Genomic DNA, 57,671 nt, shown 5'->3' with positions numbered 1-57,671 from the left:
GTCCATGCCATCTTTCCCCGCACCAGACACCGCCTGATACGTCGAAACCACAATACGCTTGATCTTGAACAGATCATGCAACGGCTTCAGAGCCACCACCATCTGCGCAGTAGAACAGTTCGGGTTCGCGATAATGCCACGACGCGCCTTCTTCAGCGCTTTAGCATTCACTTCCGGCACAACCAGCGGAATGCCAGGCTCCATACGGAAATGGGATGTATTGTCGATCACAACACACCCTGCAGCCGCAGCCTTCGGCGCATACACGGCCGAAACCTCACCGCCCGGCGAGAAAAGGGCAATATCCCAGCCTTTGAAATCAAACGTCTCAAGATTCTGAACCTTGAGAACCTTCTTGTCTCCAAAGGAAATTTCTTTCCCGACCGAGCGCGGCGACGCGAGCGCCACAACCTCGTCCACAGGGAAATTCCGTTCCGCCAGAATGCGTAGCAGTTCGCGCCCCACCGCTCCCGTGGCACCCGCAACCGCAACCCGATAACCCATGATCTTTTCCGTTCCCTTTAAAATCAGCCTACAAAAGGCAGGCGCTTGACCAGCGCCGAAAGACGATGCCGTCGCAATTCGTACCGGGCCTTCTGACCCGTCGCCATATAATTGAGCTGGATGGCATACCGCGTCCCAACAAACTGCCGATGTCCATGCCAGGTCGTCGGACCATTCGGAAACACCAGAAGCGTCCCCTCCGCCGGTGTCACCTCAACATCGTAGTCCTCAACATCATCCGGACCATTCAGCAGACGCAGACAGCCATCCCGGGAAACCCAGTCTTCACCCCGTGGATTCAGATACAACAGGATCGTCACCAGTTTGGCGTCGGAATCCCGATGGATGCGTCCATCTTTTTCCCGTGTTCGCCCACGCATCGTCAGCATCGTCGGCGCATCCGCCAGATCCAGACCGAATTTTTCCGCAATCAGAGCCTTGAGCCGAGGCCCCTGCAATTCCTCAATCATGGCCGCCACACGAGGCATCAGCTTTAAAGCCTTGGGCGGAAAAGACCCACCGGATTTCATTTCCGGCAAGTCCGCCACAACAGCCTTGAGATCATCATTGCTAATGAAATGCGGCACCACGACATGCGGGAAAGGCTTCTCCGCAACCGGTGTCTGCGTCAGGGCATCATAATCGAGAGAAATGTTGGACATAGCCCCTGAGGCTAGCCCCGCCCCACAAACCCGGCAAGGCCTATTCAGCACATGCCAGCCTTCTCCCAGACGAAAGAAACTTACCCTCTAAGCGGCTTGTATGTCTTGGAAACCCTGCTCGTTGCCAGATACCGGACATATCCTGCCCCCAACCGGTTTGCCCCTCCCGTACAGACCTGCGGATGCGGAATATCCTTCACTTCTCCGACCCAGGCCGTATGCAACAGCTTTGGGTTAATCCGACAGACAATCAAACGCCGGTCCACCCCCGACATTCCCGCATCCTCAACAAGGTGACTCTGAACGCTCTGCGCGTCATGCGACACCGACTGCGCCTGCACACCCGACAAAGGCAAACCGAGAGCAAATCCAAGACAGAAGACAGACAGAGCACGCATGAGCAGAACTCCCCACACGCCCACGGCGATTTTTGGAAAAGGCCAGCAGGCACTGCTCCTAAGACGACTCTCGAACCAGAAAAGTTGCGGCATTTTTGTGGCAAACTTTACCTGGGCCTGAATCCTGTCTTTCAAACCCCTGTTTTCAACAGACGTTTAAGCCTGACGACGCGTCATCATGTATTCCGAGGAACGTCCATGAACACTCTCCCCCTCGTCCTTCCTGAACTCCGCCCCGCCCTCGACATTTTCCCCTCTGTCGATCTCAGCTCAGAAACCCTTCCTGCATTAAGAAGTGCACTGGAAGACAGGGCCGCACAAGCTTTCCAGACCGCCGAAGATTTTCGGGTGACGCTCGAACAACGCCACATTCCAGCAGGTGGAGATGATGAAAGAACGCTCCGCCTTCTCACGATCCGCCCCACGCACACCGCCTCATCCCCACGCCCGGTTCTGCTTCATCTTCACGGTGGCGGACACTGCGCCGGCCGTCCCGAGCAGAATACCGGTGATCTCTGCCGTTTCGCACAGGAGTTAAACTGCCTGGTCATCTCCCCGGACTATCGCCTGACACCCGAAACGCCATTCCCCGGTGGCATCGAAGATGCTTACGCCACCCTCTGCTGGATCCATGACAACGCCGAGGCCCTCAACATCCGTCGTGACCAAATCGGCGTCACCGGCGAAAGCGCAGGCGGAAATCTTGCCGCCGCACTCTGCCTGCTTGCCAGAGATCGACACGGCCCGGCCATTCTGTTCCAGAACCTGATCTACCCCATGCTGGATGATCGTACCGTCAATGACGCTCCCAACCCCTCCCCCACCGCCGGAGAATTTGTCTGGACGCGCGTAAGCAATACCTACGCATGGGACATTCTTCTGACCCCTTCGCGTCCCGGTGATGAAAACATTTCCCCTTATGCCGCTCCAGCCCGCGCCACAAATCTATCCGGCCTGCCACCAACCATCATGACCGTCGGCGCTCTCGATCTCTTTCTCGAAGAAGACCTGCTCTATGCCCAGCGCCTCATCAGAAGCGGCGTCTCTGTAGAACTGGATGTCGTCCCCGGCGCCTATCCTTTGACGTCACCGGTGCCCCCATCGCAAAACAGACGCTTGAACGACGCATCACTTCCATGAAGCGCTTCTTCTCCCCATCTGAAGATTGACACGGAATGCTTTATCCAAATGCGTTCCCCACTTTCCCGTGATGGGCTAAAGTTCGCGCCCCCTGGGACTGGAGACCGATTTTCATGGGCGATCACCGCGACGACCGCGATGCCATCAATGGCGCCAACACCGTCTATCTGGCCGAGCTTCACGCTCGCTGGCAGAACGACCCCGCGTCTGTTGATCCAGCGTTTGCCGCCCTGTTCGAAACCCTCGGCGCCGACCGCCCCCCAACAGAAACACCAAATGGCAGCGCCGAGGCTCTGAAAAACGCCTACCGTCTGCGCGGTCACTCCCTGGCAAAACTCGATCCTTTAGGACTGGCCGCTACACCAGCAATCCCGGAACTCACCCCTCCCGATGCAGACCGCGACCTTCTGGCCCGTCTGCGTCGCGCCTATTCCGGCACCCTGACAGCAGAATTCATGCATATTCAGGACCCCGCTCAGCGTCAGTGGTGGATTGATCGCCTGGAAAACACCGCTCCCGTCGTCGCTATGGAGCCAGAACGCATCCTGCTCGCCCTGACACGCGCCGAAGGATTCGAAGGCTTCTGTCAGAAGCGTTTCACGGGAATGCGCCGCTTCGGTCTGGAAGGCGGAGAAAGCGTTATCGTCGCCCTCCGCACCCTGATCGACGCCGCCGCCCGCGATGGCGCAAAGTCCGTTTCGCTCGGCATGCCACATCGTGGCCGCCTGAACGTCATGGCCAACATCCTGCGCAAACCCTTCGCCGCCATTTTCAGCGAATTTGCAGGCGCGTCTTTCAAACCTGACGACATCCAGGGCTCCGGAGATGTTAAATACCATCTCGGCACAGCCACCACGATGGAACACGCAGGCCACAAACTGCGCATCTCCCTGCTGCCCAACCCATCCCATCTGGAGGCCGTCGATCCCGTCGTTCTCGGACGCGTCCGCGCCGATCAGGACCGCGAGAAAGACAAAGACCGCGATCGCCACCTAGGCATCCTTGTTCACGGTGACGCCGCCTTCGCTGGGCAAGGTGTCGTGTACGAAACACTGGCCCTTTCCAAGCTTGAAGGCTACCGCACCGGCGGTACAGTTCACGTCATCATCAACAACCAGATCGGATTCACCACCGTCCAGTCAGACGCCCATTCCGGCATCCACAACACCGACGTCGCCAAATCCATTCAGGCTCCGATCCTGCATGTCAATGGTGATGATCCGGATGCTGTCGCCCGAGCTGCTCTTCTGGCTCATGAATGGCGGCGCGATTTCCATTCAGACGTCGTCCTCGACGTTGTCTGCTATCGCCGCCATGGACACAACGAAACGGATGAACCAGCTTTCACACAGCCCGCGATGGTGCACGCCATCCAGTCCCGTCCAACCACCCGTCGCCTCTACGCCGAGCATCTGATCCGCCAGGGCATCCTGACGGCCGAACAGGTCGAAGATATGTGGCAGCATTTCCAGCGCCGACTGGAAGAACAATACGCCGCGTCCGAACACTACCGACCTGACTCCACAGACTGGCTGGACGGCCCCCAGGACTCCACACGCCTTCAGGACGAGCCCGAACGCATCCAGCCCATGACCGGCGTCCCACTGGAACGCCTGCGTATGGTTGGTGAAGCCATCGGCACCATCCCGCCGGGACTGAACGTCCATCCACGCCTCGCCCGCCAGATCGTTGCTCGTGGCAAAGCCGTAGCTGATGGTGGACCACTCGACTGGGCGACCGCCGAAGCCCTCGCTTTTGGAACCCTGTCCATAGACGGTCACCCTGTTCGCCTGTCAGGTCAGGACAGCCGCCGCGGCACCTTCAGCCAGCGTCACGCCGTCCTGTTCGATCAGAATACCGGCCGGGAAGAAACCCTTCTGGCCCATATCGCGCCCCATCAGGCCCCTCTGCACCTTTGGAATTCTCCGCTCTCCGAATTTGCCGTCCTCGGCTTCGAATACGGCTATTCACTCGGTGATCCAGATGCCCTGGTTCTGTGGGAAGCTCAATTCGGAGACTTTGCAAACGGCGCACAGGTCATTCTCGATCAGTTCATCGCTTCCGGCGAAACAAAATGGCTTCGAACATCCGGCCTGACACTTCTGCTGCCACACGGTTACGAAGGCGGTGGGCCAGAACATTCATCAGCCAGACCAGAACGTATTCTCCAGCTCTGCGCGGAAAACAATCTGCGCGTCTGTAACATCACCAGCCCCGCAAACTATTTCCATGCCCTGCGCCGCCAGATTGCACGGCGCTGCCGCAAGCCACTGGTCATCTTCACACCCAAGTCTCTCCTGAGACACAAGGAAGCAACCTCACCGCTCGTGGAAATGGGGCCACACACACGCTTCCAGCCCGTTCTGGCAGATCCACAGCAAATTACAGGCGCCAGAAAGATCATTTTGTGCTCAGGCAAGGTCTTTTACGATCTCACCGCCGAACGGACCCGACAAAACCGCACGGACGTCGCCATCATCCGTCTGGAACAGCTCTATCCCTTCCCGCACCACGCCCTGATCCAGCAGCTGGAATTATACCCGGACGCCGAACAGATCATCTGGTGCCAGGAAGAACCCCAGAACAACGGCGCATGGATTTTCGTAGACCGACGCATCGAACGCGCCCTGCAGGAATGCGGACACAAAGTCCAGCGTCCACAGTACGTGGGCCGCGAAAGCGCCGCGTCACCGGCTACAGGCCTGCCCGGCGCTCACGCCGCCCAGCAGGAAAAACTGGTTCAAGACGCACTGGCCTGATTACCAGCCAGTGCCGTGTCTTCAGGTTGGGCCGCCCTGATACCCGAAACTGCTGCGGCCCGATCCGGTATTTCCATACCCGTCCCCTCGGAACTGCCGTGAGCCCTGACCACCATAATCAGGGCCACAGGCCGCAAGCGCCACAAGGGCAGCTAGCGCCAAACCTACTTTAAAACGCATCGTTTCATTCCTCTTTCCCGAATGACCATCCAGAAACGTATCTGTCTGTATGCCTTAAGACATTCCGACATTGACCAGAAAAACCATATCCGTCGCCCGTGTCAGCGCCACATAACAAAGCTGCTGTGTTTCAAGAGGATTGCCTCCTGCCCGACGTCGAATATCCCCCAGATCAACAAAGACATTCCTGAACGTGCTACCCTGAGACGTATGCACGGTCATGGCATAAATAGCCTGAAGGTTCAGCAACGCACTCTGGAAGGCAAACCGATGCTGCCACCGCTTGCGCTCCTGCCTGGCTTCCTGAACAAGCCGACGCTCTACAGCCTGAAGCTGGCGCTCATCCTGAACCAGATGAGCCGTAATTTCTTCCCCGGACATCGTCAGCACAGTCAGTTCCCAAGACGGAATATCCGTAGACCAGGCTGCTACAGACCCGCAGGCTTCAAACCGGTATGATAGGCGCGACGCCTGAATATCCATCACCAGGACTTCTTCATTCGTCGCAATCTGCTGACGATTTTTATCTTCATTCTGGCGACTGAATGGCGCTCTCGCGACCGCACGCTCCCCCGGCATGAACGGCATTTCGATCTGCTCTCCATACCGCCATTGCCGAACCATCTGATTAACTTGATGGACGCGACTATTCGTCCAGCAAAGATACCTGAAACTATCGTTATCTGCATCGAAGGCATCGGACGTAAACGCTTTGCGAACCCAGCTTTCCACATCCTTCGGGATGAACAGCCCGGATGAATCATGACGTGCGTCCCGCACCCAACTCCAGTCCACAGAGCCACCCTGGCTCTGGCGAATGACAGTCGCGGCTTCCAGAATGGGATTGCCTGCCGCCTGCCGAACAACCGTTTCAAGATGCGATCTGGATGGAACAGAAAAGGAAGGAGAGGCCTCTTCTCCAACTGGTGGAAGCTGCGCCGGATCTCCCACAAACAGCACAAAACAGAACTTCAAAAGATCTCGGATCCAGCCCATGAGTTCCCGCGAAATCATGGAGCACTCATCAATAATAACTACACCATCCGGTATCGTCTGTGGGCGTTTCGCGCGTACCAGCGTCGTACCCCCACCCTGCAACGATGGCTGTAAACCCAGATGACTCTGGATGGTCCGACATTCAACATCCTGATGCACCTTTGAGCGCAGAACAGCCGTCGCCTTGTGCGTTGGAGCTGTAATGACCGTCACAACTTTCATTCGCAGAAAATGCTGCGCCACCTCCTGCATCAGCGTTGTTTTCCCACTCCCCGCATACCCCGTCAGCAGGTGTGTAGGACGCCCTTCGGCATGAGCCTGAATGATTTCATCAAGAGCCACTTTTTGGGAAAGAGTAAGCGTCACCATAAATCCCCCCTTCCCACACTCTTAACCGTTGCATCGCCTGAATATGACATGAAGCAACCAGAGTTCCTCCCCCTGCCCTCCATCCACATTTCCTAAAAGCGTGAAACATTCGACACGCAGACATGTCTATGACGCCCCACCAGCTAACAGTTCGCAGCCTTGAAAGCCATTGAGATATCCTTCGAAAAAGAAGATGGAGGGTTCGAAAAACTCTCTGTTTTTGATGCTTTCTATGTGATTCCCTTTCTTTGGTTTTGGTTGAGGGAATGCCGCTATGAAACAGCTTGGTTTCTTTGATGTTGAAGAGCGGCTTGCCCGTTTGAGCGGGCTTGGCGATCAGCTCGAAGCGTTCTCCCGGACAGTGGATTTTGAAGTGTTCCGCCCTGATCTGGAGCAGGCTTTGGCCTATTCAGACGGCAGTAAAGGCGGGCGTCCGCCGTTTGATCCGGTACTGATGTTCAAGATCCTGGTGATCCAGACGCTGAACAATTTGTCTGATGAACGGACGGAATATCTGATCAACGACCGCCTCTCTTTCATGCGCTTTTTAGGTCTGAGGCTGTCGGACCGTGTGCCTGATGCCAAAACGGTCTGGCTGTTCCGTGAACGCCTGACCCAGGCGGGGGCCATTGAAAGACTGTTTGACCGGTTTGACGCGACCCTGCGGAACGCGGGCTATCTGCCGATGTCGGGCCAGATCCTGGATGCAACATTGGTAGCCGCTCCAAAGCAGCGCAATACGAACGCTGAGAAAGCCGACCTCCGGGCAGGACGTACCCCCGAAGACTGGCAGGACAAGCCGGCAAAGCTGTCGCATAAGGATCGTCATGCACGATGGACACTGAAGTTCACGAAGGCGAAGCGTCAGGATGACGGGACGATCCCCACAACGGATCTGGCCATTCCGTTCTTTGGCTACAAGTCCCATGTCTCCATCGACAGGAAGTTCCGGTTCATCCGGAAATGGAAGACGACAGATGCCGCCGCCAGTGATGGTGCGCGATTGCGAGAAGGGCTGTTGGATAACACCAATACGGCCTCAAGCGTCTGGGCAGACACGGCGTATCGCTCCAAAGCCAATGAAGACTTCATGGAAAAGCAGGGATTTGTTTCGAAGGTTCACAGAAAAAAACCGCATCTCAAACCGATGCCCCGGCATATCCAGAGATCCAATGCAGGAAAGTCTGTGATCCGATCTCGTGTCGAGCATGTCTTTGCCGATCAGAAATCGCAGACGGGACTGTTCATCCGAACTGTCGGTATCACCCGGGCCACCATGAGGATCGGACTGGCCAATATTGTCTACAACATGCGCCGCTTTCTCTTCCTCGAACGATTGAGCGCGAGCGCGTAGTCATCCAGCGGGAAACAGCACTCGATCTGCTCAAAACGCAAACAGAAAACGCCCCAAAGAACCGTCAATCAAATCGCCAAAACCCAGAAATCACGGGCCAAGCACATCAATTGATGGTTCTTCGATCCCTCCAGATCACCACCTCAACCCAGCCCGCAGTGCGCCAAACCATCGTTGATGCGCATATCTCGTTCACCGCAACAACATTGTCCTCATTGCAGATGTATACTCAACAGACGTCCTAACCCTATTCTGCCAAAATAGTGCTAAAACCTCTATATTCCACAAAGATAATCAACAATTCGAATTGAAAGCGCTAACGGGATTACCTGTGATATCCTGTTTCAGATCAACAAAATATCCGCAGGGATTTTCTCTTAGAGAGCGCTCTTATTTTCAGGAACAAGAACCTGATGGTGAACCGGCTGGGACTCGAACCCAGGACCATTCGATTAAAAGTCGAATGCTCTACCAACTGAGCTACCGGTTCATCCGAGCGGATGGCTACCCTACAACCACTATAAGGTCAACCTCCAGCGAGAGGAAAAGAGCATTAACACAATTATTGGTTATGTTATAACATATAATTATCTTGTCGTTTTATCAGCCCAAAACAGCATATGCCCACAAAAACTCAAACATCCGTCAACCCACAGACCTTCAATGATCGCACTCTCAGACATGAAATCTGGCAACGATTTGATGGCAACGACTGGGAGGCTTTCGATCAGCTTCCATCTTCCATTCGCAAGCGTCTGAACGAACACGTTTACGATGCATGGTCCGTCAACGCTCTGATGCTCTGGAAGCATTACAAGCGCATTTACGGCCGCACTGCACGCGCGGAACGTGCGCTGATCAAGTATCTAGATTACTGCGAGCGCCTTGAACGCAAGGCCTTCTCTGAACGTTACACTGCTCAGTGCGGGACGCTCTATCCCCACGATGCCGCAAGAGCGACAGTTCTTCGCACCTCAAAAAGCGGACAAGAGTCTGTCTGAACGTACCAGACGCACAGACAGACTACATAACTTATGCTTCGACGTAGGCCTTAACAATGGTGTCCGGATCCTTGACCATTCCTGACGAACCAGCGCCACGCTTGATCTGATCCACGTATTCCATGCCCTCAATCACCTTGCCAGCAATCGTGTACTGACCGTTCAGGGACGGAACATCCTGGAACATGATGAAGAACTGGCTGTTTGCAGAGTGCGGCGCCATCGTGCGGGCCATCCCCAGCGTACCACGCTCAAACTTCGCCTTATCCGTGAACTCAGCCTTCAGGTCCGGATAGTTGCTGCCGCTCGTGCCTGTCCCGGTCGGATCGCCACCCTGAGCCATGAAGCCCTCGATCACACGATGGAACTTCACACCATCATAAAAACCTTCGCTTGCCAGAAGCTTCAGACGCTCCACAGCCAGCGGCGCCAGATCAGGGCGCAGCTCAATGACGACCTTGCCATTCTTGAGTTCAAAAACCAGCTTGTTACCGTCGGGTACTGCGGTCTCAGACATCTTGGAACCTTCCAGAAATCAATGAAGGTTCCTATGTCGCCCTTCGACCCAGTTTCGACAAGACGAGACTTGCAACATCTTCACTGACAAAAGACGAAATATCGCCGTCAAGCCGGGCAATTTCCTTCACGATCCGGCTGGCCGTCGTGCGATGCCCCTCAGAAGAAAGCAGAAAAACCGTCTCGATCTCCGGTGCCAATCGGCGCAACGCCCCAGAAAGCTGGCTCTCAAAATCGAAATCACCCGCAGACCGAAGACCACGCACAACCGTTCCTGCACCTGCCTTACGCACCGCAGCAACAAGCAGGGTGTCAAACCCCAGAACTTCGATCCGGTCAGCATGAGGCAGTTTCAAAACCTCATGCCGCATCATCTCCAGACGCTCTTCCAACGTCAGAAGCGGGTGCTTGCCCTCATTGACCGCCACACCAACCAGCAGGCGATCAAAAAGAGCAGACGCACGATCGATAATATCCAGATGACCGAACGTCACCGGATCAAACGTGCCGGGATAAAACCCGACACGCGGATCAGTCTGCCTCTCAGGCATCAGGGCTTGCATCACCCTCAGAAGCTTCACCATCCGTCGTCGCACCCTCAACAGGCACTGTACCGTCCGGTGTAGCCACGACATCCCCTTCGATCAGATCGCCTTCTTCACCATCATCTTCCACAACAGGGAAGACACAGATAACCGTCTCGGTGTCATTCAGTCGGAACAACGTCACACCACTGGCCTGACGCGCCATGACACGCACCTGAGACACCGGCAGACGGATCAGACGGCCCGTATCCGTCACCAGCATGACGTCCGTGCCATCCAGCGTCGGAAGGGTCCCAACCACTTCCTTGCCACGACGATTGGCCGAGAAGGTCATGTTCGTGATGCCCTGACCGCCACGGCCCGACACACGATAATCATAGGCAGAAGAACGCCGACCAAACCCGCCATCTGTTACGGTTAGAAGAATTTCTTCCTGCTGCTCCAGCTCCTCGAAACGCTCCTGCGTCAGATCGCCAGCGACCTCTACCGTTTCTTCGTCACCGGACACCACATCTTCTTCGGTACCCTCAGCAAGCGCTGCATTCTCAGCACGACGCTTCGCATTGGCCATCCGCAGATACGCAGCACGCTCTTCAACGCTCGCATCCACATGGTTGAGAATACACAGCGAAATCACGGCATCCCCGTCCCCCAGACGAATACCGCGCACACCCGAGCTGCCACGACCGGCAAACACACGCAGCGTGTCATCCGTGATCTGGAAACGGATACAGCGGGCGTTCTTCGTCGCCAGGAACACGTCCTGACCTTCACGACACGTCGCCACACCGATAAGGGAATCACCCTCATCCAGCTTCATCGCAATCAGACCGGATGCCCGGATATTCCGGAAATCGTTCAGGCGGTTACGGCGCACATTACCGCTAGCCGTCGCGAAGGTAAGGTGCAGGTCTTCCCACAGCTCCTCATCCTGCGGCAGCGGCAGAACTGCCGTAATGGCGTCCGAACCCAGTTCCGGCAGCAGATTGACCAGTGCGCGGCCCTTGGACGTCGGAGAGGCTTCCGGCAAATGCCAGACCTTGGTGCGATACGCCTTTCCGCCCGAAGAGAAGAACAGAACCCACTGATGAGTATGGGCATTGAAACTACGGATAATGACGTCATCACCACGACGGCCGGAAGCCGTACGACCACGGCCACCGCGGTTCTGTGAGCGGAACATCTCAAGCGGCGTCCGCTTGATGAAGCCGTCACGCGTGATGGTCACAACCATCTGACCCGGCTCAATCAGGCTCTCGTCAGACTGATCGCCCAGCGCATCGGAAATTTCCGACATCCGCGGGGTCGCAATTTCTGCACGAGCCGCCAGAAGCTCATCGCGCATGACTTCCATGCGGCGGATATGGCTCCCGATGATCTCAAGCAGCTCACCAATCTTGGCAGCAACTTCGCTCAGTTCACCTTGGATCTTCTCACGTTCCAGACCGGTCAGGCGCTGCAGACGCAGCTCCAGAATACCACGAGCCTGAGCTTCCGTAAGGCGAACCTTGCCATCAAAGATGATATTGCCTTCGTCCTGGATCAGCTCCAGCAGAGGCACAACTTCGCTGGCATCCCACTCACGCGCCATGAGAAGTTCACGCGCCGTCGCCGCATCCGGTGCGGAACGGATCAATGCAATGACTTCATCAATATTGGCGACGGCCAGAACAAGACCGACCAGCAAATGGCCACGATCACGAACCTTGTTCAGATCGAACCGGGCACGACGCAGAATGACGTCTTCACGGAAGCGGATAAAGGCCTCCAGAACGTCCTTCAGACCCATCGTGCGCGGCTTGCCTTCATCCAGCGCCAACATATTGACGCTGAAGGACGTCTGTAGCTGCGTGAAACGATAGAGCTGGTTCAGCACGACTTCCGGTGTCGCATCGCGCTTCAGCTCAATGACAACGCGCATTCCCGAACGGTCACTCTCGTCGCGGATATCGGAAATGCCTTCGATTTCCTTGGCGCGGACGAGATCGGCAATCTTCTCCTGAAGCGTCGCCTTGTTCACCTGATACGGGATTTCCGTGATGATGATCGCCTGACGATCCTTGCGGATCTCTTCGATCTCAGCACGCGCACGAACCGGTACAGACCCACGCCCCGTCTCGAACGCCTTACGGATACCGCTTCGGCCCATGATGATGCCGCCGGTCGGGAAATCCGGACCGGGAATGATCTGCATCAGCTCATCCAGCTCAATCGCCGGATTGGCAATCATCGCCAGCGTAGCATCAATGACTTCGCCAGGGTTATGCGTCGGGATGTTCGTAGCCATACCGACTGCGATACCCGAAGCACCATTCACCAGAAGGTTGGGGAATGTCGCCGGCAGAACCTTCGGCTCATGCTCGCTCTCATCGTAGTTCGGCTGGAAATCAACCGTATCCCGCTCAATATCATCAAGCAGGAACGACGCAGACTTGGCCAGACGGGCTTCGGTATAACGCATGGCGGCCGGGCTATCGCCATCGACCGAACCGAAGTTACCCTGACCATCAATCAGCTTGACGCGCATCGACCAATGCTGCGCCATACGAACCATGGCATCGTAAATCGAGCTGTCACCGTGCGGATGGTATTTACCCATCACGTCACCGACCGCACGGGCAGACTTGCGGTATGGCTTGTCAGACGTAAAGCCACTCTCGCGCATCGCATACAGAATGCGGCGATGGACAGGTTTCAGGCCATCACGCACATCCGGCAGGGCGCGCGAGACGATCACCGACATCGCATAGGCCAGATAGGAGGAGCGCATCTCCTCCTCGATCGTCACCGGAAGACGATCGGAAGGTACAAGATCAGTCGGCTCGTTCAGCTCGGTCAAGACAGGTCCACCACGCTAAAATACAGTCCGCACAGCATAGCCCATGCGCCGCCCACATGCCACACCTACCCCATTACGGCCTGCTTCCCGTGAAAACGGTCACGTCCAGCAGGAAACTGCCGTCTTCTTCTAGCCCCAGCCGTTCCTTAACCACGGCCGGTGCCCCACGCTGAAGCGAACGGATCCCGTCCACGCGTTCTACAGGCGTCTGCGTCCGCGCGACCCAGCTTTCAAAAGCCATCCTTAAACGACTGCGCGTCAGTCCCTTCACCAAAAAGCCGGACCGCCCCAGCGCGCTCACCCACTCCCCAATGGAGTAATCCCGCACATGCGAAATATCCCGCATGAGTTCCAATGTCTGAAGCCAGCTATCAGAAACAGCGTCTTCAGGTGCCGTCACATCAACAAACACTGCCAGACCACCGGGCTTCAGAACCCGCCGAGCCTCACGCAATCCTGCTTCAAAGCCATCCCAGTGATGAGCCGTAAAACGACAGAGCACCGCATCAAATGCGCAATCTTCGAACGGCAGATTTTCCGCCGAAGCGTGACGAACTTCGATATTGCTCAACCCACGCCTGGATGCCTCATCCTGCACAACCTGCAACATGCCCAGTGTAATGTCACAAGCCATAACCCGCCCGACATGAGGCGCCACAGCATAGCTTACATGACCACCCCCGCATCCGAGATCCAGAACATGCTCAAGCCTTCGTCCCTGAACGGCCTGAACAATGGCGTCCAGATCAGCACCCTGACTGTGAACCGTACTTTCAACATAAGCCGAGGCTCTCGCCTCATAGTGTGAGGCAGCAAACTGCCCAGCCTGCTTCGTCATCGACTGTTCTCCTTCTGAAAACACCCTTTCCACATTCCAGGCGTGGTATAAGATCCTAATTTATCATGGTATAAATTGTACTATGCCAACAGATCGCCGCCAGACCCTTGGTCAGTTTCTTCGCACACAACGGGAAAAGCTCTCGCCATCACAGGCCGGGCTTCTCGTTATTCCTCACCGCAGACGAACACCTGGGTTACGGCGCGAAGAAGCCGCCCAACTCTGCGGCATCAGCACGACCTGGTACACATGGCTGGAACAGGGCCGGGATGTCACTTGCTCTCCAGCGAGCCTGTCGCGCATTGCCACAGCCCTGCAAATGTCTTCCACAGAAAGGCGTTATCTTTTCACGCTTGCTGAACTCCGCGATCCGCACCAGATCACCCCTTCAGTCGCAACGCCAAACGCATTGCTGAACCTGCCCAAACAAATCAAAAGCCCGGCATACCTGCTTGACCCGCTCTGGAATGTTCTGAGTGCCAATGATCCTGCCAGAGACCTCTTCACAGGCTGGATGGACAGCCCTGAGCCCAACCAGCTCCGATATGTTTTCCTGAACCCTGAGGCGAAAACATTCCTGACGAACTGGCCCGACCGCTCAAGACGCCTGCTCGCAGAATTCCGCGCTGACACAGCCCACCTTGCCAGAACCACGGCGTTTCAGTCCCTGACCTCTGCCCTTCAGGCTGAAAGCCAGGAGTTTCTCCATTTCTGGCAGGACCAGCGTGTTCTCCCCAGAGAAGGCGGCCAACGCAGCTTCCAGCATCCAGTCCGTGGAGTGTTGAACTACGAACAGATAACTCTCACCCCCGCAGAACACACAGGGTATAAACTTGTCATCCTGACGCCGACCGCAATTGAACAGACAAGCGCATCATGACCCCGACATTCACTCTCCATCCCGCCGATTTTTCCAACCCGCAAACGCGTGACCTTCTGGCCCTTCACCTCGCAGGAATGCACGAAAACACCCCAGCCGGACACGTCTTCGCCCTTGACCTGTCAGGCCTCATGGCACCTGAAATCGAAGTCTGGACTGTCCATCGACAGGATCGCGTAGCCGGAATCGGCGCACTCAAACGCCTGAACGATCAGGCAGGCGAGCTCAAATCCATGCGCACACATCCTGACTTTCTGAGACAGGGCGTCGCCAGTACTCTGCTGGATCACCTTATCCACAGAGCGCGCTCTGGAGAGCTGAAAACACTCAGTCTTGAGACAGGACGTGGGCCGTCCTTTGACCCCGCTCTAGCCCTGTATCAAACCCGAGGCTTCCAACCCGGCGAAGCTTTCGGCGACTACGAGGCTTCCGAATTCAACCAGTTCTTCCATCTGACCCTCTGAACGTACGCACCAGATACAAAAAAACCGGACTGACATGCCAGCCCGGTTCCAAACGCATCCCTCAGAACGGGATTTCGTCATCCAGATCGTTATCCGGCGGCGCATCCCAGCCACCACCCCGGTTACCACCGCCAGACGACCCACCTGAACGGCCGCCATCATTACCGCCGCCGAAGCCACCGCCCCGGTTGCCGCCACCAAAGCCGCCTCCGTTGCTGTTTCCACCGCCGTAAGACGAGCCGCCTCCGTCGAAGCCACCCTCGTCGCCGCCACTGCGATTGCTATCCAGCAGCACCAGTTCACCGCGGAAACGATCGATCGTCACTTCAGTCGTGTAACGCTCCTGGCCTGACTGATCGGTCCACTTCCGGGTCCGCAGTTCGCCTTCCAGATAGACCTTGCGGCCCTTGCGCAGAAAACGCTCTGCCACATCGCCCAGACGATCATTGAAGATCACGACACGATGCCATTCGGTGCGCTCCTTGCGCTCACCGCTCTGACGATCGTTCCATGTTTCGGACGTCGCAATCGTCAGATTGACGATCTTCGAGCCTGACTGCGTGTTCCGGACTTCCGGGTCCTTGCCCAGATTCCCGACCAGAATCACCTTGTTGACGCTACCTGCCATTCCGTACCAACCAATTTTCTCGAATTGTTCTTTTCATATAGGGCGTGAAAACCCATCTATAAAGTGATCTAGCACCGTTCAGGCGCGTTGCGAACACAATTGCCTTTTCTGCACATCCCGGGGTCTTCGTGAGCTTTCCAGACAATCATTCGATCCGTGTCCGTGGCGCACGCGCCCACAACCTCAAGAATATCGACGTCACAATCCCTCGTGACTCGCTCACGATCATCACGGGCCTGTCCGGCTCGGGGAAATCTTCGCTCGCGTTCGATACAATCTACGCAGAAGGCCAGCGCCGCTACGTTGAAAGCCTCTCGGCCTATGCCCGCCAGTTCCTCGAACTGATGGGCAAACCAGACGTGGACTCCATCGAAGGGCTCTCCCCCGCCATCTCGATCGAGCAGAAAACCACTTCAAAAAACCCCCGCTCGACCGTCGGTACGATCACGGAGATCCACGACTATATGCGTCTGCTCTGGGCGCGCGTGGGTATTCCCTATTCTCCTGCCACTGGCCTGCCCATCGAAGCCCAGACCGTCAGCCAGATGGTGGATCGGGTCATGTCGCTCCCGGAAGGCATGCGCCTGATGCTGCTCGCTCCGGTCGTCCGGGACCGGAAAGGCGATTGCAAACGCGAGCTCGCAGAACTGTCCCGCAAGGGCTTCACCCGCGTCAAAATAGACGGTGAGCTTTACGAAATCGCCGAAGCCCCGGAACTGAACCGCAAAACCCGCCACAACGTGGAAGTGGTTGTGGACCGGATCGTCGTCAAACCCGATCTGGAATCCCGCCTGGCTGACAGCTTTGAAACCGCCCTCGAACTCTCCGATGGTCTCGCCTACGCCGAGGAAGTCAAACGCGCTGACGACAAGGCCGCCCCGGCCCACATCGTTTTCTCGTCCCGCTTCGCCTGCCCGGTCTCAGGCTTTACGATTGAAGAGATCGAGCCACGCCTGTTCTCCTTCAACGCGCCAATGGGCGCATGCCCAACCTGCGATGGTATCGGAACAGAAACGCATTTTGATGCCAATCTGATCGTCCCGGATGACAGCCTGACACTTGCCGAAGGCGCCATTGCCCCATGGAAAGGCGCCAGCACCGATTGGTACGACCAGACGCTTGCCGCCCTCGCCCGTCACTGCGGCGACACCATGAATACACCATGGAGCGACCTGAAAGCCGAAACGCGCGACCTGATCCTCAACGGTTCCAAAGAAGCGATTGCCATTCCCTATCGCGATGGCAACAAAGTCCACACCGTAACCAAGCCTTTCGAAGGCGTGCTGAAAAACCTCCGCCGCCGCATGGCCCAGACGGACAGCATGTGGGTGCGGGAAGAACTGTCGCGCTACCAGTCCGAAAAACCCTGTCACGTCTGCCATGGCGCGCGCCTGAAACCAGAAGCACTCTGCGTGAAGGTCAATGACCTGAACATCGCCGAAGCCTCGGACATGCAGATCCGCAAGGCACTCGACTGGTTCTCAGGCGTCGAAGCAACCCTGACACCTCAGCGGGCCGAAATCGCCCGCCGCATCCTCCGCGAAATTACGGACCGCCTGCACTTCCTCGATGATGTGGGTCTGGACTACCTGACGCTTTCCCGAGGATCGGCCACGCTGTCCGGCGGTGAAAGCCAGCGCATCCGTCTGGCTTCCCAGATCGGCTCCGGCCTGACCGGTGTCCTATATGTGCTGGACGAACCTTCCATCGGGCTGCACCAACGCGACAACGAGCGCCTTCTCGGCACACTGGAACGCCTCAAGCGCCTCGGGAACACGGTCATCGTCGTCGAACATGACGAGGACGCCATCCGGGCTGCCGACTACCTGATCGACATGGGGCCGGGTGCCGGCACGCGGGGCGGAAACGTCATCGCCACAGGCACCCCCAAAGAAGTGGCCAAGAACAAGGACAGCCTGACGGGCGCCTACCTATCAGGCCGAAAGTTCATCCCCGTCCCGGAAAACCGTCGCACATCTGACAAAACGCTCACTCTCGTCGGCGCCAAGGGCAACAACCTCAAAGACCTGACCGTCGATTTCCCACTCGGCACATTCATTGCCGTAACGGGCGTATCAGGCGGCGGCAAATCTACGCTGGTTGTTGATACGCTCTACAAGGCCCTATCCAGACAGCTCATGAAGTCGAGCCAGTCCCCGTTACCCTATGACCGTCTGGAAGGCGTGGACAATCTCGACAAGATTATCGAGATCGACCAGTCGCCCATCGGGCGTACACCGCGCTCCAATCCCGCCACCTATACGGACCTGTTTGCCCCTATCCGAGACTGGTTCGCCGAACTGCCGGAATCCAAAGCGCGCGGCTACAAACCCGGCCGCTTCTCCTTCAATGTGAAGGGCGGCCGTTGCGAAGCCTGTCAGGGCGATGGCGTCCTGAAAATCGAAATGCACTTCCTGCCGGACGTGTTCGTCACCTGTGACACCTGTAAAGGCGCGCGTTACAACCGTGAAACACTGGAAGTGAAGTTCCGCGGCAACTCCATCGCAGACGTGCTGGCCATGACTGTGGACGAGGCGCTCCCCTTCTTCCAGGCCGTCCCGAAAATCCGTGATCGTCTGGCCATTCTCCAGCAGGTTGGCCTCGGTTACGTCGCTCTCGGCCAGCAGGCAACTACGCTTTCAGGCGGTGAGGCCCAGCGCGTCAAACTTTCCAAGGAACTCGCCAAACGCGCAACCGGCCGCACGCTCTACATCCTCGATGAGCCAACGACCGGCCTGCATACGGAAGACGTTCGCAAGCTGCTTGAAGTACTCCACGCACTCGTCGATCAGGGCAATACCGTTCTGGTCATCGAACACAATCTGGAAGTCATCAAAACGGCAGACTGGCTGATCGACATCGGACCGGAAGGTGGAGACGGTGGTGGCAATATCGTTGCAGCCGGAACACCGGAAGATATCGCGGCCTGCAAAGCCAGTCACACTGGGCGCTTCCTCGCCCCCCTCCTGAACGCGCCTGACGTCCGCCAGCCACGCGTCACAACCGCAGTCATTACGGCTCAGAACATGATCGACGCTCTACCGCCCCGAAAAGCCAAAACCAAACCGACAGCAGAGAAGCCAACCCGAGGCCGACCAAAAAAGACGAAAACGCCTGCATGATGGGACTGGTCCGGCTCGCTCCCACGGGAAAGAGCCGATTACCCCACCCCGAGCACCATCAATAGCCCAGCCGTCAGAAACACAAGCCCATTGAAGACGCCATGACAAAGGGCCGTAGTCCAGAACGGACTAACCCCTTCTGTCACCTCGGCACGCCGGTAGCAGAGATAAAGGCAGGTTCCACCAACTACGCCCGTACAAAGCGCGGTCAGAAAACTGCGATGAAAATGAGCCCCACCGTAATGGGCCCACACACGCAATCCACGCCAAACCGGGCGCAAAAGCTTTGCCGCCAAACAGTTTGTCTACGACCCAAATGGGAATCCAGAAGTTCAGAAGGGTCTCGACAACAGGCGCCAGCAAAACGGCTGATAGAACCAGCGCGACTGGATTAAGATCGGTGTCAGAATGTTCAGGCTGCCACCCAGCCCAGTCGATCAAGATATGCAGAGGGACAGAGAGCAGAAGCCCAATCGCGGCATAGCGGAATGCAATCCTCCCACTGACCGGAAATGCCAGATCCTGCTCCCCCTGCACGCCCGTATCCTGCATCAGGGAACATGACCCGGAACATGGTCTTCATAGACCGACCAGTGTCCCGCCAGTTCATGCACGACAACACTTCCCACACGCCATGCTGCTTCATAAGCTGGCAGACCATCGCCCGAATACTCTTCCGACACAGTCTCATACGCCTTCCGCCCCTTTGGCGGCAGCGTGTAGTTGGACGCCGTCCGGAGAACCATCAATCGCTGGAAATCTGCTTTCTTCATCCGGTCCAGACGCACCATCGCTGATGCAATCGCGGAATCCTCCATGTTACTCATGGCGAACACGCCCTGAGCGTTCGTGAACATCTTCACCCAGTCCCGCGCGTACTGGTTCAGATAATGCCCATGCCAGTAGAGATCAGACGCAAAACTGTCTCCCTGAATAACGGAAGGCGCTTTCACCGCCGCTGGATACTCGGCCCATCCCTTGGAATAAGCCCGCATCTCCGGCGTATCCATAAGCTTCACCGTCTGCGTGCGCTCCCACGCCCAGTGCGAAAGCCCAGCATTCAGCGGAAAGACAATCGGATATCCAGCATTCGGCCCATGCTCCTGATCCGACCCCTCAAGCGTTCCAGGCCGCACCGCGCCAGCCGCGTAAACGCCGTAAGGCCAGTCTTTCGGCACTTCACGCATATCGATGGACTGCGCCACATCATTCACAACATACCGCGCCCACGCTGCTGACCCAACGGACATGACCTGTGGATCAGCCCCGGCAATACCGGTCACCAGCCAGTACGCTTTCGTCAGATCAAACCGCGGGTCCATGCCCAGCGCCATAATAGATGGCCCGGCATTCACCAGCGTCATCCCCGTCACAATCGCAATTTCGGTATGTTCCGGATTGGTGAGAATATCATGTACGCCCCCCGGAAACGCCACATGTTCCGTCAAATGTTCCCGCTCGGCCCAGAGCTGAAGCTCCCCTGACTGATCGCCGGTATCCGCCCCCTTCTCGAAGGTCGTCACAACCACAACCCGGACAGGCCAGGGCTTCTGTGCAAATGCTACGGCGGGAAGCGCCATCATTCCGGCACAAACCAGTCCAGCCCAACGAAACATCTTCACCATCACACCGCCTCAGCCGTTTTCATTACGACTTCAGAAAAATCAGCAGAAGCGCGGGCAGGTCAAGTCATTCCCCCACCTTTTTCGCAGCTCTAACGGTTTGTCATTCCTGGAATAGCCTCAGGACCCCAGATGTTCTTTCCCTCGCTTACGCGCCAGCATCTCCTGACGTTCACGCGAAGCATAGCGCTGGCGTTGTTCTTCCGTACGCTCATTATGACAATGCGGGCAGGACACGCCCTGTACGAACAGCGGAGACGCCTTGTCCTTCTCACTGACAGGACGACGGCAGGCATGACAGACATCGTAACTGCCGATTTCCAGACCATGCTTCACCGAAACACGCTGATCGAACACAAAGCATTCGCCTTCCCAGAGGCTTTCTTCTTCAGGAACGGTCTCCAGATATTTCAGAATGCCGCCCTTGAGATGATAAACTTCATCCAGCCCTTCGGCCTTCACAAAAGACGTGGATTTCTCACAGCGAATACCACCCGTGCAGAACATGGCAATCTTCGGCACCTTGCCCTTTGCCTCAAGCTCTTTGCGCCGATTGCGGAACCACTCGGGGAACTCACGGAATGACCGCGTCTTGGGATCTTCCGCTCCCTTGAACGTCCCAATCGCCACTTCATAATCATTGCGCGTATCAATGATGATTGTCTCCGGATCGGAGATCAACGCATTCCATTCAGCAGGATCAAGATACTGCCCAACATCCTTGCGAGGATCGATATTCGGCTGCCCCATGGTGACGATCTCTTTCTTGAGCCGTACCTTCATGCGCCGGAATGGCAGTTCGGGAGCCCGGGATTCCTTGATCTCCAATTCCTCACAACCCGGCAGAGCGCGGATATGCTCCAGCACACGCTCCATGCCCTCATCAGAACCCGCAATGGTGCCATTAATGCCTTCCGGGGCCAGCAATAGAATACCTTTGATCCCCTCCTGTTCGCACACCTGCTGTAAAGGCTCCCGCAAAGCGGAAACATCCTCGAACGGCGTAAAATTATAAAGCGCGACGATACGGATCGGCGGAAGGACATCAGACACGGGAGGCGACCATCCAGCTCTGCGACCGCAGGCAAACCCACGATCAGGTGACAATACGCCCTGCCAATATCAGGCTCCCGCCTTCAATTCCAGAAAACTCCTGATTGTCGCGGTCAGACAGCCGTTTCCATCATCGGCAACCCCTCATCCTTGATAAGACGCTTGAGAGTATGAATGACCTGAGCCCCGGTAATCAAACGGGTACATTCAAACTGCCTGTCAGTCCCTTTATGCCGTGGGCACCAGAAGAAATCCTGATGATCGAACTGATGCTTCGGGTCATTCCAGCAGGAATTGCAGGTGTGCCAATTGATGATGCGGTACGGCGTGGCAAATTCGTTGTCCGGATGCGTGAAACCGGAAATCATCACAACCGGCGTCCCTGCCGCATGCGCCAGCCATGCCAGACCGCTGGAAAGGCCGATAAAGAAACTGGCATGTTTCAGCCAGCGCGCGCGCTCCGACAGAGGCCGGTTGCCCGTCTCATCCTCGGCTCCATGAGGAATATGATTGTACACATACCCCGTCCCATGAAACGTCTTCTGATCAATACAGATCACGCGATACCCTGAAGCCTTCAGAAACGCGATGACCTCCTGCCAGCCTGCCGGATTGTTCCAGTATTTGCACTGCGTACTGGCCTGCGTGGCAATGACAACATACGGTCCCTCGATGGGAGGCGTATCGCCATCCTGAATCGTGATGGGTGGCGGAGTGTCATCCCAGGGATTAACCCCCAGAATATAGGCCGCCGTCCGATGCAGGCCGACATGACGGAAATCCGTCGGCTGATGCGTGAACTCGGTGTCTGTAAAGAACAGGCCGATATTATAGCTGGCGTAGAACCCCGCCGTGAAATCCTTGTTCGCCTTGGCCTCATCATGACCCACAAGCGTGATGTCCGGGTTAGCTTCCTTGACGAGCGGTAGGATCACGTCCGCAACAGAACACGTCACCTTGGCGCCACTTTCCTGCGCCAGTCGCAGAACCGCAGGCAACCAGGCAATGGTATCGCCAAGCGTTCCAACAGGAAGCTGCACCAGCACATGCTTCCCCTCCAGAGACAGTTCATGATGCAGCACGTCTTCACGGCTGCCATCCGGCTTTTCCAACCAGACATCAATCAGAAAGGGGACGAAAAACTTCTTGGTCGAGGCGACTATGCCGCCCTTGAGGCGGGCATCGAACAGAATATTTCCCGTAGCATAGTCCGACAACCGGACGTGCCACTGACCAACCTCAGGGACAATGTCAGGCACCATAACCCGCGCCCCATCATTGAAGTCAAAGCGCACGCCCTGACCACCTTCGACGACCGGAACAGGAGACACTGCAAAATACGGACTTTTCTCTGCCGCTCCGCCTACAGAGAGAACGTTTACAGCTGAAGACGTAAGTGCCGACATCTCCGCAGGCACAGGAAGCACATCAGGCATCAGTCAAGGCCCCCTTAAAATGACTGGAAATTTCACAACAGAAAATTCATTTTTTGTACTGCAACGTCAAAAGAACCTGCTCTAAAAAAATAAATATCCGATACCAATTCATTTGTTTCAGAAAACCATATCCAAGGAAACTGGAATACCCCTGCACAATATCCAGGCCATCACATGAAATCACCCGACTCCCTCGCAATCGTTTCCTGATCTGAAATGCTGTGCAATAGGAGAACCATTATGACCGATCATACTGCCATCCGCGGCCCTTTCCTGACATTCCACGCAGACCCGTTCACGGTCGACCCCATGGATGCTGTTACCTATCAGTCTGACGGTCTGATCCTGTGTACCGGCGGAATCATTACTGCAGCAGGCGCCTGGAATGATCTGAAAGATCAACTTCCAGATGATGTCATGGTCGATCATTATCCAGACTGTCTGATTTCCGCCGGGATGGTGGACACTCACGTCCATTACCCGCAGCTTCCTGTCATCGCCTCCTATGGCGAGCAGCTTCTCGAATGGTTGGAAACCTACGTTTTCCCTGCCGAAGCCCGTTACGCCGACATCACCTATGCTCGTAAAGTCGCCCGAATCTTCCTGAAAGAGCTCCTTCGCGTCGGCACCACGACTGCAGCTGTGTACTGCACAGTTCACCCAGAGTCCGTAAACGCCTTCTTCGAAGAATCCGAGCGTCTCAATACCTGCATGATCGCAGGGAAAGTCCTGATGGACCGGAATGCTCCGGACAATCTGCGAGATACAGCCCAGTCAGGCTACGACCAGTCCGCCGCCCTTATAGAACGCTGGCATGGTCGTGGACGTCAGCTCTACGCCGTAACGCCCCGTTTTGCTCCGACCAGCACGCCTGAACAACTTGAGCTGGCAGGCTCGCTTCTGGCCACACAGTCCGATCTGTTCATGCAGACCCACCTGCTGGAAAACCAGTCTGAAATCAAATGGGTTAAAGAACTGTTCCCAAACCGGACATCCTATCTGGATGTATACGATAAAGCTGGCCTGCTACGCCCACGCGCTATTCTGGCACATGGCGTACACGCTCATGAAAAGGACTTTCAGCGCTGTTATGATACAGGCTGTTCAATCGCTCATTGCCCAGGCTCGAACCAATTCCTTGGAAGTGGATCTTTTCCACTGTTCAAAGCCCTAAAACCGGAACGCCGCGTCAAAATCGGGCTTGGAAGCGACGTAGGAGCGGGCCCTTCCCTGTCGCTACTTCAGGTGCTGTCAGACGGCTATAAAGTCGCGCAAGGCCTGGAAACAAAGCTGCATCCCGCACAGGGTCTCTGGCTAGCCACAGCAGGCGGTGCCCAGTCCCTTGGGTTGGACAACCAGATCGGCGCCATCAGGCCCGGCCTGCATGCCGACCTTTGCGTGTTTGACCCTACGGCCACACCTTTAGGAAAAATCCGAACCCAGACAGCCGAAAGCCTGTCAGACATTCTGTTCGCCCTGACCATGCTGGGCGACGATCGAAGCGTGCAGGCGACCTATGTCGCTGGACAGAAACTCCATATCCGGAACTGATTCCCGGCCGACAATCAGGCCAAGCCACCTGAGAAAGCGGAGTTCTCCCCTTTCTCAATCCTCAACAGACAATCCCATAAGAATACGCTCATCCGGCAAGTCTGCTGGAACAATCTCAGCATCCGGATCAATGGCCAATGTCCGTCGAACATTGAACAGCAGATTCAGGAAAATCGCTGACAGTGCTCCAAGCGTAATCCCGCTTCCGAACACGATCTGTGCCCAGACTGGGAACGTATCCGAAATATGGGGCTGCGCTGTCGCCAACATTCCAAGACCGATACTGGTTCCAACAATAATGACATTGCTTTGACGGTTGAAATCCACCCGCGTCAGCGTCTGCACGCCAACAACCGCCACCGTCGCAAACATCGCCAGCGCCGCGCCACCCAGCACAGGTGATGGAACAGCCGCCACAATTGCCCCGAGCTTTGGCAGGCACCCCAGCAGCATCATGATGACAGCCGCAGACGCCACAACCCAGCGACTTTTTACGCCCGTCATCCGAACCAGACCGACATTTTCCGCAAAGCAGGTATAGGGAAAAGAATTGAAGACCCCGCCTAGCAGCGTTGCAATCCCATCAGCCCGCAGCGTCCGCGCAATATCCTCGCGGGTAATGGTTTTCCCAACGATTTCACCCGTCGCATAAACATTGCCGATCGTCTCCACCATGGTGATGACCATAACGATCACCATGGAGAGGATAGGTACGATATGGAAAACCGGCGTCCCGAAAAAAAACGGCTGCGTAATGGACACGAGCGGCGCAGACGCTACACCCCCAAAATGCGCATCCCCCATCAGCCAGGCTGCCAACGTCCCTACACAAAGCCCGATCAACACGGCAATTGTTGAAATAAATCCGCGGAACACACGTTGCACGACCAGAATGCTCGCCAACGTCCCCAACCCGTAGCATAAACTCCGTAGCGGAACCCGATCCTGCACCAGACCCGGACCATGGCCGGATACGATGTCATTCGCGGCTACCGGAAGAAGCGCCAGACCAATCACGAGAATGATCGACCCCGTCACCACAGGCGGAAAAAATCGAACAAGTTTTGCAAAATGCGGCGCTAGCAGCAGCGTCACAATACCCGCAACTATGACAGCCCCATAGATCGACAGCAGCCCTGGTGTTCCACCACCAACAGCAGAGCCAATGGCGATCATCGGCCCAACCGCCGTAAACGTTACTCCCTGCAACAGAGGCAAACGAACACCCACCGGACCAAACCCGACAGACTGCAACAGAGACGCAATCCCACAGGTAAAAAGGTCCGCATCAATCAGATGAATCAGCGTTTCCTGTGGCAAATGCAAAGCCCCCGCCACAAGGATCGGCACAATCACCGCTGCTGAATAAAACGCAAGAATATGCTGGAAACCATAAGCCCCCAGACGCCAGAGCGGAAGCTTCTCATCAACCGGATGCACCGCAGAAGAATCAGAGGCCATCAGATCTCAACTTCCACGGTAGGTGGAATATCCGTATGGCGCAGCAAGCAGAGGAACATGCGCATGCACGCCCTCCCCCAGACCGAACACAATCGGGACAACATCCAGAAAAGGCGGATCAGACAGCACATGCCCCGCCGCCCGGAAATACGCACCAATCTCGAACTCCAGACGATAGGTGCCGCGCTCCAGCGGGATCTCCCGCAAAGCAGGACAGCGCCCATCGTGGTCCGTCACGCCTTCGAAAAGAACAGCGTCTTCCTGAAAAAGACGGAAAGCCACCCCAGCCGCCGGACGACCCGAAACCGTATCCAGAATATGCGTGGATAATGAGCTCATGATGTCACCAGATCTTTCAGTCTCAACCCTGCAATCGCATCAATCTGCGAGAGAGCCTCTTTCAGTTCCGCCTCGGGCGTCCCGCCCAGACGACGTTCCATTTCATCCATGATGACCGTCTTGGCCACCTGACCCGGCGCTGCAACTTTGCGCACGCAGATCACAAACGGCATCAAGAACGCCTTCCCATAGGTCGCATTCAGCGTCTTGAACCGCTCGTACTCCGCAGGCGTCAGACGATCCAGCCCGGCAGAGGCCTGCTCGGATGCAGACTCCGCCGTCAGATCCGGATCAATCCCCGCACGATGCCCAAGCTCAGGATGCGCCCGAACCAGTGCCAACTGAGCCTCCTCGCCCGCATTCCGCACAACGTCAGAAAACGTCGCAAGCATGGCGTCCACATCCGCAAATGGCCGCGCTGCCAGAGCCCCTTCAGCCACCCAGGGCGAATGCTCGTAAAGTCCACCAAACGTCTGGACGAAAACATCCGGCGTCAGACCATTCACATCAGAAATCTTCATGCCGGATGCACACTCATCCAGTGCCGGGCAATATCAAGCCGGGACGCAACCCAGACATCCTCATGGGACGCCACATGTTCCAGAAAACGCTGAAGCGCCAGTGCACGCGCAGGCTTACCGGCCAGGCGGCAATGCAACCCAATGGACATCATACGCCCCCCTTCCGCATACAGCATGTCAAACGCATCCCGCAGATACCGGAAGAACTGCTCGCCCTCGGTAAAACCATTGAGCGCCGCAAACTTCATGTCATTTGCATCAAGCGTGTAAGGCACGATCAACTGCGGCTTGCCATGGGTACGATCATAGTACGGCAGATCATCCGCATAAGAATCGGCATCGTAAACAAAGCCGCCGTCTTCCACGACTAGGCGGGCAGTGTTCGGGCTGGTACGGCCCTGATACCACCCCAACGGACGCTCCCCGACCACTTCGGTATGAAGCGCAATCGCCTCACGGATATGCTCGCGCTCCACGTCTTCCGGGAAATCCTGATAATCAATCCAGCGCAGACCGTGCGTGGCAATTTCCCAGCCGCTTTCCTTCATGGCCGCCACCGCATCCGGATTGCGCGCCAAAGCCTTGGCAACACCGAACACGGTTGTGGTCATGCCAGCCTTTTCAAACAAGCGATGCAAACGCCAGAATCCAGCGCGACTCCCGTACTCGTAAAGGCTTTCCATCTGCGCACAACGCGCGCCAACGATGGATTTCGTCCCGACCATTTCAGACAAGAAAGCCTCAGACCCTGCATCTCCATGCAGAACCGAGTTTTCAGCACCCTCTTCATAGTTGATGACGAACTGAACCGCGATCCTTGCACCATTTGGCCACTTCGGATCAGGCGGCGTTCGGCCATAACCAATCATGTCACGGGGATAGGTATTCGTGCTCATCTGTGCTGCCTCATCAAACCGTTGGCGGATCAAGGCTAATCAGTTCTTCCGTGTCATAGGACAGCAGACTCTCCAGATGCTTCTCGCCATCCTCAACAAACAGATCACGCGCAATACCGCGTGTCAGCTTCTCAACGCCAAAGCGCATACCACTGATGGACGCCCCTGAAAGACCCATGCTGGGCATGGATGCAAACGTAAAGTTGTAGATTGCCGCCAGCATCGGTGCCTTCGGATCGGCCGGATCTTTTGGCAAAAACTGGAAACGCTGGCCCAGATACGGATGGCTGGACAGAAGCGTGCTTTCCTCTCCTTCCGGCGGCGTAAAATGATCGCTCCACAGCATCACGGAATCTGCAAAATCCTGTGTCTCCGGACGGTGCTTCAGATCAATCGAGAAGCCTGTTCCGATAATAAGGAAGTCGAAGCGCATCTCGCCATTGGGTGTTTCCACCACGACCTCGTCACCGTCCATCCGCGCAGACGTCCAGGGCGCACCCGGATGGAAAGCGAAATTCTCATGCTTGCGGCAGCGCCAGAACGTATCCTGCGGCGGCGGCTGGTTCAGATTGTAGATGCAGCGCATGAAGCGCCAGCGGGTCAGGTCCGGCAGTTCTGAAAAATGTGCAAGAAAGCCTGCATTTTCCATCCAGCGATACGGGTTGATCGCTGGAATCTTCGTACGGCGCAGACACAGATCCACACGCCCCACACCGGATTCCAACGCCGTCGCAGCATTGTCAAAAGCAGACGCACCAGCACCCAGAACGCCGATCCGCTTACCCTTCAGGGCTGCGAAATCAATATCTTCATGCGTATGAGCATAAACCGACTTCGGAAGGTTCTTCGAAATAAACGGCGGGACAAACCATGTGCCACCACCATCAATCCCCGTAGCCAGAACCATCCGACGCGCCCAGCGCTTCGTCTCGACACCGGCAACATTCCGGAATGTCAGACGCAGCAGGCCGTCCGTCCACTCCACATGCACCAGTTCCTGGTCGTTGACGACTGGCAGCTCAAGCGTGTCACGCACCCAGTCCAGATAAGACTGCCAGTCGTGCCGCGAAATCTTGTCGAGCGACTGCCAGGCCTCCTTGCCATACCGCGCTTCATACCAGGACTGCGGCGTCAGATTGGGAATACCCAGATCCGGCCCCGTGACGTGTTTTGGCGTCCGTAGCGTAATCATCCGGGCAAACGTCACCCACGGGCCTTCCCCACCCTTCGATGCCCGCTCGAAAATCTGCACATTCGTCACACCCTGACGACGCAACCCGAAACAGGTCGTCTGACCGCCCTGGCCGCCGCCGATAATGGCAACGTCCAGAACGTCTTCCCCATATTTCTGAACCGGAATATTCCAGTTTCCCGTCGCATACCTGATCTTTGCCAGATCCTCATGAACCTGCGCCGAAAGGGTGACCAGGCCGTCAGTCGGGGAGGGGGGAAGGGTCATGAATCTCTTATCCTAAAGAACAGGCACAGGATCGTGGTCTTTCATAAGGAATGACCAGAGTTTCTTCCTGTGTCAAAATGACAGGATTCACCTGCCTCTCTGAAGTGTTTCATAGAGGGGTATTCTCGTATATCTCAGAAAAACGTCCCTGCCGTTCTCGAAAAAAGAGCGTATCTCCATGCCGGTTTTTTCACGCTTCCTCCGTTACTTCCTGTCCGTTGCCCAATACGGCTCGATCCGGAAGGCCTCCGAACATCTCCGGATCGCGGCATCTGCCATCGACCGGCAGATCCTTCACGGTGAGGAAGCTCTCGGCACCCCGCTTTTCGAGCGCCTGCCCAGCGGCCTGCGCCTGACAGCCGCCGGCGAGCTTCTCTATACAAACGGCAAGCAATGGATGCGGGAAATGCAGGAAGTCCGCACACAGCTTGAAGATATGCGCGGATTAAGACGTGGCCAGGTCGATATTGCCCTCCCAGATGCTCTGACGACCGGCTTCCTCCCGCGCATCCTGAAAGACCTGCGCAAAAGCCACCCCGGCATTACAATCTGCACGCATGTTCTGGACAACGCTGTCATTCAACAGGCACTCATCAGTGGAGAAGTGGACTTCGCACTCCTCCTCAACCCCACACAGGCCCGTGGCCTGCTGGTTCGAACCCATATCGACTACCCGCTAGGCTTCATATGCCTGCCAGATCATCCGGTCGCTCAACAAAAAAGCGCACGATTTAGCATCTGTGCAGAATATCCGATGGTCATGCCTCAGCAGCCACTCGCCCTGCAAAGACAAATCGAAATTCTGGAAATCGACAGCAATGTCAGCGTTCAACCGGTCGCCGCGTCCGACAATATCCAGATGATCAAGTCTCTGGTTCTGGAAGGTGTGGGATTGGGAATTCTCAGCATGCTGGACGTCATGAAAGAAGTAACAAGCGGCGAACTGGCGTTCGTTCCCATTTCTAACCGGGATGTCTCCCCCCTGACGCTCGCTCTTTGCGTCGATCAGGCCCGCCAGCTTTCCGGCGCCGCACGGTTGGTCATTGCCGAGGTCGAAAAAACATTCCTGGCGCCATTGGAAACATAACACCTCATCACGCTGAACGGCAGGTCAGCCTCCGCGTTAGGAGCGACAGGCACACGCCAGCATACATGAGGAACAGACAATGTTTTCCTTCAGGACACTCTCTGCCGCAGCCTTGATCTGTACTCTGGCAGGAGGCTCCGCCCTCGCGCAGACGGGCAACGACGTTCGCATCATTCCGGGCGCCGACGCCGTAGCTTGGCAACCAGCACCGCCCATGTTCCCAAGCGGAACGCGCATGTCTTTCCTCTATGGCTCCGCTGACAAAGCCGGACCATTCACCCTGCGCGTCATGATCCCGGCAGGCTCTGTCATCCCGCCCCATACCCACAATATGGACGAAATGCTGACTGTTATCGGCGGCAGTATCCACCACTATATCGGTCCAGCGATCACAACAGATCAGGACAAGGTTCTAACGGCAGGCGGTTTCGTCCATCTGCCTCCCAATGTCCCACACGCCCTGAAAGCCGGAACCCAGGGGGCCATCGTGCAGGTCTCTGGCACAGGTCCATTCACCATGACCTACGTCAACCCGCAGGACGACCCGCGTCACACCAACCGCTAAACCACAAAAAAGCCCTGCTCCCGAAGAAAGCAGGGCTTTTCCCGTTACTGATCCCAACCGAGCAATCAGTGACCAATAATATCCAGAACCATACGCGGCGTCAGGATCTGGGGCAGAACAACTTCCGCACCATGCTTTGGCGGATAGTAGACATATAGCGGCACGCCATCCCGTCCATGAGCCTTCAGATAGGCCGAAATACCGGCATCCCGGTTCGTCCAGTCTCCTTTGAGATAAGCAACATGCCGTTCGGAAAACGCCTGACGAACGGATGCAGTATCCAAAGCAACACGCTCGTTCACCATACAGGTAATGCACCAGGACGCTGTCATATCCACAAAGACAGGCTTTCCATCAGCTCTCAGATCAGCAAGGACCTTGTCCGAAAACGGCTGAATAAGATTATCCGCAGAAGTCATTGTCGTCGAAGCAGCGGAAACCGGCTCGGCCAGACTCCGCGCCAGAACACCCCCGCAGACAACCATGCACAGTACAGCCACAACCCGGCAGAACAGCACCGTTCCGCGCCCACCTTCACGCATCGCCCGATGCTGCCCCATTCCATAAATCCAGGCGGCAAAACCCAGCAGCACCAACCCACCGCCAGCAACCACAACGAAATTCGTGCCACGCTCGATCGTCGCAACCCACAGAAGCCACACACAGGTCGCAAGCAGCGGGAAGGCCAAAGCCTGTTTCAACACACCCATCCAGGCCCCCGGCTTCGGCATCCGGGAGGCCAACCCCGGAACGCTCGCCACAAGAACATAAGGCGCGGCCAAACCAAGCCCCATCGACAGGAACACGAGAAGCCCCATCAAAGGCGGTCCGCCCAGGGCTCCTGCAATGGCAACGCCCATAAATGGTGCGGTACAAGGTGTTGCAACAATCACAGCCAGAAGGCCTGTCAGCATATCACTCGCATGACCTGCGCCATGAGGATGCAACTGCGCCAGACGCCCTGCACTGATTTCAAAAACGCCCAGCAGATTGAGCGCCATGCCGAACAGCAACCAGCAAACACCCACCACAAACCCGGCAGACTGGAACTGGAAACCCCACCCGGCCGCAGACCCCGCAATGCGCAGCCCGATCATGACGATTCCAAGAGCAGCAAACGCCCCCGTTACGCCCAGCGTGTAAAAGAAAGCACTCTGAAGATGCACACTACGTCCTACTCCGCCCATTCTGGCCAGAGACAGGGCTTTCATGGCCAGAACCGGGAAAACACAGGGCATGAGGTTCAGGATTAGGCCACCGACAAAAGCAAAAGCCAGAACCCGGAACCAACCTGCGCCTGTCGGAACGGCATCCGCAGAAACAGGCGCGGATGAAGTGGTCGGAACGGCCGCAACCACACCAACTGTTTGACTTGCTGAAATTTCGATCGGACTTTCCTGTCCCGCCTCATCTTTCAGAACGACCAACCCTTTAAGGGGCTGATCACGATGAGCCGTCTTCAGGAATTTCAACTGCAAGGACAGCAGCCCGTCTTTCACCTTGAAAGGCTGAGAGACGACCTGATCGATTACCCCTCCCTCAGCAGGCAGGAACCACGCATCGGAAACCGCCGCAGGAGACAGGCCCTTGCCCTCCAGCGTCAAAAGTCCATCCGCAGACACTTTCGCCTCGAACGGAGACGGAATTGGCATCTTCGCATCAACAGCCTGAAACAGACCCGCCTGTGCCCCAGCAGGGGCTGCCCCTTCCGCAGCGGGAAGATTTAACGTGAAGTCACCACTTTCGGGAATGCAGACTTCCGCGCAGACAAGCCATTCAGCATGGGCGTGCAGCGTCGTTGGTCCTGTCCCCTGCAGGGCCAGATCGGCAGGCAGCAACACATCTCCGACATAAGCGTAGGACATAAGACCGCCCTCGCTCAGACGCACAGGCATCGGCCAGTGAATCGTGGATGTCTTGCCGGTCGCGCTGCCCTGCGCCGTCACATCGAGTGTCGGTGTGTCGCCTGCATCGCCGGGATTGAGCCAGTATGTGTGCCAGCCGGGCTTGAGCTGAAGTCTCAACCCAACCCGCAGCTTCTGATCCGGACCAACGGCATCCCTGTCCGTGACCAGCGTTGCCGTATCATTGGCAGAAGCCACCGCAGGGCTTTCTGCCGCAAAAGACGGCTCACTGGTTCCCAGACCACATATCCCTACCGCTAGCAGGGCCAACAGACTTAATACGCGACGCAAGGCAGTCTCATTCCCTCAGGATAAAACAGGACAGCCTGCATAACACTCTGTGTCAGAGAAAACAGCGCCTTTTCGTAAAACAGGACCAATTAAATCCTGTTTTACGTCGTCTCCCTCAGGGAATCAGTTTTTCAGCCCGCAAACGTTCGAACAGATCGAAGAAAGAGTCCGGCGTGTATTGCCACCCCTCAAAACCCGCCAAGCGGCTCTTGGAAAGATCCGTCACACACTCGACAGGCCGCCCCAGATCCGCATCCGTGTGCCAGGCGGAAACAAGGCGATCCATCCGCCTCTCAACCAGTCCATACGTCTCACTGATCTGCGCCCAGAGTTCTCCATCCTGAGACAGGATGTCTTCAAGAGATGTCGCATGACCCGGATAAGGCGCTGCTTCCAGCCCGAACCAGGCCGCCAGACGCGGCCAGAGCCACTTCCAACGGAACACATCTCCATTGACGACATTGAACGCCTCATTACGGCCGCCTTCAGACGTCGAAGCCCAAAGCAGCTGTCGCGCCAACTGACGCGCATCTGTCAGATCCGTCAGGCTGTTCCACTGAACATCGGAACCGGGAAAGACAAACGGGCGCCCTGTTTCGCGGCAGATCGTCGCATAAACGGCCAGCGTGCTGCCCATGTTCATCGCATTCCCAACCGCATAGCCGATAATAGTGTGCGGACGATGCACGCTCCAGGAGAAGCCATATTTCTCTGCAGCCGCATACAGCACGTCTTCCTGATCGTAATAGAAATTCGCCAGCGGAAGTCGCGGCATCTCTTCACGGAAAGGCGTCTGAGGGGGTTCACCGGAAGCATAAGCCTCAAAGGGACCAAGATAGTGCTTCATGCCCGTTGTCAGGGCTGCATGCTCCAGCTTTTCCGGAGCAGGAAGCGCCTCAAATATATTCCGAACCATCGCTGAGTTGACCCGGCAATTCTCTTCTTCCGTCTCCTGTCTGAGCCAGGAGCAGAAGAAAACATGCGTAGGCGTCAAAGTCTTCAGGGCCAATTTCAGATTTTGCAGATCCAGCAGATCCGCCGCAATCGGCAGAACACCCGCCATATCATGCCGGGGGCGACGGGCCAGCCCATAGACCGTCCAGCCTTCTGCCACGAGACGGGCAGCCAGATTTTGACCGACAATACCTGTCGATCCAACAACAAGAGCAATCCGGGACATCAGGGTCTCCTCTCCGGAAAAGTGGTTCGCCCTCCATTTGCCCCCTTGGCGAACAGACTTCCAGACGGCACCGTATTGTGCCCTGGATACCAAAAGGTTCCCATAAAATGACCCGTTCTCTGCCTAAACACTACCGACAGGCCCCCTTTGCCGAAGACTGCTCCCCAAGAAGAGTGTTGAGACTTTTCAGCGGAAAATGGACCACCATGATCCTCCACACGCTGCATCTTCTGGGTGGCCATTCCCGTCCCGGACAGCTTCAGCGCAGCATCCCGGGCCTCTCAAAAAAAATGATGACCCAGACCCTGCGAGAACTGGAAGATAAAGGACTCGTCAGCCGGCAGATCCACCAGATCATGCCCCCAAACGTGGACTACAGCCTGACACCGCTCGGAAAAATCTTCGTAGAACCTATCGAGCAACTTTATCTCTGGGGAATCGACCATGCCGATGCCCTCGAAGCCCTTGAAACAAACGAGCGTCTGGCTGGCACCACAACAGATCCACTGGAAGCAGCAGAATAGAGCATCACGTTTTGGACAGAAGGCCCCGTCCTGTGGCACTCCTGCTGGCAATGGTGCGCGCAGACGCACACACCCGTCTCCCTTTCCCCGGCCTGCTCCGGCTCCACGGTATACAAGGACATTCCAGAGCGATGTGTTCCCCTTCACGGCCCGCTCCGTCACGGACACCCCCTCGAAGGAACCACCATTCCTTCATGGCCTTCCTGATTTTTCTGACGGCTTTGTTCGCAGCCCCTTCAGCTCAGGCAGAAGCACCAACGACCAAGACTGCACCTCAGGCCACCACAACGGCTCCGCTCTCCGCGCAGGAAGCACAACAACTCCTGAATGTTCTGAACGACCCCAAGCAGCGTGACGCCTTCACACACACGCTGTCCCTCATGGCTCGCGGCATCAAAGAAACACCTGCGGCCAGTGCGCCATCTACAGACACGAAAACACTTCCGGACGTCTCCCCGGAAATTGGCAACGGATTCAACAGTGTCCGAACCCAGTCCATGGGGTATGTCCACAACTTTCTGAATCTCTTCAAAGATCTGGGTCTCGTTGGACACTGGTTTCGCACGCAGCTTTCTACCCCCGAAACACGCGCGCCGATCCTCCATGCCTTCGGAATTGCCTTCATTGTTATCGCCTGCGGGCTTGCCGTAGAACGTGTCGTAGCGCTGATGCTGCGAAAACCACTCCAGGAAACGACCCAAAAGGCCCAGGCACAGGAAACGCGCAACGCTCGCCAGCCCCTCGAAACGGACGCGGAAATCACAGCAGCAGCCCCTGCCGGCAATCCCAACCAAACCCGCGCGGAAGACCAGCGCAGGCAGGTGGAAACTCTGCGCTTTCTGGCCCGCATCCCCTATTCTTTCCTCCACCTCCTATTGAAAACCGTGCCAGTTCTGGCTTTTCTGGTCGTAACCGTTCCTTCCATATGGGTCCTACCCATCAGTGACCGCACAGCGAACGTTATCCTGACACTGGCTTACTCATACGCTGGTGCCCGCGGTCTTTACCTTCTGGTTGAAACAGCATTCACACCCCGCTCACCAACCATTCGCCTTCTTCCCGCCAGTAATCCTACGGCCTTCATGGTCACCCGCTGGTGGAATGTCCTGGTTGCGGCCCCCGCTATCGTCATCTGCCTGTCGGAACTGGGAGCGCAATTCAATCTAACCCCCCGCGGTACGGACGCCATGATCCGTGGTGTCGTTCTGGTTGAGCATATCCTGATTGCCGCCTTTATCTGGCGTATCCGGCACATTGTCAGTCGTGCCCTTCAACCCAGCACACTTGGCAAAAAAACCGGCATGTGGACCGTCATTGCCGCCATTACCCGGCTGTGGTGGGTGCCAGCGATGTTCCTGGATATTTCCCTCTGGATCGTCTGGGCTGCCCATCTTCAGGGCGGCTATGCCTGGATTCTAAAAACAACAGGAACAACCATTGCCGTTCTGGTGCTTTCCCGCCTTGGTGCCGTGCTCGCCTATGGCCTTCAGGACCGTTTCTTTCGGGTCAATCCGCAGCTTGAAGAACGCTTCCCCGAACTCCAGAAGCGGGCAGACCGCTACTATCCCGCAGCACGCGCCATTCTGACGGGCGCCATTCTATTTCTGACTCTTGTGGCCATGACGGAAGCCTGGGGGCTGCCCACCTTTGGCTTCTTTATCCGTAATGCGCTGGGACGACGCCTGACCGACACGGTTCTGACCCTGCTGATTGCCGTCACCGTTGCTGCAGCCATCTGGGAAGTGGTCAATCTCGTTCTCAACCATCAACTGACGTCTTTCGAAACATCCGGCCAGCGATCCCGCGCAACACGCCTCCGGACGGTTCTTCCTATTATCCGAACGGTTCTCCTGGCCATCATCATCATCATCGTTGCCGTCACGACCCTGTCCCAGATCGGGATCAACGTCACTCCGCTTCTGACAGGTGCCGGTATTCTTGGTGCAGCGATCGCCTTCGGCTCCCAGAGCCTTGTGAAGGACTTCATCACCGGCTTCTTCATGCTGGTGGAGGACGCCATTCAGGTCGGCGACTGGGTCACTACAGGCGGCGTTTCAGGCACTGTGGAAAATCTTTCCATTCGAACCGTGAAGGTGCGCGACATCACGGGTGATCTGCACATCATCCCGTTCTCATCCGTATCCTCAATCGCCAATACGGCCCGTGGTTACAACCAGATCGTCATCAAGCAGCAACTCGACCTATCCGAAGATCTGCCACGCGTCTCAGCCATCATGTCCAAAGCTATTAAGGAAATGCGCGCCGATCCGGTCTTCGGCCCAATGATCCTGTCCGACTATACAGATCTCGGCGTGGACCAGAGCGATAGTGGCGGCGCAACCTTGATCGGCAGCATCCGCACGACACCCATGATGAAATGGAAAGTCAAACGCGAGTTCAACCGCATCGTGACGAACCGTTTTGCAGAGGAAGGCGTCAAATTCTACACACCCACCGCCTACACCACGACGCCCCCCGGCAACGCCATGCAGTTTCATGTTGCCAATGACACTGGCCCTCAGCCAACTCCCGAGACTCCGTGACACGACAAAACGGAAATGCCTCCTTCAGAGGCATTTCCGTTTCTGGTCTTTTTCAGAAATTCGGGAACAGTGTGACGGAAACAAGAGACAGGTAAAAGAGCACTGCCAGAAGAATGTGGCAGACATAGAGTGGTGCAACCAGATAGCCCTGCTTCCGCGCCCAACTCATCAGAACACCGAACGCTATCACGGCAATCGCAATCGCGACATTCAGCATAAGTCCCCGCTGCCCCTGGACCAGCGCGATCATCATAAAAATTGAACCAATCAGTGCAGCCCCAACATGGATTGGCTTCATGACCCGAAGCGGCCGTCGCCCCTGCAGGACATTGATCCCCAGCCAGGTTCCTGCAATCACCGCGACAGTAAAGCACAATGTTGAAATACCCAGCATCACCAATTCTCCTTCGTGACATATACCGGCCATAGTAGCGGATTGGTGATCAGAAAGATCGCAAGTGTTCGTGTATGCCGTATTCTATAATACTTTCAGCTTTGAGAACCGGGAACATTGGTGCCTGTTCCAGTCGGAAGATAGGGCACAATCAATGCAATTTCAGCAGCCGTAAGCTGTATCTCCGCTCCCCGAAGCAGATCATCAACCTGGTCCGGGCGCCGTGCCCCAAGAATTGCTCCCGTAACCTCGGTTCGACGCAAAACCCATGCAATGGCAATGGCTGCAGGTGTGACCCGATGTCTCTCAGCAATCTGGCGGAAGACATCTACCAACTTAAGACACTGACTAAGACGCGGCTCCTGAAAATCTGCACTTCTCGTCTTTCGCCAATCATCATCAGGAAGAGCCTGAATCCGCTCATTGGTCATCTTGCCGCTCAGAAGACCCGATTGCAGAACCGAATAAGGGAGAACACCAATATCCATGGCTGCGCAGAACGGCAGAATCTCCGTCTCCACATCCCGCATCAGCGCTGAATAAGGTGGCTGAAGGGAGGCAATGGATGTTACGGCCAAGGCACGGTTTAACTGCGGCACATCAAAATTAGAAACCCCAATCGCCCGGATTTTTCCTTCGGCCTTCAGGTGATGCAAAGCCAGCAGAGCATCTTCCAGACCTTCATCTGGTCCACTCGGTGGAAAAGAGGGCCAATGAATCTGGTACAGGTCGATAGCTTCCGTTCCCAGTCGCCGCAAACTGTCTTCAACCTCCCGCCTCAGCGATGCTGGCAAAAGAGAATGCGTAATTTCCCGAGTCTTCTCGTCCCAAACCAGACTACCTTTGGTAAAAACCAGCGGACGACGGGAAGGCGGAAAGCGTTTCAGCAGTTGCCCGACAACTGTCTCCGCATGGCCAAGACCATATACAGCCGCCGTGTCGATCCAGTTCACACCCTGATCCACGGCATATTCCAGCGTTGCCAGACTATCCGCATCATCCTGTGCGCCCCAGCCGAACTCCCAACCAGGACCAGCAATCGCCCAGGTACCAAGGCCAATGGCCGAGATTTCCAATCCGGACGTTCCGAGTAAGCGGCGTTTCATAACAGGCTTCCGTTTTATGTTCGAACGTCACTGTCTGCAAAACCCACTGTCCTGATAAGCCATTGTCTCTTTCATGGGTTCATGAATACCATTCATGAATGAAACCAGATTTTCATGAACTAGATATTTTTATTGACGTCGCCCGACAGCGGAGTTTTCGCAAAGCCGCAGAGTTGCGCAACGTCTCTCCCTCAGCCTTAAGCCACGCCATCAAAGCGCTGGAAGAAAAGCTGGGCCTGCGTCTCCTCAATCGCACCACCCGCAGTGTGATGCCCACCGAGGCAGGAGAACACCTTCTCCAAACGCTCCGGCCCGCCTTCCAGGATATTGATCAAGCCATACAGGACCTGCGCATCCTGCAGGACACACCCACAGGCACGTTACGGATCAATGTCCCGCGCCCTGCCGCGCGTCTGCTTGCACTGCACTTTGCGGAGTTCAGCCTTCGATATCCCAGAATCAGTCTGGAGATTGTCACGGAAGAACGCCTGATCGACATCGTGGCAGAAGGCTTCGACGCCGGTATCCGATTTGGTGACAGCGTAGCCGCCGACATGATTGCCCTTCCCGTCGGGCCACCCCAACCTTTCGTCGTCGTTGCCTCACCCGCCTATCTGGCTCGCAAGGGTACGCCCGCCTCCCCCCGTGACCTGAAAGACCATCTCTGTATCGGACGACGTTTTCCAAGTGGCCGATGCTATGCTTGGGAGTTCGAAGAAAAGAGCGGCCCCTTCAGCATCAGGGTCCCATCATCCCTCATGGTTGATGATGACGACCTCATGCTCGCTGCCGCCATTCAGGGAGCAGGATGCGCCTATGTCTATGACGCTCTGGCACAACCAGCGATGATGCAGGGCAAACTCCGTCCAATCCTGCGAGACTGGCTTCCTTCCGCAGAGCCATTCTTTCTGTACTACCCAGGCCGCAGACAGATGCCGAAAGCCCTGAGAGCATTCATCGACGTCCTGAAAAATCCGTCTTTGCCCACCACACCATAAAGAAGTCAGTTCAGACAGATCGCACCCTGAAAACAAAAAGGGAGGCCGAAGCCTCCCCTCTCAGATCACCGAAGAATACCGGTGTGACCAACACTATAACGACCCGGCTGCGGCCAGACCGCCAGCCCATGCGGTTCAGCACCAACCGGAATTTTTCGGACAGCCCCCGTATCGGTATCAATGGCATACACCACATCGTCGAAACGACCGGACAGCCAGAGCAGCTTTCCGTCAGCACTGACATTCCCCATATCCGGGCTGCCACCCCCCGGAATCATCCAGGTCTTGATGACCTTATCCGTCGCAAAATCGATGATGGACACGCCACCCGGCCCGCCGCGCTTGCCATGAATACGGTGTGACCCACGGTTCGCCACATACATCACCTTGCCATCACGGCTCGGATACAGACCATGCGTGCCAATCCCCGTCGGGATAAAGCCAGTCTCCGTGAAGGAATCACCGTCCACGACAAACACACCATCGGCCATCATGTCCGCAACGTAGAACTTGTGTCCGTCCGGAGCCGTCAGAATGTCCTGCGGCATTCCACCCTTGGACAGCTTCAGCATCCCGATCATCTTCAGGTTCACCGTATCGACCTTGGCAACATAACCGCCAAACTCACAGGTGAAGATCGCGTACTTGCCATCAATGGAGAAGTCCGCGTGATTGACGCCCTTGCACTCTGGCGTCTCGACAGAACCCTTCAGTTCCATCGTGTGCGGGTCGCGGAAATCAAGCCGCTTATGCGCTTCAGCAACCGTGATGGCATACTTGCCATCCGGCGTGAAATACATGTTGTACGGGTCATCAACAGCGACATTCGGACCTGGCTTGGTCGTCGCCGGATCAATCGGCGTCAGAGAGCCATCCGGGCGGCCTTCACTGTTGTTCGTCACCCACAACGTCCGCAGATCCCAGGACGGAACGACATGCTGCGGCGAGCGGCCAACCGGATAAGTGTCGACAACCTGAAAGGACACCGGATCAATAACGGAGACACTGTTTCCACGCAGGTTCGGCACATACACGCGCGCCGGATCATGAGCGATAGCCGGGGAGATGTGGGACGGCGTGGTCTCACTATAGATATTGTGCGGATCAATCACGGCCGGCATGCCCGGAATGGTCTGCACCGCATCTGAAGCAACTGCTGAAGCCGCTGCAGGGGTCGAAGCCGGCACCATCGCAGGCGGAGCAGCAGGAGCAGCCGGTGCCGGAGGCACAGAAATCGGTGCACTTGCATCCGCAGGAGCCGTGGTCTGGGCGTGAGCCGCAGAGGCTCCCAGCAGCGTCAGCACCGCCAGCAGGGGATTTTTGAAGTTCATGGATGGCTCCTGTTGAAGGACTGAAGTGCCGTTACAGCAGTGCGTATCTGCATCTCCGTGCCGATACGCCCCAGCGCGGCTGTAGCCTGCCGGGGGTCACCGCCATAGACACCATCGGCGGCACCGGGTTTCGGTGCGGTTCCCAGAGCACCCTGACGTACCAGAGACGGATCGACCGCCAGCATCAGGGATGTATCGCTAAGTTCCGCATGTAGTCCCACCTCTGCCGCATGGCCCTGTGCTTTCAGGGCGTCAGCATATTGATGGGGAATAACCTCGTAGTAATCGCGCAGATCCAGAACAGCCGCCTGACCTTTCCAGCGTTTGTTCAGATCCTGCGCAACGTGAGCCATGGACGCCTGATAGCCGCCATGGTCTCCAAGCAAAATGATCTTCCGAAAGCCCTGAACCCGAAAGCTTTCCGCAGTTCCTCTAAGCAGCCCTTCAAATACAGCAGCAGGAACTGAAATTGTTCCCGCAAAACGCATATGAGAGGTACGTGGGTCCGTTGATCCTTCCGGCACATAGGCCACGACAGGCGCCACAAAAGTATGTCCTGCCTGTCGGGCAATCTCGTCAGCCAGAACCTGTGCACGAACATTATGCTTGCCCACAGCCATGTAAGGACCGCTCTGTTCGGTCCCACCGACGGGAATAATAATGGTATCCACCCCAGCCTGTACGGCACGGTCAATCTCAGTCCAGGTCTGGCACGCAAATTCAACCTGCCGCGCAGTCCCGGAACAGTGACCAGCATCCTGTGCAAAAGCAGAAGAAACAGCGATCACTCCAAGCCCAAGCATCATACAAACCGGGCGAAACAAACGGGCAATGACAGGCATGAAGTCGGCATCTCTGAAAATGGCTGTCTTTCCCTACTCCATGTCGGGGGATGTTTTCCAGAGCACCGCGTCTTTTCGCTGTCGGAAGATACAGTATAAAAGGCGCCATGCCCTTTCCTGTTTCCTACGACCCGGACGCGGTCGATAGCGCCGCCCATCTGATCCAAATCGCTCTGACGCCTGTTTTCATGCTTTCAGGCATCGGTACACTGATCAACGTGTTCAATACACGCTTGGCACGCGTGGCTGACCACCTGGAAGACGTGCGCAAACGACTGTCGACGCCCCCTTCTGACACAGACACGCCAGATCCGTTTTATACGCCCGAGCGTCTGGCAGCCCATGAGATCAGACTCCACCGGCGAATCTTCGTTTTGGATGCCGCCATCATGCTGAATGCAATCGGCGGAGCCTCGACCTGCGGAGCAGCAATGGCTCTTTTTGTTGGTTCTTTACGTGATGCCAGCACATCCACATGGCTGCTAGCTTTTTTCGGCATAGCTCTCGCCTGCACTGTCGGGGCACTTTCCTTCTTTCTGGCAGACACTTTTTTGAGCTGGCACGGTCTCCGCAGAGACCGGCTTTCTCTCCCGCACCCAAACGCAAAATAAGACCAGACGCAATTTTATTGCGCAAATAAGAGCCCTTTCTGGATTTTGGTGTCAGAGAAATCCAGAATAAGTGGAATAGAATACATCTCCAATGATAACGAAATAGTCATCTTTGAACAGAAGTTAGTCCATTCTCGCCAAATGTGGAAAAGTTCTGGCAAAGGTTCATGCGTCAAACGCAGAGCTGATCCTGCATCTTCATTTATTGCCTTGCAGGGCACTTCTGGAGTTTCTCCCGTCCCACGCCACCAACGGCAAGTAAAACGGAGATAACTTCCATGACGTCCATGACACTGATCCACCTGATCGGCCTTCCAACCAGCCTTCTCGCCGAATTTTCAATGATTGCTTTCGTGCCTGTGATCGGCGCTCTGATGATCGCTACAGTTGCTGCTGACCGCGTTTCTTCCAAAGGCTGATGTCTCACGCTCAGCTCTTTCGCTGCCACAATCAGTGATGCACTGACAGATAGGAGTCTGGATCCAGTCTGCGTCGCCAGATATCACTGACCCAGCAGCCCAGAATTCCAATCATCATTCCCACTGACGTGGACCCGACCCAATGTGACGGCAGAAGAGCCATCAAAACGCCTGCACAGCCGGCAACGGTCCAGTTCAATGTCCCGATCAGGGCAGACGCTGCTCCAGCCTGATGTCCGTGATGTGTCAGAGCCAGAACACCAGCATTCGGCCCAACAAATCCCAGACACGTCGTCGTGCAAAAAATCAGCGCACACAGCGGCCAAGGATTCTGCGGGCCAACCACCCCAAGAGAACACACAAGCACACCAAGAAGCGTGAAGGTCAGTACGGCCATCATTCCGTATTCCATCACCCTGGTGAACAGGAATCTGTGCGCCATCCGCGCATTGATTTGCGACCCAAGCACAAATCCAACCGCATTCAGACCAAAAAACATGGCAAAGAGACGCGGCGAAAAATGCAGTATCCCTTCAAAAAGGGCTGGTGCATTGGAAAGATAGGCAAACATGGTGAACGTACCGAAGCTCGCCACCATGGCCGCTGAACAGAATAGAGGTTCGGTAATCAGATCCCTGTAACGGGCAATCACCCCCGTAAAAGGAAGTGCAAAGCGCTTTTCAGGTGGAAAGGTATCCGGCAGCAGGAACCATGTCCCCAGAAAAAGAAAAATGCCAAACCCGGCGCCCACCCAGAAAATCAAACGCCACTCACCAAGATCAAGAAGAAAGCTGCCAATTGAGGGTGCCAACAAAGGCCCCAGTCCGAAAATCAGCATCAATTGAGACATCAGCTTGACGCCAGCAGTCCCCGTCGCAACATCGCGCACCATAGCTCGTGGCGCGACAGACGTCGTTGCGCCTCCCATGGCAGCAATAAAACGCAGAGCGCAGAAAAGATGAAAGTTTGTAACGACAGCCAGCAGGGCTGAAGCAATGACATAAACCACCAGTCCGAGCAGCAGAGGCAACTTCCGACCATATCGGTCACAAAGTGGCCCAAGCGTGAACTGTCCGATAGCCAGCCCAACCAACCACGCCGTCAATGTAAGCTGTGCCGAGCCCGCCCCTGCCCCCAGATCGTGCTCCAGCATGGGAAATGCAGGCAGATACATATCTGTTGAAACAGGCCCCAGAATGAAAATCAATCCGATCAGAATTCGGACAATCGGGGAAAGAGTCCCCACAGGGGTATCAGGCTTGGAGAAAGCGGACAAAATCGCACCATGTCTGGGCAAGGCAAAAACAGGAAAGCGGGCTTCTCACATCCGGAGAAGCTCGCTTCCGTACTCAACGCCTTTTTATCTGACCTGACTATCCCCCAACTGGGAGAAACAGCCGATCAGACCAGCAAACGAGGAAGATTACTTACCCCAACCTGCCAATACGGCGTCCTTCACATTCTGCGGAAGGCCGACATAATCAAGGCGGGTATTATCCGCATCGCCATGCTGGAAACCCCAGGCAAAGAAATCACGAACAGCCTTGGCCGTCGTAGCATCCTTCGGATTGGTCGGCACCAGAACGAACGTAGCCGTCACGATAGGCCATGCACCCGGACCCGCCGTATCCAGCAGGTTGACGGCATAATGGTCGGCGTGTGTCCAATCCGCAGCATTTGCAGCTTCCACAAAGCTCTTGAGCGTCGGGGAAACAAATGCACCCGTATGATTCTTCATCTGGGCGATATTCAGGTGATTCTGGGCGGCGTAGGAATACTCAACGTAACCAATGCCACCTTCGGTCTGCTTGACCATAGCTGCAATGCCGTCGTTTCCACGTGCACCCGAACCGCCCGGCCAGGCTACGGATGTGCCAGCGCCCAGCTTCTGCTTCCACTCAGGCGATACCTGAGACAGATAGGACGTGAAAACGAAGCTCGTGCCAGAACCGTCAGCGCGATGAACCGGAGCGACGTCCGTTTCTGGCAGCTTCAGACCCGGATTGAGAGCCTTGATACGGTCATCGTCCCATTCCGTGATTTCACCGTCATACAGCGCAGCCAGGGTCGGGCCATCGAGGCGGAGCGTACCTGGCTCGATACCTGGAACGTTCACGACAACAACGATGCCACTCATGACCGTCGGGAACTGGTACAGATGCTCGGACGCCAGACGGGCCGCAGCCATCGGCTTGTCAGAAGCACCGAAGTCAACCGTCCGAGCCACAACCTGATCCTGACCGGCGCTCGAGCCAACGCTCTGATAGTTCACGTTGACGCCAATCTGACGCTTGGCCCCTTCGCCCCATGCTCCGTAGATCGGAGCGGCAAAGCTGGAGCCCGCTCCCGTGATGTCCGCAGCGCGGGCGGATGACAGGGAAACTGACCCCAAGGCTGTCATTGCGACGAAGCCGAAAAGCGCAAGCTTGCTCTTAATCATGATGATCCCTCATCGGGCATTGAAAAACCGGACTATCTACTAAACCCAGCCCGTAAGGAGAAACAGAGGCATGCACATGATAGTTTCATGACAGACATGAAGGCATATTGATGCAAAAATGACACACATTTTCCAGACCTGCATCCTCAGAAAACAGGCCGTCACAAACAGAATTCCAGAAAGACACATATTTTCAAAGGCTTGACACCTTTTGTCATAAAAGAGTCTTTCAGTCGTCATCAAACCTTCCCATTCTTCAAAAAGGGGAATCAGATACCTCCGCCGTGGACAACCTGCCATTCACGCAAGGGATGCACCGCGGCAATGACTTTCTCTTTCCGAAGAACAACCGCTCTTCTAGCGACTTCAACCCTGATGTCTCTCGGCGCTCTTACTGGCCATGCGCATGCCGCAGACCAGATGGAAATCATGGAGCGCCAGATCCGTGCCATGCAGGCGCAGTTGACCGCCATGAAGAAGGAACACAACGAGGATATCAAACGCGCCCGCGCCGTTCTCGCCCACCAGCGTGAAGAGGCAGAAAACAACCCATATGGGCAGCGTAACAGCTATATCGGCTCCCATCCTCAGTCCAATGCTCCTCTGATTACTGTTCGAAAAGGAACCGGCGGCCCCGATACCGGTCGTCCGGCTTCAGATCGTGCAGACATCACGTCCTGGTCTGACTTCCAGCGTGCAACGGCACAGGATGAAGAAGTCACCGTTGGTGGCGTGAAAATCGGCTTCCCGAAAGGACGTCCCACCATTCAGTCGTCTGACGGCGCCTACGCCCTTTCGATCGGACTGGCCTTCCATGAAGACTTCGGGGGCTTCTTCAACTCCGGTCCCCGCAGCGGCGAAACACGCGGTGCTTTCAACAGCTTTACGTCCAACATGCGTCGCCTGCGTATTCCCTTCATGTTCCGCTACAAGAACTGGGTCGCAGCCGTTACGCCTGATTTCGGCGCAAACCATAACGATGGTTACGTCGGACTATACGAAGGCAACCTGAACTACACAGGCTTCCGCAACACGATTCTGACAGTCGGTTACTTCCAGCCGCGCGTCACCGAAGAAGATTCCGAAAGCTCCAACGACTTCTTCACACTTGAACGCCCCAGCATCACCGATATGGTCCGCAATATCGCTGCTGGCGATGCCCGTTTCAGCGTCGGCGGTCTCCATTATGAGAAGCGCTGGTGGGTAGCCGGTTACTTCACCGGTCAGGAATGGGGCCATCGTAACGCTTCTGACAGCAGCAGCACCTATTACGGTGGTGGCAGCGGCAGTACCGTTGACAGCCAGACCGGCGGCACCCTTCGCGTTGCCGGTCGTCCGGTTGCTACGAAGGATTGGGACGTTCATTTGGGCGCGTCTGCAATTTCAGCTTTCCGCCTTGCCTGCAACACAGGAACGGACGCCAATCACTGCTCACGATCAACGTCTTTCGGACAGCGTCCTGAATTCGATATCGGTGAAGCCAATCTGGCAGCCACAGGTGGCATTTCCAACGCCGCACAGGTCTGGGCTGCTGGTCCTGAGCTTGGCGTTCGCTGGAACCGCCTGGTTGTGAAGGGTGAATATTATCACGTCGGGGTACAGCGCTCTGGCCCAGGCCTGAAATCTGCCGGCTTCCAGGGCTGGTATGGGTCGGCTGCCTATACGATCTTCGGCGACCCGCGGATGTACAACTACAAAGCTGGCGCTTTCGGAGCACCGGGCGTGTCAAGCAAGGAAGAATTCAATCCCGCTCTCAACCAATGGGGAGCGCTTGAAGTCGTTGGTCATTACAGCGTGATCGACCTGAACAGCGGTCTGAACGAAGCCAACGCCAAGAACGTTATTCGTGGCGGTCAGCAAACCGTCTGGACCGGCGGCCTGAACTGGTATCCGAACCGCCATTTCCGTCTCATGCTCGATTACAGCCACTTCATCGTGTCCCGCAGCATGCAGGCAACCAACCTCTACGGTCGGACAGGCAACTCCATCGCAGCCCGTATCCAGGCTGGCTTCTAAGACTTTTCCAGTCTCTCTCAGGCGGAAATGGCGCGAGCTGTTTCCGCTTTTTTTATGCCCCTCACCGTGCAGCGAACCGCGCACTCCAAACCTCAAGCAACGGTGTCGCACAATGATACGCACACCTTCCTTGTTTGTGATTAGAGAGTAGGCTCTGCGCTCTCAGAGGAAACCCTCACTTTCTTGAGCGTTCCACACTCTGACAGCCTGCTGTCAGAGTCACTTGAGTATTATCAGGACGCTTTTCACACGATGCCTGTCTTCCTTTCCCGACTGACACTGCTTGCTACAACGACACTCCTTCTTTCTTGCCTGCCAGAAGAAGAAGCATCGGCCGCAGATCGTCTGGAACTCATGGAACGACAGATCCGTGCCATGCAGGCTGAAGTTCAGGAATTAAAGAAAGAGCGTGCCGCCGAACACAAACGTACCAGCGCACTTCTCGCGAGACAGCGGGAAGAAACCGAAGCCAATCCTTATCGCCAACGAGCCGGGTACCTACCTCCGCCGCCTCTTCTCCAGACAGCCGCCCCGATCTCACTTCTGAGAAGAACACCTCTCGCGCAGGATACACCACCGTCAGACCGCGGCATCGTATCATCATGGAAAGATTTTCAGCAGGCCTCGAGCCAGGACGAGGAAGTCTCAATCGGCGGAATGAAAATCGGATTCCCCAATGGTAGACCGACCTTCAAAACTGCGGACGGTGCCTATGCCCTGTCCATCGGTCTCGCCTTCCAGGAAGACTTTGGAGGCTTCCTCGGAGTATCCCAACGCAATGGAGAAAGCCGGGGCAATTTCAATTCCTTCACATCCAACAGTCGCCGACTGCGAATCCCTTTCTCCTTCCGCTACAAGGACTGGATCGCGAACGTCACTCCCGACTTCGGACATGGAAATTTTGATGGCCAGGTCGGGTTGTATGAAGCCAACATCAACTACGCCGGCCTGCATAATACGATCCTGACAGTCGGCTATTTTCAGCCACGCGTCACGGAAGAAGATGCCGAAAGCTCCAACGATTTCCTTCTGTTGGAGCGTCCTGCCATCGTAGATATGGTACGCACTATTGCCGCCAATGACGCCCGCTTCAGCATCGGTGGTTTACATTATGCAGACCGTTGGTGGATTGGCGGCTACTTTACTGGACAAAGCTGGGGTAACCGCGCCGAAAACCAGTATTACCTTCCCATTGGCAAACATGTGACGGACAGCCAGACCGGCGGGACATTCCGCGTGGCTGGACGTCCGGTTGTCACCAAAGACGTGGATCTGCATGTAGGCGTTTCTTCCATTGCGTCTTTCAAGGTCGCCCAGACGGAAGACGGACGCAGCTACACCTTTATCCAACGCCCCGAAGTCAACATTGGGGAATCTGTTCTGCAAACAACAGGTGCCATCCAGAATGTCGCTCAGGTCTGGTCCGCGGGTCCTGAATTTGCCTTGCGCTGGAAGCGACTGCTGCTCAAAGCAGAATATTACCGCATTGGGATCGAACGATCAGGCGGGTTGCCCTCCCTCGCCTTTCAGGGATGGTATAGCGCCATTGGCTATACGCTCTTCGGAAATCCGCGCCGCTATAGCATTCAGGAAGGCGGCTTTTTGGCTCCTGGTGTTTCCCCGGATGGCGAATTCGATCCCGCCCGCAATCAATGGGGAGCCCTTGAAATCGCCGCACGTTACAGTGTGGCTGACCTGAACAGCCGCCTCGAGAGGCCAGATGGCGTTCGCGGAGGCCAGCAGACAGTGTGGGCAACAGGACTGAACTGGTATCCCAACCGTCACTTCAAATTCATGGTGGATTATAACCATTTCATTGTCAGCCGCAGCACCACAACCGTCAATCAGAATGGCCGGACGGGAGATGCAGTCGTCGGGCGTGTTCAGGCCGCATTCTAAATACTCACCTTTTTGAAACACTCCCAGAATCACAGCGAATATTTTTCCTTCCTGAAACACTCCCGTTTATGAACATGGCACGTTATTAAGACTTCTCTTCCCTGATCTTCGGAAAGAACAAATCTTGCTTCGCTGGTTTCTTGGATCTCTACTTGCGCTTTTTGTTCTGCTCTGTACCGCCATCACTGGTGGATGGTTCTGGATCCAGCACAAGGACTTCGCTGCGCTGGCCTCTGCAAAGCTCTCCAAATCACTTCATCGCAACGTCCACATCGGCCATCTCCATATCCACCCTGGAAAATGGATAACAGTGGACGGAGAAGACTTGCACATTGCCAATATTCCCGGAGGCAGCCGGCCCGATATCATCACTGCCGGAACCATACACGTCAAACTGCGCCTGATGTCGCTTCTGCACGGACCAATCGAAACCCGTGACGTTATCGTTGATCATTTCTCCGGCCTCTTCGAACGCACATCTGAACGTATCCCGAACTGGAGATTCGTGCCTTTTGAAGATCTGAAGCGCCCACGCCCGGTCAAAGCATCCGAGGAAAAACCTGATCTTCATGACTTTCCGGGCCTTCGAAACCTAACCCTCAAAAATAGTGATGTCACTTACCGATCCGCCAAAGGCGCATCCTATCAAGTGACGATGACGCAGGTGACATTCCAGTCAAAAGATGATGCCTCCCCAGTCAAAATGTCTTTCCAGGGAGGATATAATGATACGGGCATCACGCTTGACGCCTCCATGCAGTCTTTTGATGCTCTACGCCGTGTGCCAGATCCTTATAAAGCCACAGCTCACATCACGTCTGGCGACCTTACGCTCGATTTCAACGGAACGCTGACAGACCCTCTGAACTTTGAGGGCGTCCAAGGCGAGGTCGCTCTTTCAACTGCCACGTCCGCACCTGTATTTTCTCTTGCCGGTTTGTCCGGAACGCACCCAGTCCTTCCGCTCTCACTCAAAGGCACATTCAGTCATGCCGGAGACAACTGGCACTTCACCCATGCCAGAGGTGCCCTCAAAGACAGCCAGATCAATGATGGGACCTTTAATCTTGAAGAAGGAGGCAAAGGAACACCGGACATCATCAACACAGACCTGACATTTGGTCACATTGACCTCAACAGCCTGACCAAAGCCTTCTCATCCGGAAAATCTTCTGGCCAGACTGACATTCCTCTCGTCGCACCTGCCAAGCCCGACCCTGTCCTGCATGTCAAACTGGCCGCTGAAGACGTTCTCTATAATGCCCTGACGTTCTCAAAACTGAAGTTCAATGCGTCCCAAACACCTGGAAAGATCAATGTCTCAACTTTGACCCTTGGCTATCTGGGGGCCAACCTTCAGGTTAATGGCCAGATTGAGGGCGATGGAAATCGCTCCCGCATCAATGCCTCCATCGCCCTTTCTCACGGTGATATTGATCGTCTGCGCCGCACAGCAGGCTTGGCTCCCATTCCCGTCAAAGGTTCCCTGTCCATCCGCATCATTGCGAAAGCTGCAAACGTCAGCACCCTGAACGAAGCCACGCGCAAGGCAGATCTGGTGGCCGCTGTCAGCATGGAGAAAGGCGAAATCGCTAGAGAAATCGTTGAAACGGCCTCCATGGACCTGCGCCTGCTGGTTCGGCATGCCAAAGGCACCACGCCCATCACCTGTATGCTGGGTGTTCTGGACATGCATCAGGGCATCGGTACAGTCGCACCACTCCGCATTCGAACAAACGCAGGAATCATCGCCGCAAAAGCGGATGTCGACCTCAACCGACGCTGGCTGGACCTTGTTTTTGCAAGCCGACCCTTCTCAACCAGTTTCTTTGCACTTGATATTCCTGTGCGCGTCAGCGGACGGTTCGATAACCCAGACCTCAGCCTTGCCAGATGGTCCAAACGCGGGCGTGGACTGCTGGCCGATTCCAACGAACTGACCATCCTGCCTCCGGCTCTGCGTTCTTTCGCCGCTTCCAACCCCTGTGCCCGCCCCACGAAATGACCACACGGTCTGTGGTCGGATATTTGCTCCCACCCGGTGCGCCGGTTATGCAGACATTATAGCGCTAGGAGAGTTCTGTTATGCGTATAGCAATGATCGGTGGTGGTTACGTCGGACTGGTCTCCGGCGCCTGTTTTGCCGAATTCGGATCAGACGTCGCCATTGTCGAGCGGGATCCCAAAAAACTGGCAGCTCTCCGGGATGGTCGCATTCCCATCTATGAACCAGGCTTGGACGCCATTGTCAGCAAGAACGTTGAGACCGGCCACCTCACCTTTGGAGACGATCTTGCTGCAGCCATAGACGGTGCTGACGCCGTCTTCATTGCCGTCGGCACCCCCACCCGCCGTGGCGATGGCCATGCTGATCTGACCTATGTCTATGCAGCGACAAAAGAAATTGCCCTCTCAGCCAAGGAAGGGCTTCTGGTTGTCACCAAATCGACCGTACCCGTAGGGACAGGCCGCGAAGTCGCCCGTATCCTGAAGGAGACACGCTCGGAACTGACGTTTGACGTAGCTTCCAACCCTGAATTCCTGCGAGAAGGCAACGCAATCGGGGACTTCATGCAGCCCGATCGCGTGATTATCGGCATTGATACGTCCGGACCAGACGCAGGCGAACGCGCCGCCGCAGTCATGCGCGAGATTTATCGCCCGATTCATCTGATCGAAGCCCCCATCGTCATGACGGATCTGGAAACTGCTGAACTCACAAAATATGCCGCAAACGCCTTTCTAGCCATGAAGGTCACCTTCATCAACGAAATGGCAGATCTTTGCGAGAAGGTCGGTGGTAATATCCATGACGTTGCTCTGGGTATGGGGCTGGATCAACGCATCGGGAAGCGCTTCCTCCATGCAGGCCCCGGCTATGGCGGTTCCTGCTTCCCCAAAGACACCCGCGCTTTAACCGCCATCGCACGAGACGCCGGAGCTCCCTCCCGTCTGGTAGAAGCAACTGTTGACGTCAATGAAGATCGTAAGAGCCGCATGGCAGAACGCATCATTACGCAGATCGGTGGGAGTGTTCAGGGCAAGACCGTCGGCGTCCTGGGCCTGACGTTCAAACCCGATACGGACGATATGCGCGAAGCCGCCTCTCTGCCGATCCTGAGCCATCTGCACGAAGCTGGCGCCATTATTCAGGCTTTTGATCCGGAAGGCATGGAACCGGCCCGTGCACTTCTCCCTCCAGAGATTACATACTGCACGGACGCACTGGAGGCTGCGACAAACGCAGATATTCTCGTCGTACTGACGGAATGGAATGTCTTCCGCGCCATTGACCCCGAGCGGCTGCGCAACGCCATGCGCGGTAAAGCCATCGCGGATCTTAGGAATATCTGGAATCCTGACATCATGCGCGCCGCTGGCTTTGATTACAGTTCAATCGGGCGCTGCTGAGAATACATAAAAAAAGCCAGCTCCTGAGAGCTGGCTTTTCTTGCAGAGGGGAGCCAAAGCTCCCCTTTTTCATGACTTGTGAACGGGAGCGAATGTTCCGTCACGCAGGCTTCTCTCAAGCTGCTCCAGAGACTGCCCTTTCGTTTCCGGCACGTAGCGAAGCACGAAAAAGAACGCAAACGCATTGACGATCGCAAACAGCCAGAAGGTCATGTGCGCGCCCAATCCCTGCACCAGCGACAGCGTCGTGAGAGAAATAATCAGGTCTGCACCCCAGTGACTTCCTGCAACCAGGCTCATTCCCTTACCACGGCAGGACAGTGGATAAACCTCAGCACCAACCAGCCAGACCGCAACGGACAGACTTCCTGTGTTGCAGACAGTATAACCTATGATGGCCAGAACAGTGATCCAGGCCCCAATACCGCTTGTCATATGCAGAGCAAACATTGCTCCCAAAACGATCAGAGAAATGACCGCACCCGGAAGAAGTCGCAAAATCAGTGTCCGACGTCCCCAGGTATCAACGGCCCAGCCGCCAAAGATCGTTGCACAAACCATGGAGAGACCAACAGCCACGGAAGTCAGCAGAGCCGAGTCCTGACCAAAACCTGCATCCGAAAAAATCGCCGGAGCATAGTACATGATCGCATTAATACCCGTGAACTGGCACAATAGCGCAATACCGACAGACGCAATCAGTGCAGGCCGTACCCAAGGCTTGGCCAATTCGGACCACGATGCCTGTTCGTCATGATTATCGATAATATCCTGAAGCTCGCTTCGTGCTGCATCTTCCGAAGAACGAACGCGACACAGAACAGCCAATGCTTCGTCTGTCCTCCCCTTAAGGGCAAGCCACCGAGGGCTGTTTGGCAGGAAAGCCATTCCGATAAAAAGAATAAGGGCAGGCAACATGCCAATGCCAAACATGATCCGCCAGCTGCTATCGCGCAGAAAGTACCCCGTCAGGAAGGAAATAGTCACTCCAGACACAACAGCAAGCTGGAACCCAACCACCAGCCGTCCACGACGATGAGGCGGGGATATTTCAGCAATATAAATTGGTACGATCTGCGAGGCTGCACCAATAGCCAATCCCAGGACCAAGCGTGAACCGATCAGAACCGGAACACTCTGAGCTGCAGCAGCCAGAATGGTACCAACAACAAAAAGTGCTGCCGCAATCATTACAGTACGACGACGACCAAACCGGTCAGAAACACCGCCAGCCCCAAGACACCCCAGAAGAGCGCCGAGAATAATCGCAGACGTGACAATCTCGGAGCCAATCGTGTCGAGATGAAACTGCTCACGGATCTGCAACAGGGCTGACGAAATAATTCCCGTGTCATACCCGAAAAGGAGGCCACCCGTAGCGGAGATGGTCGCGATGAAATTCGTCAGCGCATCTCCGCTGAGCTTTCGTGAAACATCAAGAGACTGCGTCATAGGGGCCTTCTTCCGCATGTGAGCAGATACGTTTTCTGAAATCTTCTTTAACGTTACAGCATTAAAACGCACATCACAAAAGTGAGTATTTTCGTATTTTGATAATATTAATGTTATTTTCTCGTTGGATGTGACATTTAATCCTGCACGCAGATCACAGCCTCATGGCCATGAAAATCACAACACACTGACCCTACCTCCAGTTTGGCCCTGCCCGTAAACGCAATTCCGTGAAGCCTTCTTTCATTTTTCATTATTAGCAATGCAGAGAAACGAAGGTTCAGGCCCCTCCTTTCCGGACTGGATCCACTGGCATTTCGCCCAAAGATACTGAATCAACGTGTTAATTTCAGACGCTTTTCCGGCAAGGCGATCAATCTGTTCCTGCATGAGCATCACAGCACGTTCATCGGAAAGACCGTCCTGCACCATCTCATCATTAATCGCTGTCAGTTCTTTCAGACTCATCCCAAGTGACTGCCCAAAACGAACGATCCGGGCCGTCTGCAGGTCCCGCTCCGTAAATTCCTGATAAGGATTCCGCCCCCCGCGCAAGCCTGTCTGAGGCCGCAGCAATCCTTTGCGGACATAAAACCGTACCGTGTCCTGACTTAAGCCCGCTCTTCGAGCGAATTCGCCAATTAACATGACCGTCTCTCTTCCTTGACCATGGACCAAGGTCCAGCCTTATAGACAATGCTCCATGTCTGACGGAGCCATTCTCATGACCGCCCTTTCACAGAGCAAAAATGCTCCTGCCCCTATCGCATTCGTAACAGGCGCTACAGGTCTTCTCGGCAATAACCTTGTTCGTGCCCTTCTGGCCGAAGGCTTTCAGGTCCGCGCACTCGCACGATCGGAAACCAAGGCTAAACAGCAATTTGATGGCCTACCTGTCGAGATCATCACTGGAGATCTTCAGTCCATTTCAAGCTTCAACGCAGCATTGTCCGGCGTGGATGTGCTGTTCCATACGGCAGCCTACTTCCGGGATTCCTATACGGGCGGCAACCATGACCAGGATCTGGAAGCAATCAACGTCAAAGCCATGAAAGAGCTTCTGGATACCTCGTGGAAAGCAGGGATTCGCCGCATGGTTCATGCGAGCTCCATTGCTGTCCTGAAGGGTGCGAAAGGACAGACCGTCGATGAAACAATGCTTCGGCGGGAAGACGAAGCCGACCCATATTTCCGAAGCAAGATCCGGTCCGAGAAAGTTCTGAACGATTTCCTGGCTGAGTATCCGGAATTCTGGGCCTGCATGGTCCTTCCGGGCTGGATGCACGGTCCCGGTGACCGTGGCCCCACATCAGCCGGACAGACGATCCTTGATGTCGCTCGCGGAAAACTTCCGGGCATTCCACCCGGTTCGGTCAGTCTTGTCGATACACGGGACGTTGCACTGGCAATGATTGCCTGTCTCAGCAAAGGGAAGCGCGGGGAACGTTATCTGGCAGCGGGCAGGCACCAGACAATGGCTGACCTCATTCCGTTGATTGCAAAGCTGACTGGTTGCAAAGCGCCATCACGCCGGATTCCTATGCCGCTGCTTTATGTCATCGCAGCCCTCAGCGAAGTGCAGGCTCGTCTCACACGCAAGCCCGTCCTCATGAGCTGGGCCACAGCAAAGGCCCTCGCCTCGGAAGATGACCGCTCCCATTTCAGTGCCCACAGATTTCATCATGATCTGGGACTTACTTTCAGGCCTCTCGAAGAAACACTGACGGACGAAATCAACTGGTTTCGCAAGGCGGGCTTTCTGCCCTGAAACGAAAAACGGCGGCCAAAAGGCCGCCGTCTTTTTGAGGTCAGATCATCCCAAACTCAGGGCTGAACAACCCGCAGAACAAACCCGGTCAGTTCACTAACAGTCTCAGCCTCCGTCTGGTCCGCTCCAAGACGAAGCTCAGGAGACAGAGGCGCTTCATACGGTGCTGAAACACCCGTGAATTCAGGGATTTTTCCGGCGCGTGCCGCCGCATACAGCCCCTTCGGGTCACGCTGCTCACAGGTTGCCAGTGGCGTATCCACAAACACTTCATGGAAGCCCTCGCCCACAATCTGCCGGGCCAGATCACGGTCTGCCTGCAACGGTGAAACCAGTGCCACGATAACTGCCTGACCACTCTCGGAGAGGATCTTCGCGACATGCGCCGCACGGCGAATGTTTTCCCGACGATCTTCCGGCGAGAAGCCCAGATCACTGCACAGGCCAGCGCGAAGCGTGTCCCCGTCCAGCACAGTCGCTTTCACATTCTGAGCCACCAGCGACACTTCCGCGGCCCGCGCCACGGTGCTCTTGCCGGAACCCGGCAGACCCGTCAGCCAGAACACACCACTCTTGTGTCCACGAGCCTGTGCCTGCTGCCCAGCGGTAATGCGGCTGGCCGTTGGATGGATGGCATGAACGCCGTCTTCCAGATCAGCTGGCCCAATCAGCGGTGCGCCGCCGACAATGCGCTGATGACGATCTACGAGCACGCCTCGGCCATCGCCAAAGCCCGGAGAGAACGGGTCAAACAGCACAGCATGGGAGGCTGCCAGCGTGATCTCGGCAAACCCGTCTGGCGGAACTTCATCGCCCTGACGCAGCGTCAGATCATCCAGATCCACAACCGCATCAATGGAAGCAACCGTCACATCATGCTCGGCTGTCGTCAGACGAAGCGTGAAGCTCTCTCCAACCCGCAGCGGCTCGCCACGAAGCCAAAACAGACGGGTGCGAATCCGCGCCGAGCGTTCCGGTGCCGCAGCCTTGTCATCCGCCGGGAACAACAAATCCCCACGATCCGGAACCAGATCCGGCTCCAGACGCAGCGCAATCGATTCACCTGCGCCAGCAACCGGCAGTTCCGGCGCATGCCAGCGGCAAACTTCCGCAACCGTTGCAATCTGCCCCTGAACACCAATCGTCAGGCGATCACCCGCACGCACCGTGCCACGCTCGATCCGCCCTGCAACATAGCGAACGCCATCGAAGCGATAAATGTCCTGAACGGGCATACGGAACGGCAGCGCCAGACGAGAGGCCGGAGGCGGCACATTGGCCAGAGCCTCAATCAGCGTCGGCCCCTTGTACCAGGCAGACCGCTCGGAACGGCTGGCGATATTATCACCATCGCGCG

Annotated in this window: 49 protein-coding genes and 1 tRNA gene (2 of these 50 running past the window's edge); 20 read left to right on the top strand and 30 right to left on the bottom strand. The window is 56.0% G+C overall.

What is annotated here, in order from left to right:
• From AC3B6F_RS07245 to AC3B6F_RS07235, 3 genes are all read right to left on the bottom strand, one after another.
• Nucleotides 1-504 carry the start of an aspartate-semialdehyde dehydrogenase gene (locus tag AC3B6F_RS07245; protein ID WP_489823843.1) on the bottom strand. 540 nt of this gene lie to the left of the window's left edge, so the window shows 504 of its 1,044 coding nt (coding positions 1-504); it begins with the start codon at nucleotides 502-504; the stop codon falls past the left edge of the window.
• 23 nt (nucleotides 505-527) lie between these two features.
• The gene (locus AC3B6F_RS07240; RefSeq protein ID WP_489823842.1) at nucleotides 528-1,166 is read right to left on the bottom strand and encodes a 2OG-Fe(II) oxygenase family protein; all 639 of its coding nucleotides are present in this window, start codon (nucleotides 1,164-1,166) and stop codon (nucleotides 528-530) included.
• An 80-nt stretch (nucleotides 1,167-1,246) separates the two neighbouring features.
• The gene (locus tag AC3B6F_RS07235) at nucleotides 1,247-1,564 is read right to left on the bottom strand and encodes a hypothetical protein (protein WP_010503379.1); all 318 of its coding nucleotides are present in this window, start codon (nucleotides 1,562-1,564) and stop codon (nucleotides 1,247-1,249) included.
• 198 nt (nucleotides 1,565-1,762) lie between these two features.
• Here AC3B6F_RS07235 and AC3B6F_RS07230 point away from each other — a divergent pair, with 198 nt between their 5' ends.
• Both AC3B6F_RS07230 and AC3B6F_RS07225 read left to right on the top strand, forming a co-directional pair.
• Nucleotides 1,763-2,704: an alpha/beta hydrolase gene (locus AC3B6F_RS07230; protein WP_489823841.1), complete on the top strand. Its 942-nt coding sequence runs from the start codon at nucleotides 1,763-1,765 to the stop codon at nucleotides 2,702-2,704.
• 113 nt (nucleotides 2,705-2,817) lie between these two features.
• Nucleotides 2,818-5,463 carry a 2-oxoglutarate dehydrogenase E1 component gene (locus AC3B6F_RS07225; protein ID WP_489823840.1) on the top strand — a complete coding sequence of 882 codons (2,646 nt, stop codon included), beginning with the start codon at nucleotides 2,818-2,820 and terminating at the stop codon, nucleotides 5,461-5,463.
• A gap of 21 nt (nucleotides 5,464-5,484) precedes the next feature.
• Here AC3B6F_RS07225 and AC3B6F_RS07220 read toward each other — a convergent pair whose 3' ends face one another.
• Together AC3B6F_RS07220 and AC3B6F_RS07215 are read right to left on the bottom strand one after the other, a co-directional pair.
• Nucleotides 5,485-5,643, bottom strand: a complete 159-nt coding sequence (locus AC3B6F_RS07220; protein WP_489823839.1) for a hypothetical protein — start codon at nucleotides 5,641-5,643, stop codon at nucleotides 5,485-5,487.
• 54 nt (nucleotides 5,644-5,697) lie between these two features.
• Nucleotides 5,698-7,008, bottom strand: a complete 1,311-nt coding sequence (locus AC3B6F_RS07215) for an ATP-dependent DNA helicase (protein WP_489823838.1) — start codon at nucleotides 7,006-7,008, stop codon at nucleotides 5,698-5,700.
• Nucleotides 7,009-7,282: 274 nt separating this feature from the next.
• Between AC3B6F_RS07215 and AC3B6F_RS07210 the strand changes: the two genes are divergently transcribed.
• On the top strand, nucleotides 7,283-8,362 hold the full coding sequence (locus AC3B6F_RS07210; protein ID WP_489823012.1) for an IS5 family transposase: 1,080 nt from the start codon (nucleotides 7,283-7,285) through the stop codon (nucleotides 8,360-8,362).
• Nucleotides 8,363-8,776: 414 nt separating this feature from the next.
• Here AC3B6F_RS07210 and AC3B6F_RS07205 read toward each other — a convergent pair.
• Nucleotides 8,777-8,852, bottom strand: a tRNA-Lys gene (locus AC3B6F_RS07205).
• 130 nt (nucleotides 8,853-8,982) lie between these two features.
• On the opposite strand from AC3B6F_RS07205, the gene AC3B6F_RS07200 reads away from it, so the two are divergent.
• Nucleotides 8,983-9,363: a DUF6525 family protein gene (locus AC3B6F_RS07200; RefSeq protein ID WP_489823837.1), complete on the top strand. Its 381-nt coding sequence runs from the start codon at nucleotides 8,983-8,985 to the stop codon at nucleotides 9,361-9,363.
• 31 nt (nucleotides 9,364-9,394) lie between these two features.
• On the opposite strand, the gene AC3B6F_RS07195 is transcribed toward AC3B6F_RS07200, so the two are convergent.
• The 4 genes from AC3B6F_RS07195 to AC3B6F_RS07180 form a co-directional block, all read right to left on the bottom strand.
• The gene (locus AC3B6F_RS07195) at nucleotides 9,395-9,880 is read right to left on the bottom strand and encodes a peptidylprolyl isomerase (RefSeq protein WP_007281791.1); all 486 of its coding nucleotides are present in this window, start codon (nucleotides 9,878-9,880) and stop codon (nucleotides 9,395-9,397) included.
• Nucleotides 9,881-9,911: 31 nt separating this feature from the next.
• A complete protein-coding gene (gene coaD / locus AC3B6F_RS07190; RefSeq protein ID WP_282858421.1) occupies nucleotides 9,912-10,430 on the bottom strand; it encodes a pantetheine-phosphate adenylyltransferase in 519 nt (172 codons plus the stop codon).
• On the bottom strand, nucleotides 10,423-13,194 hold the full coding sequence (gene gyrA / locus AC3B6F_RS07185; protein ID WP_489824004.1) for a DNA gyrase subunit A: 2,772 nt from the start codon (nucleotides 13,192-13,194) through the stop codon (nucleotides 10,423-10,425). Before gyrA ends, coaD begins: the two co-directional genes overlap by 8 nt.
• Before the next feature lie 142 nt (nucleotides 13,195-13,336).
• Nucleotides 13,337-14,101, bottom strand: a complete 765-nt coding sequence (locus tag AC3B6F_RS07180; protein WP_489823836.1) for a class I SAM-dependent methyltransferase — start codon at nucleotides 14,099-14,101, stop codon at nucleotides 13,337-13,339.
• 82 nt (nucleotides 14,102-14,183) lie between these two features.
• Here AC3B6F_RS07180 and AC3B6F_RS07175 point away from each other — a divergent pair, with 82 nt between their 5' ends.
• The gene (locus AC3B6F_RS07175) at nucleotides 14,184-14,981 is read left to right on the top strand and encodes a helix-turn-helix transcriptional regulator (RefSeq protein WP_489823835.1); all 798 of its coding nucleotides are present in this window, start codon (nucleotides 14,184-14,186) and stop codon (nucleotides 14,979-14,981) included.
• Nucleotides 14,978-15,445, top strand: coding sequence for a GNAT family N-acetyltransferase (locus AC3B6F_RS07170; RefSeq protein WP_489823834.1), 468 nt, complete (start codon nucleotides 14,978-14,980; stop codon nucleotides 15,443-15,445). The genes AC3B6F_RS07175 and AC3B6F_RS07170 overlap by 4 nt, the downstream gene beginning before the upstream one ends.
• A gap of 61 nt (nucleotides 15,446-15,506) precedes the next feature.
• Here AC3B6F_RS07170 and ssb read toward each other — a convergent pair whose 3' ends face one another.
• Entirely contained in the window at nucleotides 15,507-16,073 is a 567-nt protein-coding gene (ssb, locus tag AC3B6F_RS07165) for a single-stranded DNA-binding protein (protein ID WP_010503364.1), read from the bottom strand.
• Nucleotides 16,074-16,201: 128 nt separating this feature from the next.
• On the opposite strand from ssb, the gene uvrA reads away from it, so the two are divergent.
• Entirely contained in the window at nucleotides 16,202-19,195 is a 2,994-nt protein-coding gene (gene uvrA / locus AC3B6F_RS07160; protein WP_489823833.1) for an excinuclease ABC subunit UvrA, read from the top strand.
• 551 nt (nucleotides 19,196-19,746) lie between these two features.
• Here the strand turns inward: uvrA and AC3B6F_RS07155 are convergent.
• The 3 genes from AC3B6F_RS07155 to AC3B6F_RS07145 form a co-directional block, all read right to left on the bottom strand.
• Complete coding sequence (locus tag AC3B6F_RS07155; protein ID WP_489823832.1) at nucleotides 19,747-20,820, bottom strand: purine nucleoside permease; 1,074 nt, start codon at nucleotides 20,818-20,820, stop codon at nucleotides 19,747-19,749.
• A 117-nt stretch (nucleotides 20,821-20,937) separates the two neighbouring features.
• Entirely contained in the window at nucleotides 20,938-21,870 is a 933-nt protein-coding gene (trhO, locus tag AC3B6F_RS07150) for an oxygen-dependent tRNA uridine(34) hydroxylase TrhO (protein ID WP_489823831.1), read from the bottom strand.
• A gap of 113 nt (nucleotides 21,871-21,983) precedes the next feature.
• Nucleotides 21,984-23,306 carry an autotransporter strand-loop-strand O-heptosyltransferase gene (locus tag AC3B6F_RS07145; protein WP_489823830.1) on the bottom strand — a complete coding sequence of 441 codons (1,323 nt, stop codon included), beginning with the start codon at nucleotides 23,304-23,306 and terminating at the stop codon, nucleotides 21,984-21,986.
• 240 nt (nucleotides 23,307-23,546) lie between these two features.
• Between AC3B6F_RS07145 and guaD the strand changes: the two genes are divergently transcribed.
• Nucleotides 23,547-24,857: a guanine deaminase gene (guaD, locus tag AC3B6F_RS07140; RefSeq protein WP_489823829.1), complete on the top strand. Its 1,311-nt coding sequence runs from the start codon at nucleotides 23,547-23,549 to the stop codon at nucleotides 24,855-24,857.
• Nucleotides 24,858-24,911: 54 nt separating this feature from the next.
• On the opposite strand, the gene AC3B6F_RS07135 is transcribed toward guaD, so the two are convergent.
• Genes AC3B6F_RS07135 through AC3B6F_RS07115 form a run of 5 tightly spaced genes read right to left on the bottom strand, consistent with a single transcriptional unit; the run spans nucleotide 24,912 to nucleotide 29,533 of the window.
• On the bottom strand, nucleotides 24,912-26,318 hold the full coding sequence (locus AC3B6F_RS07135; RefSeq protein WP_489823828.1) for a nucleobase:cation symporter-2 family protein: 1,407 nt from the start codon (nucleotides 26,316-26,318) through the stop codon (nucleotides 24,912-24,914).
• Nucleotides 26,319-26,324: 6 nt separating this feature from the next.
• Nucleotides 26,325-26,657 (bottom strand): hydroxyisourate hydrolase, encoded by a 333-nt coding sequence (gene uraH / locus AC3B6F_RS07130; protein ID WP_426066668.1) that lies wholly within the window; start codon nucleotides 26,655-26,657, stop codon nucleotides 26,325-26,327.
• Nucleotides 26,654-27,178, bottom strand: coding sequence for a 2-oxo-4-hydroxy-4-carboxy-5-ureidoimidazoline decarboxylase (gene uraD / locus AC3B6F_RS07125; protein WP_489823827.1), 525 nt, complete (start codon nucleotides 27,176-27,178; stop codon nucleotides 26,654-26,656). Before uraD ends, uraH begins: the two co-directional genes overlap by 4 nt.
• Nucleotides 27,175-28,074, bottom strand: coding sequence for an allantoinase PuuE (gene puuE, locus AC3B6F_RS07120; protein WP_426066666.1), 900 nt, complete (start codon nucleotides 28,072-28,074; stop codon nucleotides 27,175-27,177). Before puuE ends, uraD begins: the two co-directional genes overlap by 4 nt.
• Nucleotides 28,075-28,087: 13 nt before the next feature.
• On the bottom strand, nucleotides 28,088-29,533 hold the full coding sequence (locus AC3B6F_RS07115; RefSeq protein WP_489823826.1) for a SidA/IucD/PvdA family monooxygenase: 1,446 nt from the start codon (nucleotides 29,531-29,533) through the stop codon (nucleotides 28,088-28,090).
• Nucleotides 29,534-29,711: 178 nt separating this feature from the next.
• Between AC3B6F_RS07115 and AC3B6F_RS07110 the strand changes: the two genes are divergently transcribed.
• Together AC3B6F_RS07110 and AC3B6F_RS07105 are read left to right on the top strand one after the other, a co-directional pair.
• Complete coding sequence (locus AC3B6F_RS07110) at nucleotides 29,712-30,620, top strand: LysR family transcriptional regulator (protein ID WP_211568001.1); 909 nt, start codon at nucleotides 29,712-29,714, stop codon at nucleotides 30,618-30,620.
• A gap of 79 nt (nucleotides 30,621-30,699) precedes the next feature.
• On the top strand, nucleotides 30,700-31,185 hold the full coding sequence (locus AC3B6F_RS07105; RefSeq protein ID WP_415573796.1) for a cupin domain-containing protein: 486 nt from the start codon (nucleotides 30,700-30,702) through the stop codon (nucleotides 31,183-31,185).
• Between the two features lie 65 nt (nucleotides 31,186-31,250).
• Here the strand turns inward: AC3B6F_RS07105 and AC3B6F_RS07100 are convergent, their stop codons facing one another.
• A complete protein-coding gene (locus AC3B6F_RS07100; RefSeq protein ID WP_489824003.1) occupies nucleotides 31,251-33,359 on the bottom strand; it encodes a protein-disulfide reductase DsbD family protein in 2,109 nt (702 codons plus the stop codon).
• Between the two features lie 136 nt (nucleotides 33,360-33,495).
• A complete protein-coding gene (locus AC3B6F_RS07095) occupies nucleotides 33,496-34,560 on the bottom strand; it encodes an SDR family oxidoreductase (RefSeq protein ID WP_489823825.1) in 1,065 nt (354 codons plus the stop codon).
• 107 nt (nucleotides 34,561-34,667) lie between these two features.
• Here AC3B6F_RS07095 and AC3B6F_RS07090 point away from each other — a divergent pair, with 107 nt between their 5' ends.
• Nucleotides 34,668-35,084: a winged helix-turn-helix transcriptional regulator gene (locus AC3B6F_RS07090; RefSeq protein ID WP_489823824.1), complete on the top strand. Its 417-nt coding sequence runs from the start codon at nucleotides 34,668-34,670 to the stop codon at nucleotides 35,082-35,084.
• A gap of 194 nt (nucleotides 35,085-35,278) precedes the next feature.
• Nucleotides 35,279-37,627, top strand: a complete 2,349-nt coding sequence (locus AC3B6F_RS07085) for a mechanosensitive ion channel family protein (RefSeq protein WP_489823823.1) — start codon at nucleotides 35,279-35,281, stop codon at nucleotides 37,625-37,627.
• Nucleotides 37,628-37,679: 52 nt separating this feature from the next.
• Here the strand turns inward: AC3B6F_RS07085 and AC3B6F_RS07080 are convergent, their stop codons facing one another.
• Together AC3B6F_RS07080 and AC3B6F_RS07075 are read right to left on the bottom strand one after the other, a co-directional pair.
• Entirely contained in the window at nucleotides 37,680-38,021 is a 342-nt protein-coding gene (locus tag AC3B6F_RS07080) for a hypothetical protein (RefSeq protein ID WP_034880755.1), read from the bottom strand.
• Between the two features lie 95 nt (nucleotides 38,022-38,116).
• Nucleotides 38,117-39,127, bottom strand: a complete 1,011-nt coding sequence (locus tag AC3B6F_RS07075; RefSeq protein WP_489823822.1) for an aldo/keto reductase — start codon at nucleotides 39,125-39,127, stop codon at nucleotides 38,117-38,119.
• A 98-nt stretch (nucleotides 39,128-39,225) separates the two neighbouring features.
• Between AC3B6F_RS07075 and AC3B6F_RS07070 the strand changes: the two genes are divergently transcribed.
• Nucleotides 39,226-40,125: a LysR family transcriptional regulator gene (locus AC3B6F_RS07070; protein WP_489823821.1), complete on the top strand. Its 900-nt coding sequence runs from the start codon at nucleotides 39,226-39,228 to the stop codon at nucleotides 40,123-40,125.
• A gap of 65 nt (nucleotides 40,126-40,190) precedes the next feature.
• On the opposite strand, the gene AC3B6F_RS07065 is transcribed toward AC3B6F_RS07070, so the two are convergent.
• Complete coding sequence (locus AC3B6F_RS07065) at nucleotides 40,191-41,456, bottom strand: YVTN family beta-propeller repeat protein (RefSeq protein WP_489823820.1); 1,266 nt, start codon at nucleotides 41,454-41,456, stop codon at nucleotides 40,191-40,193.
• On the bottom strand, nucleotides 41,453-42,298 hold the full coding sequence (locus AC3B6F_RS07060) for a creatininase family protein (protein ID WP_489823819.1): 846 nt from the start codon (nucleotides 42,296-42,298) through the stop codon (nucleotides 41,453-41,455). The genes AC3B6F_RS07065 and AC3B6F_RS07060 overlap by 4 nt, the downstream gene beginning before the upstream one ends.
• Nucleotides 42,299-42,405: 107 nt before the next feature.
• On the opposite strand from AC3B6F_RS07060, the gene AC3B6F_RS07055 reads away from it, so the two are divergent.
• A complete protein-coding gene (locus AC3B6F_RS07055) occupies nucleotides 42,406-42,909 on the top strand; it encodes a DUF2721 domain-containing protein (RefSeq protein WP_010503108.1) in 504 nt (167 codons plus the stop codon).
• 278 nt (nucleotides 42,910-43,187) lie between these two features.
• Nucleotides 43,188-43,328: a hypothetical protein gene (locus tag AC3B6F_RS07050; RefSeq protein WP_016737900.1), complete on the top strand. Its 141-nt coding sequence runs from the start codon at nucleotides 43,188-43,190 to the stop codon at nucleotides 43,326-43,328.
• A 31-nt stretch (nucleotides 43,329-43,359) separates the two neighbouring features.
• On the opposite strand, the gene AC3B6F_RS07045 is transcribed toward AC3B6F_RS07050, so the two are convergent.
• Together AC3B6F_RS07045 and pstS are read right to left on the bottom strand one after the other, a co-directional pair.
• Nucleotides 43,360-44,574 (bottom strand): multidrug effflux MFS transporter, encoded by a 1,215-nt coding sequence (locus AC3B6F_RS07045; RefSeq protein WP_489823818.1) that lies wholly within the window; start codon nucleotides 44,572-44,574, stop codon nucleotides 43,360-43,362.
• A 177-nt stretch (nucleotides 44,575-44,751) separates the two neighbouring features.
• Nucleotides 44,752-45,768 (bottom strand): phosphate ABC transporter substrate-binding protein PstS, encoded by a 1,017-nt coding sequence (gene pstS / locus AC3B6F_RS07040; RefSeq protein ID WP_489823817.1) that lies wholly within the window; start codon nucleotides 45,766-45,768, stop codon nucleotides 44,752-44,754.
• A 324-nt stretch (nucleotides 45,769-46,092) separates the two neighbouring features.
• Between pstS and AC3B6F_RS07035 the strand changes: the two genes are divergently transcribed.
• The 4 genes from AC3B6F_RS07035 to AC3B6F_RS07020 all read left to right on the top strand — a co-directional run bounded on the left by AC3B6F_RS07035 (nucleotide 46,093) and on the right by AC3B6F_RS07020 (nucleotide 53,094).
• Nucleotides 46,093-47,784, top strand: coding sequence for an OprO/OprP family phosphate-selective porin (locus AC3B6F_RS07035; RefSeq protein WP_211567992.1), 1,692 nt, complete (start codon nucleotides 46,093-46,095; stop codon nucleotides 47,782-47,784).
• A gap of 252 nt (nucleotides 47,785-48,036) precedes the next feature.
• A complete protein-coding gene (locus AC3B6F_RS07030; RefSeq protein WP_489824002.1) occupies nucleotides 48,037-49,683 on the top strand; it encodes an OprO/OprP family phosphate-selective porin in 1,647 nt (548 codons plus the stop codon).
• A gap of 124 nt (nucleotides 49,684-49,807) precedes the next feature.
• Nucleotides 49,808-51,688: an AsmA family protein gene (locus AC3B6F_RS07025; protein ID WP_489823816.1), complete on the top strand. Its 1,881-nt coding sequence runs from the start codon at nucleotides 49,808-49,810 to the stop codon at nucleotides 51,686-51,688.
• A 92-nt stretch (nucleotides 51,689-51,780) separates the two neighbouring features.
• Complete coding sequence (locus tag AC3B6F_RS07020) at nucleotides 51,781-53,094, top strand: UDP-glucose dehydrogenase family protein (RefSeq protein WP_489824001.1); 1,314 nt, start codon at nucleotides 51,781-51,783, stop codon at nucleotides 53,092-53,094.
• 69 nt (nucleotides 53,095-53,163) lie between these two features.
• On the opposite strand, the gene AC3B6F_RS07015 is transcribed toward AC3B6F_RS07020, so the two are convergent.
• On the bottom strand, nucleotides 53,164-54,546 hold the full coding sequence (locus tag AC3B6F_RS07015; RefSeq protein ID WP_211567990.1) for a sugar porter family MFS transporter: 1,383 nt from the start codon (nucleotides 54,544-54,546) through the stop codon (nucleotides 53,164-53,166).
• A 243-nt stretch (nucleotides 54,547-54,789) separates the two neighbouring features.
• Nucleotides 54,790-55,194: a MerR family transcriptional regulator gene (locus AC3B6F_RS07010; protein ID WP_489823815.1), complete on the bottom strand. Its 405-nt coding sequence runs from the start codon at nucleotides 55,192-55,194 to the stop codon at nucleotides 54,790-54,792.
• A gap of 76 nt (nucleotides 55,195-55,270) precedes the next feature.
• Between AC3B6F_RS07010 and AC3B6F_RS07005 the strand changes: the two genes are divergently transcribed.
• Entirely contained in the window at nucleotides 55,271-56,314 is a 1,044-nt protein-coding gene (locus AC3B6F_RS07005) for an SDR family oxidoreductase (protein ID WP_489823814.1), read from the top strand.
• Between the two features lie 56 nt (nucleotides 56,315-56,370).
• On the opposite strand, the gene cysC is transcribed toward AC3B6F_RS07005, so the two are convergent.
• Nucleotides 56,371-57,671: the 3' portion of an adenylyl-sulfate kinase gene (cysC, locus tag AC3B6F_RS07000; protein ID WP_489823813.1), read on the bottom strand. 580 nt of this gene lie beyond the right edge of the window; only the last 1,301 of its 1,881 coding nucleotides appear in the window; the start codon falls outside the window, past its right edge — the gene reads right to left on this strand; the stop codon is at nucleotides 56,371-56,373.

Source organism: Gluconobacter sp. ESL1110 (assembly GCF_058107395.1).
The sequence above is the reverse complement of the archived record's forward strand: the minus strand, read 5'-3'. Positions and strand labels throughout refer to the sequence as shown.

Bases quoted from the DNA above. Each gene is read 5' to 3' on its own strand.
- AC3B6F_RS07240 (WP_489823842.1), bottom strand. From the start codon at position 1,166: ATGTCCAACATTTCTCTCGATTATGATGCCCTGACGCAGACACCGGTT.
- AC3B6F_RS07235 (WP_010503379.1), bottom strand. From the start codon at position 1,564: ATGCGTGCTCTGTCTGTCTTCTGTCTTGGATTTGCTCTCGGTTTGCCT.
- AC3B6F_RS07230 (WP_489823841.1), top strand. From the start codon at position 1,763: ATGAACACTCTCCCCCTCGTCCTTCCTGAACTCCGCCCCGCCCTCGAC.
- AC3B6F_RS07225 (WP_489823840.1), top strand. From the start codon at position 2,818: ATGGGCGATCACCGCGACGACCGCGATGCCATCAATGGCGCCAACACC.
- AC3B6F_RS07220 (WP_489823839.1), bottom strand. From the start codon at position 5,643: ATGCGTTTTAAAGTAGGTTTGGCGCTAGCTGCCCTTGTGGCGCTTGCG.
- AC3B6F_RS07215 (WP_489823838.1), bottom strand. From the start codon at position 7,008: ATGGTGACGCTTACTCTTTCCCAAAAAGTGGCTCTTGATGAAATCATT.
- AC3B6F_RS07210 (WP_489823012.1), top strand. From the start codon at position 7,283: ATGAAACAGCTTGGTTTCTTTGATGTTGAAGAGCGGCTTGCCCGTTTG.
- AC3B6F_RS07200 (WP_489823837.1), top strand. From the start codon at position 8,983: ATGCCCACAAAAACTCAAACATCCGTCAACCCACAGACCTTCAATGAT.
- AC3B6F_RS07195 (WP_007281791.1), bottom strand. From the start codon at position 9,880: ATGTCTGAGACCGCAGTACCCGACGGTAACAAGCTGGTTTTTGAACTC.
- coaD (WP_282858421.1), bottom strand. From the start codon at position 10,430: ATGCCTGAGAGGCAGACTGATCCGCGTGTCGGGTTTTATCCCGGCACG.
- gyrA (WP_489824004.1), bottom strand. From the start codon at position 13,194: ATGCGCTCCTCCTATCTGGCCTATGCGATGTCGGTGATCGTCTCGCGC.
- AC3B6F_RS07180 (WP_489823836.1), bottom strand. From the start codon at position 14,101: ATGACGAAGCAGGCTGGGCAGTTTGCTGCCTCACACTATGAGGCGAGA.
- AC3B6F_RS07175 (WP_489823835.1), top strand. From the start codon at position 14,184: ATGCCAACAGATCGCCGCCAGACCCTTGGTCAGTTTCTTCGCACACAA.
- AC3B6F_RS07170 (WP_489823834.1), top strand. From the start codon at position 14,978: ATGACCCCGACATTCACTCTCCATCCCGCCGATTTTTCCAACCCGCAA.
- ssb (WP_010503364.1), bottom strand. From the start codon at position 16,073: ATGGCAGGTAGCGTCAACAAGGTGATTCTGGTCGGGAATCTGGGCAAG.
- AC3B6F_RS07155 (WP_489823832.1), bottom strand. From the start codon at position 20,820: ATGGTGAAGATGTTTCGTTGGGCTGGACTGGTTTGTGCCGGAATGATG.
- AC3B6F_RS07145 (WP_489823830.1), bottom strand. From the start codon at position 23,306: ATGCCTGATGTGCTTCCTGTGCCTGCGGAGATGTCGGCACTTACGTCT.
- guaD (WP_489823829.1), top strand. From the start codon at position 23,547: ATGACCGATCATACTGCCATCCGCGGCCCTTTCCTGACATTCCACGCA.
- AC3B6F_RS07135 (WP_489823828.1), bottom strand. From the start codon at position 26,318: ATGGCCTCTGATTCTTCTGCGGTGCATCCGGTTGATGAGAAGCTTCCG.
- uraH (WP_426066668.1), bottom strand. From the start codon at position 26,657: ATGAGCTCATTATCCACGCATATTCTGGATACGGTTTCGGGTCGTCCG.
- uraD (WP_489823827.1), bottom strand. From the start codon at position 27,178: ATGAAGATTTCTGATGTGAATGGTCTGACGCCGGATGTTTTCGTCCAG.
- puuE (WP_426066666.1), bottom strand. From the start codon at position 28,074: ATGAGCACGAATACCTATCCCCGTGACATGATTGGTTATGGCCGAACG.
- AC3B6F_RS07115 (WP_489823826.1), bottom strand. From the start codon at position 29,533: ATGACCCTTCCCCCCTCCCCGACTGACGGCCTGGTCACCCTTTCGGCG.
- AC3B6F_RS07110 (WP_211568001.1), top strand. From the start codon at position 29,712: ATGCCGGTTTTTTCACGCTTCCTCCGTTACTTCCTGTCCGTTGCCCAA.
- AC3B6F_RS07105 (WP_415573796.1), top strand. From the start codon at position 30,700: ATGTTTTCCTTCAGGACACTCTCTGCCGCAGCCTTGATCTGTACTCTG.
- AC3B6F_RS07095 (WP_489823825.1), bottom strand. From the start codon at position 34,560: ATGTCCCGGATTGCTCTTGTTGTTGGATCGACAGGTATTGTCGGTCAA.
- AC3B6F_RS07090 (WP_489823824.1), top strand. From the start codon at position 34,668: ATGACCCGTTCTCTGCCTAAACACTACCGACAGGCCCCCTTTGCCGAA.
- AC3B6F_RS07085 (WP_489823823.1), top strand. From the start codon at position 35,279: ATGGCCTTCCTGATTTTTCTGACGGCTTTGTTCGCAGCCCCTTCAGCT.
- AC3B6F_RS07080 (WP_034880755.1), bottom strand. From the start codon at position 38,021: ATGCTGGGTATTTCAACATTGTGCTTTACTGTCGCGGTGATTGCAGGA.
- AC3B6F_RS07075 (WP_489823822.1), bottom strand. From the start codon at position 39,127: ATGAAACGCCGCTTACTCGGAACGTCCGGATTGGAAATCTCGGCCATT.
- AC3B6F_RS07070 (WP_489823821.1), top strand. From the start codon at position 39,226: ATGAAACCAGATTTTCATGAACTAGATATTTTTATTGACGTCGCCCGA.
- AC3B6F_RS07065 (WP_489823820.1), bottom strand. From the start codon at position 41,456: ATGAACTTCAAAAATCCCCTGCTGGCGGTGCTGACGCTGCTGGGAGCC.
- AC3B6F_RS07060 (WP_489823819.1), bottom strand. From the start codon at position 42,298: ATGCCTGTCATTGCCCGTTTGTTTCGCCCGGTTTGTATGATGCTTGGG.
- AC3B6F_RS07055 (WP_010503108.1), top strand. From the start codon at position 42,406: ATGCCCTTTCCTGTTTCCTACGACCCGGACGCGGTCGATAGCGCCGCC.
- AC3B6F_RS07050 (WP_016737900.1), top strand. From the start codon at position 43,188: ATGACGTCCATGACACTGATCCACCTGATCGGCCTTCCAACCAGCCTT.
- pstS (WP_489823817.1), bottom strand. From the start codon at position 45,768: ATGATTAAGAGCAAGCTTGCGCTTTTCGGCTTCGTCGCAATGACAGCC.
- AC3B6F_RS07035 (WP_211567992.1), top strand. From the start codon at position 46,093: ATGACTTTCTCTTTCCGAAGAACAACCGCTCTTCTAGCGACTTCAACC.
- AC3B6F_RS07030 (WP_489824002.1), top strand. From the start codon at position 48,037: ATGCCTGTCTTCCTTTCCCGACTGACACTGCTTGCTACAACGACACTC.
- AC3B6F_RS07020 (WP_489824001.1), top strand. From the start codon at position 51,781: ATGATCGGTGGTGGTTACGTCGGACTGGTCTCCGGCGCCTGTTTTGCC.
- AC3B6F_RS07015 (WP_211567990.1), bottom strand. From the start codon at position 54,546: ATGACGCAGTCTCTTGATGTTTCACGAAAGCTCAGCGGAGATGCGCTG.
- AC3B6F_RS07010 (WP_489823815.1), bottom strand. From the start codon at position 55,194: ATGTTAATTGGCGAATTCGCTCGAAGAGCGGGCTTAAGTCAGGACACG.
- AC3B6F_RS07005 (WP_489823814.1), top strand. From the start codon at position 55,271: ATGACCGCCCTTTCACAGAGCAAAAATGCTCCTGCCCCTATCGCATTC.